The 57,671-nt window shown below is 62.6% G+C and carries 48 protein-coding genes (2 of these 48 running past the window's edge); 25 read left to right on the top strand and 23 right to left on the bottom strand.

The genetic code is table 11. From position 1 onward, the window contains the following. The 6 genes from AD670_RS01060 to AD670_RS01085 all read left to right on the top strand — a co-directional run. Window positions 1-1,328, top strand: partial view of an ABC transporter permease subunit gene (locus AD670_RS01060; protein ID WP_172681434.1) — the 3' portion only. Its footprint begins 706 nt before the window's first position; the window shows 1,328 of its 2,034 coding nt (coding positions 707-2,034); the start codon falls outside the window, past its left edge; it ends in the stop codon at window positions 1,326-1,328. 15 nt (window positions 1,329-1,343) lie between these two features. After that, window positions 1,344-3,014 (top strand): phosphate ABC transporter permease PstA, encoded by a 1,671-nt coding sequence (gene pstA, locus AD670_RS01065; RefSeq protein WP_053127577.1) that lies wholly within the window; start codon window positions 1,344-1,346, stop codon window positions 3,012-3,014. Between the two features lie 105 nt (window positions 3,015-3,119). Then, a complete protein-coding gene (pstB, locus tag AD670_RS01070) occupies window positions 3,120-3,953 on the top strand; it encodes a phosphate ABC transporter ATP-binding protein PstB (RefSeq protein ID WP_015886578.1) in 834 nt (277 codons plus the stop codon). A 70-nt stretch (window positions 3,954-4,023) separates the two neighbouring features. Further along, complete coding sequence (gene phoU, locus AD670_RS01075; RefSeq protein WP_053127580.1) at window positions 4,024-4,785, top strand: phosphate signaling complex protein PhoU; 762 nt, start codon at window positions 4,024-4,026, stop codon at window positions 4,783-4,785. A gap of 167 nt (window positions 4,786-4,952) precedes the next feature. Further along, the gene (locus tag AD670_RS01080; RefSeq protein WP_053127582.1) at window positions 4,953-5,861 is read left to right on the top strand and encodes a response regulator; all 909 of its coding nucleotides are present in this window, start codon (window positions 4,953-4,955) and stop codon (window positions 5,859-5,861) included. An 82-nt stretch (window positions 5,862-5,943) separates the two neighbouring features. Further along, on the top strand, window positions 5,944-6,615 hold the full coding sequence (locus AD670_RS01085; RefSeq protein WP_053127584.1) for a M23 family metallopeptidase: 672 nt from the start codon (window positions 5,944-5,946) through the stop codon (window positions 6,613-6,615). Window positions 6,616-6,618: 3 nt separating this feature from the next. Here the strand turns inward: AD670_RS01085 and AD670_RS01090 are convergent, their stop codons facing one another. From AD670_RS01090 to phoB, 3 genes are all read right to left on the bottom strand, one after another. Further along, the gene (locus AD670_RS01090; protein WP_053127585.1) at window positions 6,619-7,959 is read right to left on the bottom strand and encodes a hemolysin family protein; all 1,341 of its coding nucleotides are present in this window, start codon (window positions 7,957-7,959) and stop codon (window positions 6,619-6,621) included. Between the two features lie 269 nt (window positions 7,960-8,228). After that, the gene (phoR, locus tag AD670_RS01095) at window positions 8,229-9,515 is read right to left on the bottom strand and encodes a phosphate regulon sensor histidine kinase PhoR (RefSeq protein ID WP_256243848.1); all 1,287 of its coding nucleotides are present in this window, start codon (window positions 9,513-9,515) and stop codon (window positions 8,229-8,231) included. A gap of 82 nt (window positions 9,516-9,597) precedes the next feature. Continuing rightward, window positions 9,598-10,287 (bottom strand): phosphate regulon transcriptional regulator PhoB, encoded by a 690-nt coding sequence (gene phoB / locus AD670_RS01100; RefSeq protein WP_003176964.1) that lies wholly within the window; start codon window positions 10,285-10,287, stop codon window positions 9,598-9,600. A gap of 155 nt (window positions 10,288-10,442) precedes the next feature. On the opposite strand from phoB, the gene AD670_RS01105 reads away from it, so the two are divergent. Beyond that, window positions 10,443-10,823, top strand: a complete 381-nt coding sequence (locus tag AD670_RS01105; RefSeq protein WP_053127591.1) for a hypothetical protein — start codon at window positions 10,443-10,445, stop codon at window positions 10,821-10,823. 32 nt (window positions 10,824-10,855) lie between these two features. Here AD670_RS01105 and ubiA read toward each other — a convergent pair whose 3' ends face one another. Both ubiA and AD670_RS01115 read right to left on the bottom strand, forming a co-directional pair. Beyond that, window positions 10,856-11,746, bottom strand: coding sequence for a 4-hydroxybenzoate octaprenyltransferase (gene ubiA / locus AD670_RS01110; protein WP_053127593.1), 891 nt, complete (start codon window positions 11,744-11,746; stop codon window positions 10,856-10,858). Further along, complete coding sequence (locus tag AD670_RS01115; RefSeq protein ID WP_053127595.1) at window positions 11,746-12,309, bottom strand: chorismate lyase; 564 nt, start codon at window positions 12,307-12,309, stop codon at window positions 11,746-11,748. Before AD670_RS01115 ends, ubiA begins: the two co-directional genes overlap by 1 nt. A gap of 197 nt (window positions 12,310-12,506) precedes the next feature. Between AD670_RS01115 and AD670_RS01120 the strand changes: the two genes are divergently transcribed. The 3 genes from AD670_RS01120 (at window position 12,507) to AD670_RS01130 (ending at window position 14,326) form a co-directional block, all read left to right on the top strand. Next, a complete protein-coding gene (locus AD670_RS01120) occupies window positions 12,507-12,674 on the top strand; it encodes a rubredoxin (protein WP_003176960.1) in 168 nt (55 codons plus the stop codon). A 36-nt stretch (window positions 12,675-12,710) separates the two neighbouring features. Then, complete coding sequence (locus AD670_RS01125; RefSeq protein WP_053127596.1) at window positions 12,711-13,859, top strand: NAD(P)/FAD-dependent oxidoreductase; 1,149 nt, start codon at window positions 12,711-12,713, stop codon at window positions 13,857-13,859. 191 nt (window positions 13,860-14,050) lie between these two features. Continuing rightward, the gene (locus AD670_RS01130; protein WP_003213368.1) at window positions 14,051-14,326 is read left to right on the top strand and encodes an HU family DNA-binding protein; all 276 of its coding nucleotides are present in this window, start codon (window positions 14,051-14,053) and stop codon (window positions 14,324-14,326) included. 99 nt (window positions 14,327-14,425) lie between these two features. Here the strand turns inward: AD670_RS01130 and AD670_RS01135 are convergent, their stop codons facing one another. The 12 genes from AD670_RS01135 to tssA all read right to left on the bottom strand — a co-directional run bounded on the left by AD670_RS01135 (window position 14,426) and on the right by tssA (window position 31,584). Then, window positions 14,426-14,833 (bottom strand): hypothetical protein, encoded by a 408-nt coding sequence (locus AD670_RS01135; protein WP_052202248.1) that lies wholly within the window; start codon window positions 14,831-14,833, stop codon window positions 14,426-14,428. A 15-nt stretch (window positions 14,834-14,848) separates the two neighbouring features. Next, window positions 14,849-19,156, bottom strand: coding sequence for an RHS repeat-associated core domain-containing protein (locus AD670_RS01140; protein WP_082340882.1), 4,308 nt, complete (start codon window positions 19,154-19,156; stop codon window positions 14,849-14,851). A 12-nt stretch (window positions 19,157-19,168) separates the two neighbouring features. Continuing rightward, on the bottom strand, window positions 19,169-19,603 hold the full coding sequence (locus AD670_RS01145; RefSeq protein ID WP_053127598.1) for a DcrB-related protein: 435 nt from the start codon (window positions 19,601-19,603) through the stop codon (window positions 19,169-19,171). A 15-nt stretch (window positions 19,604-19,618) separates the two neighbouring features. Next, a complete protein-coding gene (locus tag AD670_RS01150) occupies window positions 19,619-21,559 on the bottom strand; it encodes a type VI secretion system Vgr family protein (protein WP_053127600.1) in 1,941 nt (646 codons plus the stop codon). A gap of 147 nt (window positions 21,560-21,706) precedes the next feature. Next, window positions 21,707-24,379 carry a type VI secretion system ATPase TssH gene (tssH, locus tag AD670_RS01155; protein WP_053127602.1) on the bottom strand — a complete coding sequence of 891 codons (2,673 nt, stop codon included), beginning with the start codon at window positions 24,377-24,379 and terminating at the stop codon, window positions 21,707-21,709. After that, window positions 24,372-25,415 carry a type VI secretion system baseplate subunit TssG gene (gene tssG, locus AD670_RS01160; protein ID WP_053127603.1) on the bottom strand — a complete coding sequence of 348 codons (1,044 nt, stop codon included), beginning with the start codon at window positions 25,413-25,415 and terminating at the stop codon, window positions 24,372-24,374. Before tssG ends, tssH begins: the two co-directional genes overlap by 8 nt. Continuing rightward, window positions 25,379-27,238, bottom strand: a complete 1,860-nt coding sequence (tssF, locus tag AD670_RS01165) for a type VI secretion system baseplate subunit TssF (protein WP_053127604.1) — start codon at window positions 27,236-27,238, stop codon at window positions 25,379-25,381. Before tssF ends, tssG begins: the two co-directional genes overlap by 37 nt. Beyond that, on the bottom strand, window positions 27,235-27,750 hold the full coding sequence (gene tssE, locus AD670_RS01170) for a type VI secretion system baseplate subunit TssE (protein ID WP_027608263.1): 516 nt from the start codon (window positions 27,748-27,750) through the stop codon (window positions 27,235-27,237). Before tssE ends, tssF begins: the two co-directional genes overlap by 4 nt. A gap of 90 nt (window positions 27,751-27,840) precedes the next feature. Continuing rightward, the gene (locus AD670_RS01175; protein ID WP_015886558.1) at window positions 27,841-28,329 is read right to left on the bottom strand and encodes a type VI secretion system tube protein Hcp; all 489 of its coding nucleotides are present in this window, start codon (window positions 28,327-28,329) and stop codon (window positions 27,841-27,843) included. 175 nt (window positions 28,330-28,504) lie between these two features. Next, the gene (gene tssC, locus AD670_RS01180; protein WP_053127606.1) at window positions 28,505-30,001 is read right to left on the bottom strand and encodes a type VI secretion system contractile sheath large subunit; all 1,497 of its coding nucleotides are present in this window, start codon (window positions 29,999-30,001) and stop codon (window positions 28,505-28,507) included. A 2-nt stretch (window positions 30,002-30,003) separates the two neighbouring features. Continuing rightward, window positions 30,004-30,510 (bottom strand): type VI secretion system contractile sheath small subunit, encoded by a 507-nt coding sequence (gene tssB, locus AD670_RS01185; RefSeq protein ID WP_003213340.1) that lies wholly within the window; start codon window positions 30,508-30,510, stop codon window positions 30,004-30,006. 54 nt (window positions 30,511-30,564) lie between these two features. Beyond that, window positions 30,565-31,584 (bottom strand): type VI secretion system protein TssA, encoded by a 1,020-nt coding sequence (tssA, locus tag AD670_RS01190; protein WP_053127608.1) that lies wholly within the window; start codon window positions 31,582-31,584, stop codon window positions 30,565-30,567. Between the two features lie 394 nt (window positions 31,585-31,978). Between tssA and tagH the strand changes: the two genes are divergently transcribed. The 14 genes from tagH to AD670_RS31810 all read left to right on the top strand — a co-directional run bounded on the left by tagH (window position 31,979) and on the right by AD670_RS31810 (window position 50,428). Further along, a complete protein-coding gene (gene tagH / locus AD670_RS01195) occupies window positions 31,979-33,313 on the top strand; it encodes a type VI secretion system-associated FHA domain protein TagH (RefSeq protein WP_053127610.1) in 1,335 nt (444 codons plus the stop codon). A gap of 57 nt (window positions 33,314-33,370) precedes the next feature. Next, window positions 33,371-33,880: a type VI secretion system lipoprotein TssJ gene (gene tssJ / locus AD670_RS01200; protein ID WP_053127612.1), complete on the top strand. Its 510-nt coding sequence runs from the start codon at window positions 33,371-33,373 to the stop codon at window positions 33,878-33,880. Between the two features lie 19 nt (window positions 33,881-33,899). After that, a complete protein-coding gene (tssK, locus tag AD670_RS01205) occupies window positions 33,900-35,234 on the top strand; it encodes a type VI secretion system baseplate subunit TssK (RefSeq protein ID WP_053127614.1) in 1,335 nt (444 codons plus the stop codon). Window positions 35,235-35,240: 6 nt separating this feature from the next. Then, the gene (locus tag AD670_RS01210) at window positions 35,241-36,530 is read left to right on the top strand and encodes a DotU family type VI secretion system protein (RefSeq protein ID WP_053127616.1); all 1,290 of its coding nucleotides are present in this window, start codon (window positions 35,241-35,243) and stop codon (window positions 36,528-36,530) included. Continuing rightward, the gene (gene tssM, locus AD670_RS01215) at window positions 36,527-40,027 is read left to right on the top strand and encodes a type VI secretion system membrane subunit TssM (RefSeq protein ID WP_053127618.1); all 3,501 of its coding nucleotides are present in this window, start codon (window positions 36,527-36,529) and stop codon (window positions 40,025-40,027) included. The genes AD670_RS01210 and tssM overlap by 4 nt, the downstream gene beginning before the upstream one ends. After that, window positions 40,024-40,677 carry a type VI secretion system-associated protein TagF gene (gene tagF / locus AD670_RS01220; RefSeq protein WP_053127620.1) on the top strand — a complete coding sequence of 218 codons (654 nt, stop codon included), beginning with the start codon at window positions 40,024-40,026 and terminating at the stop codon, window positions 40,675-40,677. The genes tssM and tagF overlap by 4 nt, the downstream gene beginning before the upstream one ends. Then, window positions 40,678-41,397: a PP2C family serine/threonine-protein phosphatase gene (locus tag AD670_RS01225; protein ID WP_053127622.1), complete on the top strand. Its 720-nt coding sequence runs from the start codon at window positions 40,678-40,680 to the stop codon at window positions 41,395-41,397. It abuts the gene before it with no gap. Continuing rightward, window positions 41,394-44,405, top strand: a complete 3,012-nt coding sequence (locus tag AD670_RS01230; protein WP_053127627.1) for a serine/threonine-protein kinase — start codon at window positions 41,394-41,396, stop codon at window positions 44,403-44,405. The genes AD670_RS01225 and AD670_RS01230 overlap by 4 nt, the downstream gene beginning before the upstream one ends. Continuing rightward, a complete protein-coding gene (locus AD670_RS01235; RefSeq protein WP_053127628.1) occupies window positions 44,405-45,109 on the top strand; it encodes an ABC transporter ATP-binding protein in 705 nt (234 codons plus the stop codon). The genes AD670_RS01230 and AD670_RS01235 overlap by 1 nt, the downstream gene beginning before the upstream one ends. Continuing rightward, the gene (locus AD670_RS01240; RefSeq protein WP_053127630.1) at window positions 45,109-46,293 is read left to right on the top strand and encodes an ABC transporter permease; all 1,185 of its coding nucleotides are present in this window, start codon (window positions 45,109-45,111) and stop codon (window positions 46,291-46,293) included. Before AD670_RS01235 ends, AD670_RS01240 begins: the two co-directional genes overlap by 1 nt. Continuing rightward, window positions 46,286-47,995 (top strand): SUMF1/EgtB/PvdO family nonheme iron enzyme, encoded by a 1,710-nt coding sequence (locus AD670_RS01245; RefSeq protein WP_053127632.1) that lies wholly within the window; start codon window positions 46,286-46,288, stop codon window positions 47,993-47,995. The genes AD670_RS01240 and AD670_RS01245 overlap by 8 nt, the downstream gene beginning before the upstream one ends. Before the next feature lie 84 nt (window positions 47,996-48,079). Continuing rightward, entirely contained in the window at window positions 48,080-49,006 is a 927-nt protein-coding gene (gene tagQ / locus AD670_RS01250) for a type VI secretion system-associated lipoprotein TagQ (protein ID WP_053127634.1), read from the top strand. A 124-nt stretch (window positions 49,007-49,130) separates the two neighbouring features. After that, entirely contained in the window at window positions 49,131-49,511 is a 381-nt protein-coding gene (locus tag AD670_RS01255) for a hypothetical protein (RefSeq protein WP_053128151.1), read from the top strand. A 65-nt stretch (window positions 49,512-49,576) separates the two neighbouring features. Beyond that, on the top strand, window positions 49,577-50,428 hold the full coding sequence (locus tag AD670_RS31810; RefSeq protein WP_256243843.1) for a hypothetical protein: 852 nt from the start codon (window positions 49,577-49,579) through the stop codon (window positions 50,426-50,428). Window positions 50,429-50,439: 11 nt separating this feature from the next. Here AD670_RS31810 and AD670_RS01265 read toward each other — a convergent pair whose 3' ends face one another. From AD670_RS01265 to exbB, 6 genes are all read right to left on the bottom strand, one after another. Then, entirely contained in the window at window positions 50,440-51,840 is a 1,401-nt protein-coding gene (locus AD670_RS01265; protein WP_053127636.1) for an aminoacyl-tRNA deacylase and HDOD domain-containing protein, read from the bottom strand. 77 nt (window positions 51,841-51,917) lie between these two features. Next, entirely contained in the window at window positions 51,918-53,993 is a 2,076-nt protein-coding gene (recG, locus tag AD670_RS01270; protein WP_053127638.1) for an ATP-dependent DNA helicase RecG, read from the bottom strand. An 8-nt stretch (window positions 53,994-54,001) separates the two neighbouring features. Continuing rightward, on the bottom strand, window positions 54,002-54,922 hold the full coding sequence (locus tag AD670_RS01275; protein WP_053127640.1) for a hydrogen peroxide-inducible genes activator: 921 nt from the start codon (window positions 54,920-54,922) through the stop codon (window positions 54,002-54,004). Window positions 54,923-55,063: 141 nt separating this feature from the next. After that, window positions 55,064-55,813, bottom strand: coding sequence for an energy transducer TonB (locus tag AD670_RS01280; protein WP_053127642.1), 750 nt, complete (start codon window positions 55,811-55,813; stop codon window positions 55,064-55,066). Then, a complete protein-coding gene (exbD, locus tag AD670_RS01285; RefSeq protein WP_003195519.1) occupies window positions 55,810-56,235 on the bottom strand; it encodes a TonB system transport protein ExbD in 426 nt (141 codons plus the stop codon). Before exbD ends, AD670_RS01280 begins: the two co-directional genes overlap by 4 nt. Before the next feature lie 6 nt (window positions 56,236-56,241). Continuing rightward, on the bottom strand, window positions 56,242-57,216 hold the full coding sequence (gene exbB, locus AD670_RS01290; RefSeq protein ID WP_053127644.1) for a tonB-system energizer ExbB: 975 nt from the start codon (window positions 57,214-57,216) through the stop codon (window positions 56,242-56,244). A 189-nt stretch (window positions 57,217-57,405) separates the two neighbouring features. Between exbB and AD670_RS01295 the strand changes: the two genes are divergently transcribed. Then, window positions 57,406-57,671 carry the 5' portion of an SDR family oxidoreductase gene (locus tag AD670_RS01295; protein WP_053127646.1) on the top strand. It continues 586 nt past the right edge of the window, so the window shows 266 of its 852 coding nt (coding positions 1-266); it begins with the start codon at window positions 57,406-57,408; its stop codon lies off the right edge, out of view.

A 57,671-nucleotide genomic window follows, 5' to 3' on the forward strand; every position in this document is an offset into this window, starting at 1 on the left:
AGTGGTTCATGGCCCGTGATCCGGATGGCGAGCAGCATTTCAAGCAGATCCGTACCTTCCAGATGGGCACTGCGCCGATCATTGAGATCTCCGCCGAAGAGCGTCGCAAAGGCTTCACTGCCCTCGACGCTTCCGGCAAATTCGGCGTGTTCCACAGCACCGCCCACCGCACCCTGCTGGTGGATCCGGTGGTCGACGGCCAGGGCGTGTTCGGCCTGTCGCCACGCGCCAACCGTGTGATCGTCGAAGCTGGTGGCAAGCTGCAACCGCTGCTGCTGGACAACCCGCACCCGGAAGTGTCCTGGAGCGCGTTGTGGAGCAAGGTCTGGTACGAAAACTACGACGAGCCTAAATACGTTTGGCAATCGACCGCCGCCAACACCGACTTCGAACCCAAGATGAGCCTGGCGCCATTGACCTTCGGTACGCTGAAGGCGGCGTTCTACGCCATGCTGCTGGCGGCGCCACTGGCGGTTGCCGCGGCGATCTACACCGCTTACTTCATGGCCCCGAGCCTGCGCCGCAAGGTCAAGCCGGTGATCGAATTGATGGAAGCGATGCCGACGGTGATCCTCGGCTTCTTCGCCGGCCTGTTCCTTGCGCCGTATGTCGAAGGGCATCTGCCGGGGATTTTCAGCCTGCTGATGCTGTTGCCGATCGGCATCCTGGTGGCCGGTTTTGTCTTCAGTCGCCTGCCCGAGTCGATTCGCCTGCGGGTTCCCGATGGTTGGGAAAGCGCGATCCTGATCCCGGTGATCCTGTTCGTGGGCTGGCTCTCGCTGTACATGAGCCCGTACCTGGAAACCTGGTTCTTCGGCGGCGACATGCGCATGTGGATCTCCCACGACCTGGGCATCACCTACGACCAGCGCAACGCCCTGGTCGTCGGCCTGGCCATGGGCTTCGCGGTGATCCCGAACATCTACTCCATCGCCGAAGACGCCGTGTTCAGCGTACCGCGCGGTCTGACCCTGGGCTCCCTGGCCCTGGGCGCCACGCCGTGGCAGACCATGACCCGCGTGGTGATCCTGACCGCCAGCCCAGGCATCTTCTCGGCACTGATGATCGGCATGGGTCGCGCCGTGGGCGAGACCATGATCGTGCTGATGGCCACCGGCAACACGCCGGTGATGGAGATGAACCTGTTCGAAGGCCTGCGCACCCTGGCGGCCAACGTCGCGGTGGAAATGCCCGAGTCGGAAGTCGGCGGCAGTCACTACCGCGTGCTGTTCCTCTCGGCGCTGGTGCTGCTGCTGTTCACCTTCATCATGAACACCCTCGCCGAGCTGATTCGTCAGCGTCTGCGCAAGAAATACTCGTCGCTTTAAGAAAGGTAGAAGTCTGTGAAACAGAACTCCCTGAATGGATGGTTCAAGAGCGGCGCTCCCGGCGTCTGGATCAGCGGTGGCGCGGTGTCCATCGCGGTCATCATGACCATTGGTTTGCTGGCGGTGATTGCCGTGCGTGGTTTGGGCCATTTCTGGCCGGCTGACCTGATCCAGGCCAATTACAACGTGCCGGGCCAGGAAAACCATATCGTTATCGGCGAAGTGGTGCAGAAAGAAGAAGTGCCGCGCGAGCGCCTGAAAAGCGCTGGCCTGCCGGTGCCCGATGCGGGCCCGGAATTCATGACCCGCGAGCTGATCAAGGTCGGCAACCGTGACCTGAACGGCAACGACTTCACCTGGATCGTCGGCGAGTGGTTGAAGGACCAGAGCACGCCGAAGAACCTGATGACCATCGAGCGTCGTGAGTGGGGCAACTTCTACGGCACCCTGGTCAACGTCAAGCAGGATGGCAAGGTCATCGCTGAAGGCGAGGCCGCGTGGCCGGAGCTGCAAGCCCGCGTGGACCGCGTGAACAAGCTGGCGGCCCAACTCAAGACCCTGGAGAAATCCGACATCGGCGCGATCAACGCCGGCCTCGAACGCATCCGCCTGCACGGTCGCAAGCTGGAACTGGAAGGCAAGCTCGACGCCGCCGCCCAGGCCGACATGGATGCCGACCGCGCCGAGCTGAACGCCCGCTACCAGGACATCGAAGCGCGCCTGGCCGACCTGCACGCCCAGTTCAACCGCGATGCCCTGACCGCTCGCGATGGCAACGGCAAGGAAATTGAAATCGGCATCGGCAAAGTGGTGCATGCCTACCAGCCGAACGCCATGGGTACCGTGACCAAGATCGGTTTCTACTTCAGCAAAGTGTGGGAATTCCTCAGCGATGACCCACGGGAAGCCAACACCGAAGGCGGGATCTTCCCGGCCATCTTTGGCACCGTAATGATGACCCTGATCATGGCGATGATCGTGACCCCGTTCGGCGTGCTGGCGGCGGTGTACCTGCGTGAATACGCCAAGCAGAACACTCTGACGCGGATTATCCGCATCGCCGTGAACAACCTGGCGGGTGTACCGGCCATCGTTTACGGCGTGTTCGGCCTGGGTTTCTTCGTGTATGTATTGGGTGGCTCGGTCGACCGTCTGTTCTTCGCCGAAGCGCTGCCGGCACCGACCTTCGGTACACCGGGCCTGCTCTGGGCCTCGCTGACCCTGGCGCTGCTGGCAGTACCGGTGGTGATCGTGGCCACCGAAGAAGGCCTGGCGCGGATTCCGCGTACGGTGCGTGAAGGCTCCCTGGCGCTGGGCGCGACCAAGGCGGAAACGCTGTGGAAGATCGTGCTGCCGATGGCCAGCCCGGCGATGATGACCGGCATGATCCTCGCCGTGGCCCGCGCCGCCGGTGAAGTGGCGCCGCTGATGCTGGTAGGCGTGGTGAAACTGGCCCCGTCGCTGCCGCTGGACGGCAATTACCCGTACCTGCACCTGGACCAGAAGATCATGCACCTGGGCTTCCATATCTATGACGTCGGCTTCCAGAGCCCTAACGTCGAAGCCGCACGGCCGCTGGTGTACGCCACCGCCTTGCTGCTGGTGCTGGTGATCGCCACGCTCAACCTGTCGGCAGTGTGGATTCGTAACCACCTGCGCGAGAAGTACAAAGCGTTGGACAGCTAACACGATCCAATGTGGGAGGAGGCAAGCCCCCTCCCACCTACACAGAACTTGAGTAGATCGCTCCGGCGGTTCAACGAAACGAATTGGTAGCACAGGGAGCATCCCATGCAACACGACACCCATTCCCACGGCATCAACATGTCTGCTCTGGGTCGCGACAAACAGAGCCTGAGCCTGGCCCAGGAAACCGTGGCCATCGAAGTGCCGGGCCTGAGCCTGTACTACGGTGAAAAGCAGGCGCTGTTCGACGTCAGCATGAACATTCCCAAGCAGCGCGTGACCGCCTTCATCGGCCCGTCCGGCTGCGGCAAGTCCACGTTGCTGCGTACCTTCAACCGCATGAACGACCTGGTCGACGGTTGCCGCGTGGACGGTGCCATCAACCTCTACGGCACCAACATCTACCGCAAGGGCGAAGACGTGGCCGAGTTGCGTCGCCGCGTGGGCATGGTGTTCCAGAAGCCTAACCCGTTCCCCAAGACCATCTACGAAAACGTGGTCTACGGCCTGCGCATCCAGGGCATCAACAAGAAGCGCATCCTCGACGAAGCCGTTGAGTGGGCCCTTAAAGGCGCGGCGCTGTGGGACGAGGTCAAGGACCGCCTGCATGAGTCGGCACTCGGCCTGTCCGGCGGCCAGCAGCAACGTCTGGTGATCGCGCGCACCATCGCCGTGGAGCCGGAAGTGCTGCTGCTCGACGAACCGTGCTCGGCACTCGACCCGATCTCGACGTTGAAAGTCGAAGAATTGATCTACGAGCTCAAATCCAAGTTCACCATCGTCATCGTGACCCACAACATGCAACAGGCGGCGCGGGTTTCCGACTACACCGCGTTCATGTACATGGGCAAGCTGGTGGAGTTTGGCGATACCGACACCCTGTTCACCAATCCGGCGAAGAAGCAGACCGAAGACTACATCACCGGTCGCTACGGCTAGGAAGCTGTGGTTCTGATTGCACTGACGCTGCGGTTCTCCGCACCTTACCGGACGCTCCAAGGACGCCAACATGATTAGCAAAGAAGGCCTTACCCATCACATCTCCGCGCAGTTCAACGCCGAGCTCGAGGAAGTGCGCAGCCACCTCCTGGCGATGGGCGGGCTGGTGGAGAAGCAAGTCAACGACGCCGTGACCGCGCTGATCGAGGCTGACTCGGGCCTGGCCCAGCAGGTGCGTGAGATCGACGACCAGATCAACCAGATGGAACGCAACATCGACGAAGAATGCCTGCGCATTCTCGCCCGTCGCCAGCCGGCGGCATCCGACCTGCGCTTGATCATCAGCATCTCCAAGTCGGTGATCGACCTGGAACGCATCGGCGACGAAGCCACCAAGATCGCGCGTCGCGCCATCCAGCTGTGCGAAGAGGGTGAAGCCCCGCGTGGTTATGTCGAAGTGCGCCACATTGGCGACCAGGTGCGCAACATGGTGCGGGATGCCCTGGATGCCTTTGCGCGCTTTGACGCCGATCTGGCGTTGTCGGTGGCGCAGTACGACAAGGTCATCGACCGTGAATACAAGACGGCCCTGCGTGAGCTGGCCACCTACATGATGGAAGACCCGCGCTCTATCTCGCGGGTCTTGAGCATCATCTGGGTGCTGCGCTCCCTGGAGCGGATCGGTGACCATGCGCGCAATATCTCGGAACTGGTGATCTACCTGGTGCGCGGTACCGACGTACGGCACATGGGCCTCAAGCGCATGAAGGCCGAAGTTGAAGGATCGGCTGATCAAATCCCTAATGTTCCGGGCGAACCTGACGATAAGTAAGTTGCCCGAGAAATTAACGCCCGGCCTTTGGTCGGGCGTTTTCGTTTGTGGCGCTTGAATTTTTTACGAATCGGGTAAAAGAAAATCCGAACGTGACTACAGAGTTTTGGCAAAATGCCATCAGTCAGGCGTTTTGCGTGCCGAAGTTTTTATAGGATGAAGGGTCGATGAGTAAAGTCAGTGTATTGGTGGTGGATGACGCCTCGTTTATCCGCGACCTGGTGAAGAAGTGCCTGCGCAACTACTTCCCCGGGATCAAGCTTGAAGATGCGGTGAACGGCAAGAAGGCCCAGACCATCCTGATGCGCGAGACCTTCGACCTGGTGCTGTGCGACTGGGAAATGCCCGAGATGTCCGGCCTGGAGCTGTTGACCTGGTGCCGTGAGCAACCGCACCTCAAGGCCATGCCGTTTGTGATGGTGACCAGCCGTGGCGACAAAGAGAACGTGGTCCAGGCGATCCAGGCCGGTGTTTCCGGCTACGTCAGCAAACCGTTCACCAACGAGCAACTGTTGAACAAGGTCAAGCAGGCCCTGCACAAGGTCGGTCGCCTCGACGCCCTGGTCGCCAGCGCGCCGACCAAAATGAACTCGGCCTTCGGCAATGACTCCCTGAGCGCCCTGACCGGCGGCAAGCCCGAAGCCGTACGTTCAGCTCCCGTTGCGGCTGCCGCGCCTGCGCCAAGCAAAGGCCTGCTTAACAGCCCGCCGATTCAAGCGCCAGGCGCCGCGCCGTCCGGCGGCCGTGGCCAGGGCCAGTTGCGCCTGTCCAGCGGCACCCAGCAATGTGTGATCAAAGCGCTGAGCATCAAGGAAGCGCTGCTGGTGGTGCGTCGCGGTGAAGTCCTGCCTCAGGTACTGGAAAGCGCCGTGCTCGACCTGGAACAGGGCGACAACGCCGAAGTGGCTCGCCTCAACGGCTACCTGCACGCCGTGGTTGCTTTCGAGCCCAAGCCTGACAGCGACTGGCTGCAGCTGACGTTCCGCTTTATCGACCAGGATGCGCAGAAGCTCGACTACATCTCCCGCCTGATCGCGCGCGGTACGGCGCAGAAGCATTTTGTGCCGGGGGCCTGACCTTCAGTCCGAAGGGGCGTGCCCCGGGATTGTCATGATCCCTTGCTAGCTTGCTGTTCATTCACTCCGGCAGGTTCGCGCCATGCTCCTTCGCCTTTTGCTGTCCTGCCTGTTGGCCTTGGTCGCCAATTCGACCCAGGCCATGACCCTGTACAAATCCACCGATGCCAACGGCATGGTGTTTTTCAGTGATCGGCAAACCCCCGGGGCCCAGGCGTTCGTGATCCAGGAGCGCAGGGTCGAACGTGTGCAGCGGCCGGTACTCGACAGGCCCAAACGAGTTTATCCACAACAAGCCTACCGCTATCCCTTGCCCTGGCGTGGCGGTCCGTTCCGCCTGACCCAAGGCCCCAACGGCAGCTTCAGCCACACCGACGCCAAAAGCCGCTACGCCATGGACATCGCCATGCCCGAAGGCACGCCGATCATTGCGGCGCGCAGCGGTGTGGTGGTGAAAATCGAGAATAGCCAGATCGGACGCGGTAACGATGCGTCCGGCAATTTCGTGCGCGTGCAGCACGATGACGGCAGCCAGGGCGTGTACCTGCACCTCAAGCAAGGTTCGGTCAGTGTCAGGCCGGGGCAGCGCGTGGCAGTGGGCAGCGCACTGGGGTTATCGGGCAATACCGGCAACAGCAGCGGGCCGCACCTGCACTTTGTGGTGCAGCAGAGTACCGAGGCCGGGCTGGTGTCGATTCCTTACGAATTCAACCAGCCGGTCGGCGCATTGTCCAATTTTGCATTGGGCAATTGAGGGTCAATCCAGCAGCAGGACTTTGGCCAGCACGATCTTCGGACCTTTCATCTTCTTGATGATGATCCGCAAGCCTTCAACCTCCAGCACTTCTTCCTCTTCCGGCACCCGTTTGAGCGTGTCGTAGATCAGCCCTGCGAGGGTTTCGGCCTCAATGTGGTCCAGGTCGACGCCCAACAGGCGTTCCACCTTGAACAGCGGCGTATCGCCCCGTACCAGCAGTTTGCCGGGCTGGTAGGCGAGGATGCCGCGCTCGGCCTTGCGGTGTTCGTCCTGGATATCGCCTACCAGCACTTCCAGCACGTCTTCCATGGTCAGGTAGCCGATGATCTTGCCGTCGGCTTCTTCCACCAAGGCAAAATGCGCGCCGCCTTTGCGGAACTGCTCCAGCAACTGCGACAACGGCATGTGCCGCGACACACGTTCCAGCGGGCGGGTCAACTCGGCCAGGTTGAACGATTCGGGGATGTGGTCCAGGGCCGCCAGTTCCAGCAGCAGGTCCTTGATGTGCAAAAGACCCACGAACTCGTTGCGCACCGCGTCATACACCGGATAGCGGCTGAATTTATGGCGGCGGAACAGCGCGAGGATTTCCTTGAGCGGGGCGTTGAAGTCCAGGGTCACGAGGTCTTCACGGGAGTTGGCCCAGTCCACCACTTCCAGCTCGCCCATTTCCACGGCCGAGGCAAGTACACGCATGCCTTGGTCGCTCGGGTCCTGGCCACGGCTGGAGTGCAGGATCAGCTTGAGCTCTTCGCGGCTGTAATGGTGCTCGTGGTGCGGGCCGGGCTCGCCTTGGCCGGCGATGCGCAGGATCGCGTTGGCGCTGGCGTTGAGCAGGTAGATCGCCGGGTACATCGCCCAGTAGAACAGGTACAGCGGCACCGCCGTCCACAGCGACAGCAACTCGGGCTTGCGAATGGCCCAGGATTTGGGCGCCAGTTCACCGACCACGATGTGCAGGTAGGAAATCACGAAGAACGCGGCAAAGAACGACACGCCCTTGATCACTTCCGGCGATTCGACGCCCACGGCGCCCAGCAGCGGCTCCAGGATGTGCGCGAATGCCGGCTCACCGACCCAACCGAGGCCCAGGGAGGCGAGGGTGATACCCAGCTGGCAGGCCGACAGGTAAGCATCGAGCTGGCTGTGCACGGTGCGCAGGATCTGTCCGCGCCAGCCGTTGGTATGGGCGATGGCCTCGACCCGCGTCGAGCGCAGTTTGACCATGGCAAATTCCGCCGCAACGAAAAAACCGTTGAGCAGTACCAGGATCAGAGCAAAAAGAATCATGCCGAAATCGGCGAAGAGGGTGGCGAAGGTGATACCAGGGGAAGGGTCCATGATGGGGTTTTGCAGGTTCCGTGTGTTCAATAAGGGGTGACAGAAGGGCCTGAAAGGCAGGCGCAAGTCGGCCAATGTAGCGGCTGACGGGGCGCTTGCCTAGTGGTTGCCGCCGGGTGGGGCCTGGAATGCCTTATTCGAAACAGCACAATTCCAATTGTGGGAGGGGGCTTGCTCCCGATAGCAGTGTGTCAGTCAGCATATCTGATACTGATGCACCGCCATCGGGAGCAAACCCCCTCCCACATTGGTTTCGTGCTGTGTTCGAGTTATTCATCATTTCCGACGAGCCGCGAACGGGTCATCTGCGCTGGCGGAAAATGGCAGGTGAACGTACTGCCATGCCCCAGCACGCTGCTGATTTCCAGGCGTGCGCGGTGGCGCAACAGCACATGCTTGACGATGGCCAGGCCCAGCCCGGTGCCGCCGGTGTTGGAGTTGCGGCTGGAGTCGACGCGGTAGAAACGCTCGGTCAGGCGTGGCAGATGCTTGGCGTCGATGCCGATGCCGGAGTCTTGCACGCTCAGGTGTGCGCCTTGCTCGTCGGCCCACCAGCGGATGCGGATATTGCCTTTGTCCTGGGTGTATTTCACCGCGTTGAATACCAGGTTGGAGAACGCACTGCGCAATTCGCCTTCGCTGCCTTTGAGCAGCACCTGTGGGTCGGCGTCCAGGCTGATCTGCTGTCCGCGCTCGCCTGACAGGGCCTGGGCGTCATTCTTGATGGTCTGCAACAGGCTTTGTACGGCCACAGGGTGGTTGTCCGACGGATAATCCGTGGCCTCCAGCTTGGCCAGCAACAGCAAGTCGTTGAGCAGGGTCTGCATGCGTGAGCCCTGTTGCTGCATCTGCTGCAGGGCACGGCTCCAGCGCGGGTTGATCTCGTCGACGTTGTCCAGCAGCGTCTCCAGGTAGCCGCAGATCACCGTCAATGGCGTGCGCAGTTCGTGGGAAACGTTGGCGACGAAGTCTTTGCGCATCTGTTCCAGCTGGTGGATACGGGTGACATCGCGCACCAGCATCAGGTGTTCGTTGTTGCCGTAGCGCGTCAGGTACAGCTGGATACGCACACGGTCGTTGGTAGGCGAGGGGATTTCCAGGGCTTCTTCGTAGTTTTCCTGCTCGAAGTACTCTTTGAAGCGCGGGTGGCGCACCAGGTTGGTCACTGGCTGGCCGCTGTCCTGGGGCGTCTTGAGGCCCAGCAAGGTCTCGGCGGCGCGGTTCCACCATTCCAGGTTGCCATCGCTGTCGAGCATGATCACCGCGTCTTTGAGCGCGGCGGTGGACTCCTGTACCCGGTCGATCACCGCTTGCAGGCGCCCGCGTACCCGTTGGTCGCGGCGTTGCAGGTGGTAGATGCTGTCGAACACCTCACCCCACAGGCCGTAGCCGTCGGGTGGCGCTTCGTCGGGTTTGTGCTGGCGCAGCCATTCATGCAGGCGCAGCAGTTGCTTGAGGGTCCAGCCCAGATACAGGCCGATACCGATGGCCAGGCTCCAGCCGTAATAACCGCTGACCAGACCCACCAACAGGCAGCCGGTGATCAGCAAGAGCATGTGGCGGATCAGGGTGCCATGCCAGTTTTGGTTCACTTAAACATGCGTCCTTGTCTGCTGTTAAGGAAGGAAAGTGACTGGCTCAGCCCTTGGTGGAGAACCGGTAGCCGGTGCCGCGCACGGTTTGTACCAGATTCTCGTAGGCATCACCCAAGGCTTTGCGCAGGCGACGGATATGCACGTCGACGGTGCGTTCCTCGACATACACGTTGCCGCCCCACACCTGGTCCAGCAACTGGCCACGGGTATAGGCACGCTCCTGATGGGTCATGAAGAATTGCAGCAGGCGGTATTCGGTCGGGCCCATCTCGGCCGGCTTGCCGTCGATGGTCACGCGGTGGCTGATCGGGTCCAGCAACAGGCCACCGACTTCGATCGGCGCTTCGCCGTCGGTCGGGCCGGCGCGACGCAATACGGCTTTCAGGCGCGCAACGAGTTCGCGTGGAGAAAACGGCTTGGTGATGTAGTCATCGGCGCCGACTTCCAGGCCCTGGATCTTGTTGTCCTCTTCACCCTTGGCGGTGAGCATGATGATCGGGATATCCCCGGTCAGCTCATCGCGCTTGAGGCGGCGGGCCAGTTCGATGCCGGAGGTGCCGGGCAGCATCCAGTCCAGCAGGATCAGGTCCGGCTTGCGGTCGACGATAATGGCATGGGCCTGCTGGGAGTTCTCCGCCTCCAGGCAGTCATAGCCGGCCATTTCCAACGCAACGGCGATCATCTCGCGGATGGGCGCTTCGTCGTCAACAATCAGAATGCTCCTGCCAACCATGCTCAAAAATCCTCTTGTCATTTAACTGTCTTGCGCCGCATTAGATAACGGAATTATTGCAGTCGTGTGACAGTAATTTAGTCGCTTGGGCAATCCGCGCCTCTCTGGACTACGCTTTGGGTCCGAATCCTGACAACCACAAAAGGAAGGTTCCGATGACTCACAGTACTTTTTCCTGGAAGGCCATGCTGGTCACGGCGGCGTTGACGCTGCCGACACTGGCGTTTGCCGCAGACCCGGCGATGACCAAAGACGGGATGTTGGTGGATCACAAAGGCATGACGCTCTACACCTTCGCCAAGGACGCCGATGGCAAGTCCATGTGTAACGACAAGTGCGCCACTAATTGGCCGCCGTTGATGGCCGAGTCTACCGACAAACCCATGGGCAAGTGGACCGTCATCACCCGCGACGATCAGAAGAGCCAATGGGCCTACAGCGGCAAGCCTCTCTATACCTTCGTGATGGACAAAAAGGCCGGTGACATGACCGGTGAAGGCAAAATGGACGGGGCCTGGAAAGTCGCCAAGCCCTGATTCAGCCCACTAGCGGTGAGGGGCCTGGCCCCTCATCGAAACCCGTAGTCGGCCACAATCCCGACAAAAATCGCCAACCCGGCCCAGTGGTTGTGCAAAAACGCCTTGAAGCACTTCATCCGGTCCCTGTCGCGGGTGTACCAGAACTCCCAGGCAAAGCAGCCTGCCGCCGCCAGCAACCCCAGGTGGAACCAACCCCCCAGCTCAAAGCGTGCGCCCGCCAGCAACAGGCACAGCAGCGCCAGGCCTTGCAGGGTGAGAATGATCACTCGGTCGGCATCGCCGAACAGAATCGCAGTGGACTTGACGCCGATCTTCAAGTCGTCGTCGCGGTCGGTCATTGCGTAATAGGTGTCGTAGCCCACCGTCCACAGCAGGTTGGCTATATACAGCAGCCAGGCGGTGGCGGGCAGGTGGCCGGTTTCGGCGGTGAACGCCATCGGCATGCCCCAGGAAAACGCCGCGCCCAACACCACCTGCGGGTAATAGGTATAGCGCTTCATGAACGGGTAGCTGACCGCCAGTGCCAGGCCGCCCAGCGATAGCCAGATGGTGGTGGCGTTGGTCAGCAGCACCAGCAGGAAGCTGATCAGCATCAGTGCCGCAAAGAACACCAGGGCCTCTTTGGAACTGATCTTGCCGCTGGCCAGCGGGCGTTGCGCGGTGCGCTTCACATGGCCGTCGACCTTGCGGTCCGCCCAGTCGTTGATGACGCAACCGGCAGCGCGAGTCAGCGTAACGCCAAGCACGAAAATCACGATGTTGGCCAGGGACGGCGAGCCCTTGCCGGCGATCCACAGCGCCCACAGCGTCGGCCACAGCAGCAAGTAGATGCCGATGGGCTTGTCCATGCGGGTCAACTGAATGAAATCCCAGGCCCTGGGGTTCAGGCGATTTAGGGATTTGAGCAGACGTTGATACATCAGCAGTTCTCCGGGTGGTCATGCAGCGCGCGCCAGAAGCTCGGCAGGAATATTTCTGCCACCAGCACGCTCAGCGCCCCACGATCAAAGCGTGAGCGACGTGCCCACAGTCCATCGGACTGATCAGCGGCCGGCAGCCATTGCGCTGGGTAGTGGCACACCTCGATCGCCTGGCGATTGAAGGCGTGGTCGCAGAACAACAACTCGCCCAAGGAGCGGCTGCCCAGTTCATCCATGTGCAAACCGTCGCCCTGCAAGGCACTGCGCGCCGCCACGCTGCGGGCAAACACCCACGGCTGGCCATGCCCGCGCAAATACACCTCGCGCACCCAGCCGACCGTCGCCGGGGCGAGGTCCAGCGCCGCGCATTCATCACCCCGCAGCGGTTGCCAGCCTTCGAACAGCGGCGTCACGCTGAAACCGTCGTTGGACAGCCGCGTCAGCCGGCGCGTCAGCGAGCCTTCGTCGAACAGCCAGTTGAGGGTCAAGGGCGCGGGCGCAGGGATCAGAAGGCTCTGGGTCAGCCATTGGCAAGCATCGGGAAGGGCGATTGAGTGCGGCACGGTGAGTCAGTATTGGCAGCAAAAGAGGCGGCGAGCTTACCATGGCGTCCTGATCTTTTGCCGTGCTGCGCCGGCGCCTTGCGTCGATCGTGCTTGCATCTGCCGGCCCCGATCAGTACAAAACGCCCTGAGCCGCGCGGCAACGCTGGATCCATCGACCGCCGGCCAACCAGCCTGGACCCTGAGGAAGCAAGTAAATGAAGAAGTGGCAATGTGTAGTCTGCGGCCTGATCTATGACGAAAAAGACGGCTGGCCGGATGATGGTATCGCTCCGGGCACCCTGTGGCAGGACGTACCCGAAGACTGGCTGTGCCCGGACTGCGGCGTGGGCAAGATGGATTTCGAAATGATCGAAATCGCTTAATCCCAAATTTAAGAAACGTACTACAAGGAGAAAGGAATGAACGCACCTGTCGTGATCATCGGCACAGGATTGGCCGGTTACAACGTGGCCCGGGAGTTTCGCAAGCTCGACAGCGAGACCCCATTGCTGCTGATCACCGCGGATGACGGGCGCTCCTACTCCAAGCCCATGCTCTCCACCGGCTTTGGCAAGAACAAGGAAGCCGATGGCCTGAGCATGGCGGAACCCGGCGCCATGGCTGAGCAACTCAAGGCCGAAGTGCGCACCCACACCCGTGTCAGCGGCATCGACCCCGGCCACAAGCGCCTGTGGATCGGTGAAGAAGCGGTGGCCTATCGCGACCTGGTCCTGGCCTGGGGCGCAGAAACCGTGCGTGTACCAGTCGAAGGCGACGCCGCTGAGCTGGTTTTCCCGATCAACGACCTCGAAGATTACGCCCGCTTTCGCGCCGCCGCTGCCGGCAAGCGGCGCGTGCTGCTGCTCGGCGCCGGCCTGATCGGCTGCGAATTTGCCAACGACCTGATCCTCGGTGGCTATGAGATCGACCTGGTGGCGCCGTGCGAGCAAGTCATGCCGACCCTGCTGCACCCAGCAGCGGCCGCAGCGGTACAGGCCGGCCTGGAAGGACTGGGGGCGCGTTTCCACCTGGGCCCGGTGCTCAACCGCCTGCAACGCACCGCTGACGGCCTGGAAGCACACCTGTCGGACGGTGAAGTGGTCCACTGCGACCTGGTGGTCTCGGCCATCGGTCTGCGCCCGCGCGTCGACCTGGCCGCCGCCGCTGGCCTGCAGATCAATCGCGGGATCATGGTGGACCGTCACCTCAAGACCTCCCACGCCAATATCTACGCCCTGGGCGACTGCGCCGAAGTCGACGGTTTGAACCTGCTCTACGTCATGCCCCTGATGACCTGCGCACGCGCCCTGGCCCAGACCCTGGCCGGTAACGCCACCGCCGTCAGCTACGGCCCGATGCCGGTCACCGTGAAAACACCGGTCTGCCCGTTGGTGGTCTCGCCGCCGCCACGGGGCACCGAAGGTGTGTGGAGCGTCGAAGGGCAGGGCGCCGACATCAAGGCCCTGTGCCGCGACGCCAGCGGCCGCCTGCTGGGTTATGCGCTGACCGGCAGCGCCGTGATGGAAAAACTCGCCCTCAACAAAGAACTTCCACCGTTGCTGGCGTAAATACCGGTCGTTCTGTCGGAATAAGCACGTTTTTCCCCCGAGAAAGGTCGCCGCGAGACTGGCGGAGCGTGCGAGGGCATGCCATCCTCACTCCCGTCTGCCGCAGAGTAGAGCCTGCGGCGCCTTGGCCGCTGTTCCGTTAGAGAGCAGCACGGACATAACAACAAAAAACCGTCAAAGAGGCTTCACATATGCGTAAACCAGAACTCGCAGCCGCCATCGCTGAAAAAGCGGATCTCACCAAAGAACAGGCCAACCGCGTCCTCAACGCCGTTCTCGAAGAAATCACCGGCGCCCTGCACCGCAAGGACAGCGTCACCCTGGTGGGTTTCGGCACCTTCCTGCAACGCCACCGTGGCGCCCGCACCGGCAAAAACCCGCAAACCGGTGAGCCTGTGAAAATCAAGGCGAGCAACACCGTTGCGTTCAAGCCGGGCAAGTCGCTCAAAGACAGCGTCAACCCGTAATGGCAGTACCGTCTCGAAGGGAGGCGGGGCGGTAAGAAGAATGGGCACGCCGACTGGGTTGGGTGCCCATTTTTTGTGAAATTGCACAATCATTAGAGTTTAGGCTGTCCACCCGTTCTCGACACACCACTGCTGTACATCCGCGATCAGTTCTGCTGAAACCGGCTGAAGATTAGGCAGCTTTTTCTCGTACTTTTTAATGCTCTCGACAAAAAATTTAATAAATGCCGCACCGATTAATTTGCGCTGAGCGGATTTATCTTTTTTATGCGGGACGAAATCTTCCTCGTCCATGGAGATATCCAGACCGAACATTTTGTCTTTTGCGTAGTAGCGGCAAAATGTTTTCCGGTCCAGCCCCTTGGGCAGGCACCGCATGCAGACTGCTAGCTCCCAGTCGAGGGCAGAATACTTTTTTTCAAAAATCTCACTCAAGCCATTTAGTTCGTCAGTGATTTCAAAGACCTTTGTCCAACTGGGAGAGTCCGACGTTGTATCGACTCGCATAAAGTAATCCTCATGTCAGTGCCTGCATTTGTTACCTGGTGGCAGTTTTCCACGGCGTTTGAAATATTTTCCGATTTTTAATCTTTCCCATATCTGCATGTTGCCCTTCGTTGGGGCGGCCATAACACGTTTGTAAGCAAGATTATTAGCTTTCAGCCATTTCTGTGTGTATCGCCTATTCGGATTGACCGTTTCACCGACTTTCCAAACTTCACCCTTTTTCAAAAAAACTTTACCAACGGGCTTTTTATGCCCCCATGCCATCTCATCATAAAGGCCATCTTTCTTCGCTATCAGGTAGTAAAGTTCGGGGGTCAATCCCCATGGATCAATCCAGGATATTGGGTTGGGGCTGTACTGATAAAAATTTACGCCCCCCAACAACCCAATCGGATCCGGCGTAGTAAACCGCCCCACATCCGGATCATAAAACCGGAACGTGTTGTAGTGCAGCCCAATCTCCCGATCCAGATACTGCCCCTGAAACCGCAGATTCTGCTCTTCAATGTAATAAGGCTCGCGCACCTCCTCCAGCGTGTTGCCCCACACCCGATACTTCGCCTGCCAAACCGTGTGCCCATCCGCTTCGGTGAGTTGCTCCGGCAAGCCGTTCAGGTCGTTGTGGTAGTAGCGGAATTTTTGCAGAGGCCCGTTGCCGTCGATGCGGGCCAGGGGTTCGTAGCCTTCGTTTTCGTAGACGTACAGGCTGGTTTGGCTGTGGCGGTGTTCTTGTAACAACCGCAGGCCATCCCACACAAAACGCGTTTCCCCCAGCGGATACACGTCACCGCCGTGCTCGGTTTTCCCGATGCGTCGGCCCAGCGGGTCGTAGGTCATCCTGACCACGCTGCCGTTTTCATTGCGTACTTCGATCAGCCGGCTTTCGGCGTCGTAGGCAAAGCGCTGTACGCCGCGCTTGGCACTGCGTTTCTCGATCATCCGTCCAAACGCGTCATAGCGATAACGCTTGTCCTGATAGGTCAGCAGCTTGTTATGCACCACCAACCCGGCACCGGTCTGTGGGCCGTCGAGCAGGTTGGCGGCGGCGTCGTAGGCGAAGGTTTCGCGCTGGCCGTGCAGGTTGTCCTGGCTGGCGATGATGCGGCCGGTGGCGTCGTAGTGCAGCAGTTGGCGGTGTTGCGCGGCGGGTTGCTGGTCGAGTTTGCCGATCAGATTGTCGGCGGGGTCGTATTCAAACTGCTTTTGCGTCGCTGCCGGCATCAGCGAGGGCTGGCTCGCGTGGCGGCGTTGACGTGAGCGCAGTCGGCCGCTGCGGTCGTATTCGCTGCGGGTGCTGAGTTGGCCTTGGGTACGCAGCACTTCGCGGTGCAGGCGGTCACGTTCGAAGTCGCTGATCACCTGGCCGTCGAGGTTGATCTGGTGCAGGTGGCCGCTGCCGTAGTACAGGCGGTTGAGCCAGCGGCCGTCGGGCAATTGGGTCTGGATCAGGTTGCCCAACTCGTCGTAGTGGTGTTGCAGGCTGCCGGTTGCACTGTGTTCGGCGAGCAACTGGCCGAGGGCGTCGTAGGCGAAGCCCAGGGCCTGGGTATTGCCTTGCAGGTCGGTAAACGTCACCGCCGTAAGCTGGTCCACGGCGTCGTAACTGTAGTCGGTGCGGCCATCGTCGGTGGTCTTGGCGATCAGGCGTCCAACTGCGTCGCGCTCCAGTCGATGCACGATGGGCGCGGGCGGTGTCTCGGGGACGACGGCCAGACCACTGCCATATGGGGCTGGAACAGCGGTCACCGCAATCACATTGTCCAGCGGATCGTAGCGGTAGCACTTGGCGCTGCCGTCAAGGTCTTGCTGCTCAGCCAGGCGGTCCCCGGCATCCCAGGCAAACCGATAACGCTCACCGTTTTCGTTGATCAGCGCTTGCAGGCGCCCGTAGCTGTCATAGCCGAACTGTACCTGCCGCCCATGGGCGTCGGTACGTTGGCGTACCTGGCCGCGACGGTTGTGCTGGTACAGCGTGGTGTGCCCGGCCGGGTCGGTGTAACCCACCAGTTGGCCGCTGACATCGCGCTGGTACTGCTCGGTTCGACCGTCCGGTAGTTGGCTTTTGAGCAAATGTCCCTGAGCGTCATAGCTGAACTGAGTACGTTCGCCCAGCGCATCGGTAATGACCTGCAAATAACCGCGCTCGTCATAACTGAAACGCGTCGGGTAACCCGAGCAATCAATATGCTCAACCAACTGCCCGAACGGGTTCCAGCGCAGCTTCTTGCTTTTGCCGGTGGCGTCGATGATCTCCACGACCTGGCCGTGATCGTCATAGCGGTAGCGGGTGACGTAGCCCAGCGGATCGGTTTCGGCGATGCAGTTGCCGCGCTGATCGTAGCGATACGCCCAGCTATTGTCGGCGGCGTCGGTCTCTACCAGCGGCAGTGCCCAGTGCTCAAGCCACAAGGTCGAGTCGCTGCGGCCCAGCGGGTCGGTCTCGCCGATCAGGTTGCCGGCGTCGTCGTAGCTGTATGCAAAGCGCCCGCCCAGCGGGTCGGTGGCGCTGAGCAATTGGCGCTCGTCGTTCCACTCGAACAGCCAGGTTTGCCCGAGGTTATCGCAGTAGCGAACGATCTGGTGCTGGGTGTTCCAGTGGCGGGTACTGACGCGTTGCAAGCCGTCGGTAATGCGTGTGAGCCCTGCCTTCAAGTCATAGTCGAACTGGTACGCGTCGCCTTCGTCGGTCCAGTGCCGGACCACGCGCCATTCGGCGTCCTCAACCAAGGCCCATTCGTAGAAGCAGCGCAGACCGGTCGGCAACTGGTGCTCGACCATGCGCCGGCCGGCATCGTAGCTGAAGCGCCGCTGCACCTGGCCGGTGGCATCGCGTACTTCAGCCAGATTACCGGCGGCATCATAGCCATAGCTGACCAGTACTTCGCGGCGTTGATCGGGGTAAAGACGTTCGAGCCGCATCACGTGGCCTTGATCGCGGATCAACTCCACTTGCACCAAGTCGAACGTATCGCGCAGCCGGATCAGCCGCCCGGCTTCGTCGTAATCAACATGGATGCGGTTGTCGTTGCGGTCGCCGAGCTGGCTGAGGCGCAGCAACGCCGGGTTGGCGGAAGGCTCAAATAAGCGATACAGACCGTCATCGCTTTCAATCAGCAACTGCCCGTTGAGGTGTCGTCGCACTGCCAGCCCTTCACCGGCGCTGAACACCGCGCCGCCCAGGGGAATACTGCCCATGTCGATAGGCCGGCCCTGTTCATCGGTGTAGACCAGCGTTTCGCCCCCCTCGGGATGGGGACGAATTTCGACGCACACCTCATACGGCACGCTCCAACCCGCACCGAACAAACCGCCCGTACGTTCGTCACGGCTGTTGTAGAAACGCTGCCAATCAATCGGCAGGATGCCAGGCAGTACGAAATCCAGCTCATCATCGCCGCCCAGCACCTTGGCGCCGGTGGCCGCATGCACCGGGTTCGACGAGCCCATCGCCGCGTTGGCCATGGCCCCCATCGCACTGCTCACGGCCATCGAGGTCGCGCCGCCGATCAGCATGCACGGCAGCTTGCTGAAGAACTTGCCCTTGCCACCCTTGAGCATCAACAACGCCGTCACCGCCAGCCCCACACCCGGGGTCTTGCCGCTGCGAATCTCGCGCACCACCACCGAGCCGCCGCCGATGGTCACGTTGGATGAAATCAACCCGGACGACACCACGGTCGCATCACACGTGCTGCGATCACCGCTGCGCACCGCCGGCTGGCCGTTGATCGTGACCTTGTCCGAGCCCTCGGCAAGGAACTGCGGCGGCATCGGTGGGTGCTTCATGCACACCACCAGGTCCAGCGGCTTGGGCACGGCGCCGGGAGCGGGGGTTGCAACTGTAGGGCGCCACATCTGCGAGAAGAAACTTTCGGCCATGTCCAGGTAGCTGGCTTCTGGCTCAGGCTCGGGTTCTTCCAGCTCGGTGCCGGCCGGCGCGACGTGGGAGCTGATCGCCCCGGCGGCACGGGCGGCGGGGATGTTGTTGGTGAGGGTGTCGGTGGAGCCCGTGAGAATGTTCGCCTGCACCGTGGGCGGGAACAGCGCATTGCTGAAACTATCGCATAAATTCGTCAGACCTTTGTCTGCCCCGGTCTTGCTCATGGCCAGACCGACAATCGTGCCCACCACCGCGCCCAGCAGGAAGCAACCCAGCCCGCCAGTGGCGACGGTAATCCCGGTGGCGGCAACCACCGCCGCAGTCGCCACCGCCGTGATTGCGATGTTGGCCGCCACCTCCAGCACACCGCCGAGTATGTCGGCCATCATCGAGGTGTGGGAGAGCGCATCGCCCATCCGGGCGGCCCATAACGCGTCAGACATGCAGGCAACTCATCAGGAAATAGCGTCAAACGACAGCGAGTTTTTAATCAGCGCCCAATGCGCTGCCTCGGCATCCCCAAGCTTCTCTGCCTTCACATAACTCAAGGCGAGCATCTTGCGTGTGCCCGGTATCACCAAGGCCAACTGGTACTGGAACACCTTGTCATTGCCCTTGTTGAACTGGCTGCGCAGCTCGATGCCTTCCACCTCTTGCGCGGCGCCCAAGCGCACATCGACACCCGGTTGGTGGCGCAAGTCCTGCACCTGTTTTTCCAGGCGCTGGAGTTGGTCGTTGAAGTTGCTGTGCAGGGTTTCACCCTCGGCCAGCAGGCTGCGGCTGACGATCAGGGACGTGCCCAACTCCGGGAACTTGAGGATATTGATCGTCGCGTCCTGCAACTCACTGGCGGGCAGTTGAAACTGGAATTCGTTGATTCGGTACGTCATGGCAAACAGGTCTCGTCAGGAGCTTTTAGGTGCGGGGAACGCGGCCTTGATATTGGCGTCGATAGCGCCTTTCTGGCCTTGGCCGTCGGGCGTGGCACCGGGGCCGCCGCCGTTGTTCAGGTGCAACACGCCGCCGGTGTTGAACTCGGCATCGCCACTGGCATAGAAGCTGATGTTCACGCCGGTCAGGTTGATCTGCCCGCTGGCGTTGAGCTCCAGGATGCTTTCGCCGCAGACCAGGCGCAGGTTTTCGCCCACTTCGATGACGTAGCTCTGGCTGATGCTGTCGGTCTTTCTCTGGCCCACCGAGAGGATGTCTTCCTGCTTGACGATGCGCAGGCGGTTATTGCCGATGGTCACCGTTTCGTTATGCCCAATGCTTTTATTGCGGTCATGCCCCACCGAATGGCTCTCATCCACCTCCACCACAATGTCCTGGTTACGCTCTGCATGGATGTACAACTGCTCCAACCCCTTCTTGTCCTCCATGCGGATTTCATTGAAGTTGGCTGGCGTGCCGCCCTTGCTCGAGCGACTCTTCATGCCGCTCTGGGTCGCGTTTTCCGGGAGGTCGTACGGCACCGTCTGCTCGGCGTTGTACACCCGTCCCGTAATAATCGGCCGGTCCGGATCACCTTCGAGAAAGCTGACAATCACTTCCTGGCCGATCCGTGGAATCTGCATCGAGCCCCAGTTTTTGCCGGCCCAGGACTGCGACACACGAATCCAGCACGAGCTGTTTTCGTTGGATTGGTCGTGGCGGTCCCAGTAGAAGTGCACCTTCACGCGGCCGTACTGGTCGGTCCAGATTTCCTCGCCTTTGGGGCCGACCACCAGCGCGGTCTGCGGGCCTTTGACGATCGGGCGGTGGGTGCTCGCCAGGGGGCGGAAGCTTTGCTGGGCGTCGATGCAGGTCAGGCTGCTTTCGAACTGCGCCGAGCCTGAGCCACCGCCGCTTTCCAGGCTTTCCTGAACGATGTAGTAGCGGCAGCCGACGATCAGGTATTCGCGGTTCTGGTCCTGGCGGCTGAAGCCGGTGAGGCTGAACAGATGGCCGGAGCCGAGGCCGCGAGCATTGCCGCTGAACTCGATCTGCTCATGCAGGGTTTGCAGGGCTTCGATGCGGGTGCGCGCGTAGTGTTCGCCGTCGGCGCTTTGCACGTAGGTGCCGGGGTAGTCGTACAGCGGGTAGTCGCCGGCGGTGTGCGGGCGCGGCATGGCCGAACGCACGTCGATGCTGGCGCTGGGGCGCTGGAAGTCGTAGTCGTTGAGCTCCAGCGAGCCCGGCTGCACCTCCTGCGCCAGGTGCCAGTTGTGCATGTGGTCGCGTTCGCGCTGCTGTTCGTCCTTGGGGTAATACGGGATCGATGCATAGCCTGGCACCGTGGTGTGGGCGCCATAGGCATCGGCCAGCACCAGCACATGGCGGTCCTGCTCATGGCGGAAGAAGTAGTAGATGCCTTCCTGTTCCATCAAGCGGCTGACGAAGTCGAAGCTGGTCTCGCGGTACTGCACGCAGTATTCCCACTCGCGATAAGGCCGGCTCAGGGCGTCTTCGAAGTCGGAAAACCCCAGGTCACGGAACACCTGCTTGATGATCTGCGGGATGCTCAGGTTCTGGAAAATCCGGCAGTCGGACGTACGGCTGAGCAGCCACAGCCAGGGGCGCAACGTCACCTGGTAACTGGCGAACTGGCCCTGGTCGATGTTCTGGCTGCAGCGCGCGACGATGCCGTGGAAATGCCGCTCGCCGCCGTCCGCCAGTTGCAGACCGACACTCATGGGCTTGCCCAGCAATTGGTTGAGGTCGATGTTGGCGTCCAGGGACGTCAGTTGCAGCTCATAGTTGAACAGGCGGCCCAGCTCTTCGCCGCCGCCCATTTCATTGAGCAGCAGCACATCCGGCCCGAGGGGGCTGGTGATCTTGGCCAGGCGTGAGGCTTGGTTGAATAACATCGAAGTACCCTAATAACTGAAGGAACCCAGTCCAAATGTGGGAGGGGGCTTGCCCCCGATAGCAGTGTGTCAGGTGACGCATTGGTGACTGATTCACCGCCATCGGGGGCAAGCCCCCTCCCACATGTTGAGCTGTATTCCGTCAGATCAATCGTTGAACTGGTAGTGCAGCTCATTATCCCGGCTGCTGATGCGCACACCCGCCAATGCCTTGCCTTCGAGCATGCGCGTGAGGAATTCACGGCTCATGTCCGGCAGCAGGCTGTTGGTGAGGATAGTGTCGATCATGCGCCCGCCGCTTTCGGTCTCGGTGCAGCGCGAGACGATCAGGTCGACCACCGCGTCGTCGTAGTCGAAGGCGACCTTGTGGGTATTCTCCACGCGCTTCTTGATGCGGTTGAGTTGCAGGCGGGTGATCGCCTTGAGCATCTCGTCGCTCAGCGGGTAGTACGGAATGGTCACCAGGCGGCCGAGCAAGGCCGGCGGGAAGATCTCCAGCAGCGGCTGGCGCAGGGCCTTGGCGATTTCTTCCGGTTCGGGGATGTTCGCCGGGTCTTTGCAGACGCGGGAAATCAGCTCGGTACCGGCGTTGGTGGTCAGCAGGATCAAGGTGTTCTTGAAGTCGATCACCCGGCCTTCGCCGTCTTCCATCACGCCCTTGTCGAACACCTGGAAGAAGATTTCATGCACGTCCGGGTGGGCTTTTTCCACCTCGTCCAGCAGCACCACGCTGTAGGGTTTGCGCCGCACCGCTTCGGTCAACACGCCGCCTTCGCCGTAGCCGATATAGCCCGGTGGCGCGCCCTTGAGGGTGGACACCGTGTGGGCTTCCTGGAACTCGCTCATGTTGATGGTGATCACGTTCTGCTCACCGCCGTACATGGCTTCGGCCAGGGCCAGGGCGGTTTCGGTCTTGCCCACGCCGGAGGTGCCGGCCAGCATGAACACGCCAATTGGCTTGCTCGGGTTGTCGAGGCCGGCGCGGGAGGTCTGGATGCGCTTGGCGATCATCTGCAGGGCGTGGTCCTGGCCGATGATGCGTTTCTTCAGGTGCTGGTCGAGGTTGAGCACGGTTTCCAGTTCGTTGCGAGCCATGCGGCCCACCGGAATACCGGTCCAGTCGGCGACCACCGAGGCCACGGCCTGGTAATCCACGGTCGGCAGGATCAACGGGGTTTCGCCTTGCAGCGCGGTGAGGCGCTGTTGCAGGTCGACCAGTTGCGCACGCAACTCATCGCTCTCGTTGTTACCTGCATCGCTGTCCACAACCCCGGCCTTTTCGCGCAGGGTGGCACGGGTGGCGAGCAACTCATCCACCAGGGTTTTCTCTTCGGCCCAGCGGCTTTCCAGGATCGCCAGGCGCTCACGCTCGGCGCTTAACAGGGCTTCGCTGTTGCTCTGGCGCGCGCCAATCGCAATGCCGATCGCATGCTCGCGGGCGATGATTTGCAGCTCGGTTTCCAGCGCTTCGATGCGGCGGCGGCTGTCGTCCACTTCGGCCGGCACCGCGTGCAGGCTGATGGCGACGCGGGCACAGGCGGTGTCCAGCAGGCTCACGGATTTATCCGGCAACTGACGCGCCGGGATATAGCGATGGGACAGTTTCACCGAGGCTTCCAGGGCTTCGTCGAGGATCTGCACCTGGTGGTGTTTCTCCATGGTCGAGGCCACGCCGCGCATCATCAACAGCGCCTTGTCTTCCGATGGCTCGGCCACTTGTACCACCTGGAAGCGGCGGGTCAGGGCCGGGTCTTTCTCGATGTGTTTTTTGTACTCGGCCCAGGTAGTGGCGGCCACGGTACGCAGGGTGCCACGGGCCAGGGCGGGCTTGAGCAGGTTGGCTGCATCACCGGTCCCGGCAGCGCCACCGGCACCCACCAGGGTGTGGGCTTCGTCGATAAACAGAATGATCGGTTTCGGCGAGGCCTGGACGTCTTCGATGACCTGGCGCAGGCGCTGTTCGAACTCGCCTTTCATGCTCGCGCCGGCTTGCAGCAGGCCCACGTCGAGGCTACGCAGTTCCACATCCTTGAGTGCGGGCGGCACGTCACCGGCGACGATGCGCAGGGCAAAACCTTCGACCACAGCGGTCTTGCCGACGCCGGCTTCACCAGTGAGGATCGGGTTGTTCTGGCGGCGGCGCATGAGGATGTCCACCAGTTGGCGGATCTCTTCGTCACGGCCCACGATCGGGTCGAGCTTGCCGCTGCGCGCTTGTTCGGTCAGGTCGACGGTGAAGCGCTTGAGGGCTTCCTGCTTGCCCATCGCACTCGGTGCCATGGCGCCGCTGGCCTCGCCCGGCACCGCGCCGGCATTGAAACCGTCGCTGGCAGTCAGGGCGTTTTCCGGCGAATCACCGACGTATTCGTCAAAACGCTCGCTCAGTGCTTCGGCCTTGACCTTGTCGAATTCCGAAGACAACCCCAGCAGCGCATGGCGCAAGCTTGGCGTCTTGAGGATGCCCAGCACCAGATAGCCGGTGCGCACCTGGCTTTCGCCGAACATCAGGCTGCCATACACCCAGCCGCGTTCCACGGCTTCTTCCACGTGGGACGACAGGTCGGTGATCGACGTCGAGCCACGCGGCAGGCGGTCCAGGGCTTCGGTGAGGTCACGGGCCAGGCGCGCCGGCTCGACGTTGAACTGGCGGATGATGCGGTGCAGGTCCGAGTCCTGCAGTTGCAGCAACTGGTGAAACCAGTGGGCCAGTTCCACGTACGGGTTGCCCCGCAGCTTGCAGAACACGGTGGCGGCTTCGATGGCCTTGTAGGCCACGCTGTTGAGTTTGCCGAACAGTGCGGCGCGACTGATTTCACCCATGCTCTGGATTCCTTGAGGTGGTGGCTTGATCGGCGTAATGCCGGGCCAGGATTAGGTCGTTGGCATCAACCGCAGGGCAGCCGAGCCAGGTGTTGAAGCCCAGGCGGAACTGGCCATTGAGTTGCAGCGCCGGTACTTCGGGTTGTTGCAGAACCAGGTTCAAGTCCCAGTCCAATTCATGGCCCAGGTACTCGGCCACCCACGCCACCAGCTCGTTGAACGGCTGGCTGCCGGGCAGCATGCCCATGTAGTCGTCCAGCTTGAGCGGGCCCAGGCGGATACGGAATTTATGCTGGCGGTCCCACACGTGGCTGCCCAGGCAGAAGTCCACGCCGAGCTGGTTGGCGCTCACGCCCACGCGGCTGCGTTCGGGCAGTTCCAGCCATTGGCCGACGTATTCTTCGATCTCCACCGGCAGGCCGAAATACTCGCCGAGAATCGCCTTTAAACCGTCCGGGTAGCGGGTTTGTGCCGACAGGTGGCCGCTGTAATGCAGCTTCGCTGTGTCGGGGATCAACCCCTGGTTAAGCAGGCTCGGCATGCCCCGGCCACTCAAGGCGGCGAGGCGTGCAGACCAGTAGTCATCGTCCGGGCGGTCGTGGCTGACCGTCGGCCGTGCCTCGGCCCAGGCCCGGTAAAACAGGCTCAGCAGGCGGTGGTGGAAGACGTCCAGGAACTGCTTGCTGGTGCTGTCGGCGTTGTTGCGCTGGCGCTCGCGTACGTACTCGGTGATATGCAGCGGCAACGGGCCGTTGGGGCCACCAAGGCCGAAGAAGAACTGTTCCAGCCGCGCCGGTTTGCCGTCGCCACCCGGATCGACCGAGGCCAGGGTGGCCGGGGCGAAGGTGCAGTCGGCCTGTTGCCCGAGGCGCAACGGGTCATCCGCCAGGCGCAGGGAATGGCCCAGGCGCGGCAGCTCGGGCGATTCGCACTCGATACGCCGCAACGCCTGGAAGAAATCGTATTCCCAGGGCTCCTGATGCATCGCATCCAACGTACTCACAGGGTCGGACGACGCCCGGGCTTGGCTTTCCATCGCATGATCTCGCCGCGTTCGGTGGTACGGATCACCGTCTCGGTAAAACTGTTGATCGACACGTAGCGTGCCAGGAAGCGTTCCAGCACCGCACCGAGCAGGAACACGCCGGTACCGCGAAACGCGTTTTCATCGAACTCCAAGGTAATTTCCAGACCGCGACCAAACACAATCGGGCCGGGCATCGGCAGGCGCCGGGTGACGGCCTTGCTGCTGACGTCGCGCAAGCCTTCGATCTGCAATTGCAGCGCCGCATCGTTGCTGTCGCCATACAGGCGCAGCAATTCGCGCAACGCCGCCGCGCCCTGGCCTTGTTCGCTCAGGGACAAATAGTTGAGCGACAACTGGCTGATCAGGCGCCAGGCCTTGGCGTCATGGGCATGGCTGGCGCGTGGACGGCTTGGCCCGGCGACGCAACGCACGGATAACACCGGCGCGCTGTCGGCCAGGGTGAAGTCGGTCTTGCCGTTGCCCACGCTCATGAACAACGGCAGGTCGCGGTTGGTGCACAGCGCGGTCACGCCGAGTTGGCGCAGGTCGTGGCGATATGGCGCCTGGCGGCTGTCGACCAGGCTGACAAAGGTTTCGCTGCCCACATAGGTGGAGCGCGGGCCGTTGCGGCGCTGGTCGCTGGACAACACCCGTGGCTCGCGGCGCACGGTGTAGTACGCCTGGTCGCGGCCATAACGGGATGGATCGCGTACCGCATAGAACGGCAAAAAGGGCTGCTCTGGCCCGGTGCCGTGGCCGGTGATGCCGCTCAACGAATGAATCTCGAAATCCATCGGCCGTGTGCGGTCGGCGATCACGTGGTGTTCGTTGACCCGGTCGGACAAGTGGATGCGGTCCACGCGCTTCGGGAACAGGTTGATCGCCGGGGTGCAGAACGGCAAAAACTGCGCTGCGCCGACGCTGCCTTCCAGGCTTGGCTCGTGACGGTCGAACAGCACGATCAGTTCCAGCTCCTGGCCGTCGCAACGTTTGACTGCACGGCTCAGCTCGGCGAATTCGACGAACAGGAAGCGGTGGGGCAGGGCGAAGTATTCCTGCAACAGGCGATAGCCCTGGAATGCGCGCGCGACGACCGGCATGGCCGCATCGGCGTCGTCGAAACCCCGCGAGCGCAGCGCGTCCTGGGGCAGGCGCTCGACCCAATCGCCACCGGGCTTACGCGCAAACACCGCGCAGGCGTTGCCCAGCAGTTGTTCGTAAAGGCGGAACGGTTGCTCGTCGGCCCCGCTGAGGTACAGCGGCAGGTTGTCCAGGTCGAGGCTGTTGAACGGCAATTCGGCGCCGGTGCGCAGGGTCAGGCGCAGGCCGGCCTTGGCTTTCGGCTCACTGGCGGCCAGGCGCCCGAGCACGGCGGCGGGGTTGCCGAAGTACTCGGCGTTGCTGACCTGCAACGGCCACAGCGTCACCGGGTGCGCGGTGCGGTACTCGCAGCAGGTCTGGGTTTCGCGGCCCAGGGCGGCGCGCAACACGGTGTCGCGCGGCAGCGGGAAGCCGCTGGCCAGGGAGCCTTCGTCGGGGTCGGTCTGCAATTGCACCACGGTCATCGAGGGCGTCGGCGCCAGGTAGTGCGGGTAAGCGATTTCCAGCAGGTTGTGGGTGAAGGTCGGGTACTCGGCGTCGAGTTTGAGCTGTACGCGGGCGGTGAGGTAGGCAAAGCCCTCAAGCAAGCGTTCGACGTACGGGTCGGCGCAGTCCATACCGGACAGGGTCAGCCGACTGGCGATCTTCGGGTATTCCTTGGCGAACTCCGCCGCGCTTTCGCGCACATGGTGCAGTTCCTGGTTGTACAGCTCCAGCAGGCGCGGATTCATGGGCGCCTCCGCTGGTCGGCATTCACCACACGCACATGCCCGGATTCCAGGTCGAGGTCGGTTTGCAGCAACAGGCGCAAGGGCACCGGCTGCGCCCACAGGTCGCCTTCGATCTCGAAACTCAGCGCGTTGTGATTCATCTCGCCATGGCCGACGCGGGCTTTGACGCGCAGGGTGTGGCGCAGGATGCGCGGTTCAAAGGTGGCAATCGCCTGGTAGATCAGGGCTTCCAGGGCCTTGATGTCGACACTGGACACGCTGTTGCCCGCCAGCGCCGGCAGGCCGTAATTGACCACTGAGGTGCCTGCCTGTGTGTGCAGCGTGGCATCGGCATCGAGCAACGACGTGGTATTGAGCAGCCACGCCAGGTCGCGCAGCACCGAGGCTTTCAATTGGGTCAGGGACAGCACGCGTTTATCGGCGCTTTCCTTGGGATTGGTTGGGTCGTCGTCGGTCAACCGGTCCAGCAGGGACGGTTGCAGACGGTCGCGGGAAGCGATTTCAGTTACCACCAAAGCAGCTCCACGGACGGGTTATGAGAGGAACAAAAGGCTGCACTTGAGACCGTAGTGCCGTGGCGCGAAGCCACGGCCTAAGGGCTATCAGCGCTTGGTGTTGGAACGGATGTTCCAGCCAAACTTGATCGCGCCGCCGTCTTTGGTGCCGTCGGCTTTCTGCGGCTGGTAGTCGACCATCACTTGGGCGAAGTTCAGGGTGACGTTTTCAGTCAGGCGGTCATCGCCGCCCGAACCGCCGGTGCTCAGGGACGTTACCAGCACTTCTTCCAGGTTGATCACCATGTACTCGACCTGGCTTTCACCACCGGCCTTGCGCACGGTCAGCTTGACCTTGTCGATGTGCTTGCCGCTGGCGCAGTGCATCATCAGGTTCGGCGAGGCCTTGTCGACGTACTTGGTCAGCGACAGGTCCTGGATATTCACCTTGCCCGCGCCGCCGCCACCGCCAACGTGCATGTTGCCGGACTGGGCCATGCCCCAGCTCCAGTTCAGCACGTCGATTTCGTCCTTGTGGGCCTTGTCCATGGACTCGCCCTTGATGTCGCCGATCTTGATGAAAATATCAACAGCCATGTTTTCTCCCTGGGTGGCATCAGCCACTGTATTTGTTAACGCCGCCGACCCCTGTAGGAGCGAGCTTGCTCGCGAAGGTCGTCAACGGTGACGCGGGCATCCTGGATGAACGCAGCGCCTTCAAGTTTTTCGCGAGCGAGCTCGCTCCTACAGGGAGCGAGCCAGTCCCGATTTTTTACGCGCTTTTCGCCGAAGGCAGCTTCGATACCAGGCGCAGCGACACGGTCAGCCCTTCGAGCTGGTAGTGCGGGCGCAGGTAGAACTTGGAGTTGTAGTACCCCGGGTTGCCCTCGACGTCTTCCACGATCACTTCGGCGGCGGCCAACGGGTGCTGGGCCTTGGTGGTTTCGGTGGAGTGCGCCGGGTCACCGTCGACGTAGTTGAGGATCCAGTCCTGCAACCAGCGCTGCATCTCGTCCTTCTCTTTGAAGGAACCGATCTTGTCGCGCACGATGCACTTCAAGTAGTGAGCGAAACGGCAGGTGGCGAACAGGTACGGCAGGCGCGCGGCCAGGTTGGCGTTGGCGGTGGCGTCCGGATCATCGTATTCGGCCGGTTTCTGCAACGACTGGGCGCCGATGAACGCGGCGAAGTCGGTGTTTTTCTTGTGCAGCAGCGGCATGAAACCGTTCTTCGCCAGCTCCGCTTCACGGCGGTCACTGATGGCGATTTCGGTCGGACACTTCATGTCCACGCCACCGTCATCGGTAGGGAACGTGTGGGCCGGCAGGTTTTCCACTTCACCGCCAGACTCCACGCCACGGATGCGTGAGCACCAGCCGTAGTGCTTGAACGAACGGTTGATGTTCACCGCCATCGCATAGGCCGCGTTGGCCCAGGTGTACTTGGAGCTGTCGGCGCCGTCGGTGTTTTCTTCGAAGGCGAAGGCTTCCACCGGGTCGGTCTTGGCGCCATACGGCAGGCGCGCCAGGAAGCGCGGCATGGTCAGGCCGATGTAGCGCGAGTCTTCCGATTCACGCAGCGAGCGCCAGCCGGCGTATTCCGGGGTGGTGAAGATCTTGGTCAGGTCACGCGGGTTCGACAGTTCCTGCCATGAGCCCATGCCCATCACGGTCGGCGATGCCGCAGCGATGAACGGGGCGTGCATGGCGGCGCAGACTTTCGACAGCTCGCCCAGCAGTTCCACGTCCGGTGGCGACTGGTCGAAGTAGTAGTCGCCTACCAGGCAGCCGTATGGTTCGCCGCCGAACTGGCCGTATTCTTCTTCGTACATCTTCTTGAAGATCGGGCTCTGGTCCCACGCGGTGCCCTTGAATTTCTTCAGGGTCTTGTGCAGGTCCGGCTTGGAGATGTTGAGCACGCGAATCTTCAGCTGCTCATCGCTCTCGGTGTTATTGACGAGATAGTGCAAGCCACGCCAGGCGCTTTCCAGCTGCTGGAAATCCTTGTGGTGGATGATCTGGTTGACCTGGGCGGTGAGCTTGGCGTCGATGGCGGCGATGATCGATTCGATCGACTTGATCGCATCGTTGGACACCAGGTCGGTTTGCGCCAGGGCCTGTTCGGCCAAGGTGCGCACGGCGGTTTCCACGGCTTCGCGGGCACGCTCGGTCTTGGGCTTGAATTCCTGCATCAACAAGGATGCGAACTCGCTGGTTTCCTCGGTTGCACCCAGGCTCTGGGCGCCTTCGCGGGCGGTATTGTCAGTCATGATTACTGCTCCCCTGCAGGCTTAGGCGCGCTGGCAAGTGCCTGGAGCAGTGCCGGGTCCTTGATCGCCTTCATGATGATTTCTTCAGCGCCAGTCTTGCCGTCCATGTAGGTCAGCAGGTTGGCCAGTTGGGTGCGGGCTTCGAGCAGTTGCTTGAGCGAGTCGACCTTGCGGGCCACGGCGGCCGGGCTGAAGTCGTCCATGCTTTCGAAGGTGATGTCCAGGCTCAGGTTGCCTTCGCCGGTCAGCTCGTTGGGTACGTGGAACGCCACGCGCGGCTGCATGGCCTTGAGGCGCGAGTCGAAGTTGTCGACGTCCACTTCAAGGAACTTGCGGTCGGCCACCGGCGCCAGAGGCTCGGCAGGCTTGCCAGCGAGGTCGGCCATCACACCCATCACGAAGGGCAGCTGGACCTTTTTCTCGGCGCCGTAGAGCTCGACGTCGTACTCGATCTGCACTCGAGGCGCGCGGTTGCGCGCGATGAATTTCTGAGAACTTTGCTTCGCCACGTTGCTGCTCCTGGTCGCTTGAGCGACGGTGTTGTTACTGCACAGTCGGGCGGCTTACTCGCCGTCCGGGCCGCGCAGGTTTTCAAATTGGGACATGCCATCGGGAATCAGGTTGCGCACGATGGCCGCGAAGTCGGCGTGCACCAGATGCTTGGCCCGGTTCAACAACACCGGCAGCGGGCTCGAAGGCTCGTGCCGGGTGTAGTACGCAAGGATCTTGTCGAGGCTGCGCAGCACGTCATCACGGTTGGTGATGTCGCCGGTGGGGCGAGGTGCGGCGGGGGCAGCGGCGAAGTCGACCGAGGGGGCATTGTCGTCACTGACGGCCTCGGGTTCGCTGCTGGTATCGCTGTTCGGTACGAATTGGTTGAGGACCTGCAGTGCTTGCTTGAGCGGTTGCTTCAACAGGCTGAGGTCCACGCCTTGGGCGGAACCCACTTGGTCGCTGACTTGCTGTTCGATGGCTTCGCAGGCAGCGCGCGCGGTGCTCAAGGCGTCGCGGGTGGCTTGCAGTTGTTCGGGGTCGCTGTCGAGGAACGCGGCGTTGAGTTGCTGGGCGCCGAGCTGTTCGTCGGGGAAACTCATCAGGCCGCTGGCATTCAGCGCGGCGCGCAGGCTAACAGGACCGAAGGTGCGCGAGCGCGTGAGGATACTTTCGCGCAGCAGACGAATGGTCGAATCGCTGGTCAAGCCGGAGAGGGCATTGATCCGTACGGTGGGGTCGTTATCGTCGTCGGCATCCAGGCGCGGATGCAGGTCGGCCCAGTATTCGCGCAGCAGCGCATTGATCAGCGTAAGGACGTCTGCCAACCCGGCCACACCCTGGAGGGCGAGGGAGCTTTGCAGCAGGAAATGGGTGATGCGCAGGTCTTTGCTGCGCTGCAGCAAGTCGAGGCTCTGTTGCTGGATGCCACGCCATTCCGGCGGCTCAGCAGGCAGGATCGAGTCGCCCATGCTGCGCTCGGGTTGGCCCTTGGCATCACGCTCCAGTTGGAGAAAGTCCGCGTCATATTCCATATCTTCGCCACAGGGCGAAGTCGCGGAAACGGCGGTGAGCAGCAACGGCACATCCACTGGAATTGATCTCCCTATCAGCCCGTTAGATGACGGGCAATGCATGCATTAGTTGCGCGAGGAACTTTGCATGTTTTCTTGGTCATATAAGCAAGATGCCACTAATGTGCCATCACTGGTATTCAAGAAGTTGTGCATTTTTGGTGTAGTACTTAGGCCTTGTCAAGGTAAGCTATTCGCCCTCTGTGACAGATGTGCGGTGCTTAACAACCTGCGCGACTGGTGGGTCGAACGATGCACCGGCATAGGATTTTTGTCATGGAGCCCAGTTAAGATCAGCGATCATGCTGGCATCAGCCGGTTTTGGACGGTCGATTACACGGCCCGATGGGGATCTCCCGGGAATCGCTGTCCCTGGGGTCGACTGCGCGCGAAGTATCAGCAAGGAGGCAAGATGTCGCTGTGTTTGACTATCACTAGTTATCACAAGATTACCCCCGGGCAATGCTCGGAAAAGTCCATGAACCAGGGCTCGATGGCCATCGGCCGCAGCTCGGATAATGACTGGGTATTGCCTGATCCTGAGCGGTTGGTTTCTTCGCAACACTGCGTTATTCAATACAAAGATGGCCGTTATTATTTAACCGATCACAGTACAAACGGTGTGGAGTTGGTTAACGCCGGCATCCGTTTGCGCAGGGGTAATAGCGAGCTGTTGCAAGATGGCGAGCTGATCCGCATCGGCGATTACGAGATCCAGGCGCGTATTGACTTCAACGTGCAGGCCATCGACAGCCAGCCATTCGCCGGTGATTCGCCGAACAGCTTTGAGGCCTTGATGGGCGCCGTGGTGAGCAAGCCCGCGCCGACGCCGGTGATTGCCCCGCAGTTCCAAGGCGCCTCGTCGATGGACACGCTGCCGGACCTGTTCGACTTCCTCAGCCCCACCGCCGTGCCGCCGCCCACCGTGGCCGACCACGTCCCCAGCGAACAACACGACTTCCGCCCGCCGACGCCGGTGGCTGTGCCCGTGGTCGAGACACCCGTGGTCTCGGGCTCGGTGATTCCCGAAGACTGGGACCTGTTTGGCGACACGCCAGCGCCGTCGGCCAGTGCACCGCCACCGCCACCTCCGCCACCCGCACCGATCATCCAGCCGCCACCCGTGGTCGAGCCAGCGCTCCCCGTGGCAGACAGCCAACAACCCGACCTCTTGCAAGCCTTCCTGCGCGGCGCCGGCCTGGACCAGTTGCGCCTGGATAAAGCCCAGGCTGAAGCGCAGATGGAGAACATCGGTCGCAGCTATCGCCTGATGGTCGAAGGCCTGATCGACGTGTTGCGTGCCCGCGCCAGCCTCAAGGGCGAATTCCGCATGCAGCAGACCATGATCCAGCCTGCCGAAAACAATCCGTTGAAATTCGCACCGAATGCCGACGAAGCGTTACTGCTGTTGCTTCGCCACGGCAACCAGGCGTTTATGGCGCCGGACCTCGCCGTGCGCGACAGTTTCAACGATCTGCGCGCCCACCAACTGGCAGTGATGGCCGGCGTGGAGGCGGCGATCAAACACCTGCTCACGCGCTTTGAACCGGCACAACTGGAAGAGCGCATGGGCAAGCCCGGCGGGCTGTCGAACCTGTTCGCCGGCTCGCGCCAGGCCCAGTACTGGCAGCAGTTCACCGAGCTTTACAGCAATATTTCCCGCGAGGCCCAGGAAGACTTCCAGGACCTGTTCGGCCGCGAATTCAGCCGGGCGTACGAAGAACACAGCGCGCGACAGCGTCGGTAAAGCTGCGCCGCAACACACGGATTAACGGATAGCTAAGTACGTCATTGAGGACGCAGGATGATTCCCAGGTTTTTACTCGCAGTCGCCACCGCGCTGCTGCTGACCGCGTGTGCCAAGGACGCGGCCAAACCCGAAACAGCCGCCGAGGCTGAAGCGGACACCGCCGCCGTCGAGCTGCATTTCCACGCCATTGCCGGGCTTAACCCGGGTGCCAATGGCCAGGCCGCCCCGGTGCGGGTGCGCATTTTCGAACTGAAGAACGCGGCCACCTTCGCCCGCTCCGATTACTTCGCCCTGGCCGACCGTGCGCAATCGACCCTCGGTCTGGACCTGCTGGACCAAGACGAAGTCATGGTGCAACCCGGCCAGCAACTGAGCATCCAGCGCGATCTCGACCCCTCCACGCGCCAGATCGGCTTGCTGGTGGGTTATCGCGAGTTGGACCGCGCGCAATGGCGCACGGTGATCAACGTGCCGGCGCGCCAATACACCGAATACCAGATCAGCCTCGATGTACGTGCCGTGCGCGCCGACGTCGTGGTCACCCCATCCAGCCCTGCCCAATAAGAAGCAATCGGAGCTCCCCATGTCCTGGAACAATCGCGTGGTCTGGTCGGAAGGCATGTTCATCGGAACGCAGCACTTCCAGCAGCATGACCGTTACCTGGAAAACCTGATCGATGCCCGCAGCCGCCCGTTGTCCGCCGGCGCCTGGGGGTTCTCCGAGTTGCTGATCGACCAGGGCCTGTTGGCCCAGGGCAAGCTGGCCATCGTCTCGGCGCGCGGCCTGTTGCCGGACGGCACGCCGTTCAATATCCCCCAGGACGACCTGGCGCCCAGCCCGTTGAATATCGACGACAACCTGCGCGATGGCCTGGTCTACCTGGCCTTGCCCCTCAAGCGTGCGGGTGCGCGTGACACCGTGGATGAAGGCGAAGCCCTGGAAGCCGCGCGTTACGTGAGCCAGGTGCGCGAAGTGCGCGATGACAACGCGCCGTTCGAAAACCGCGCGCCGGTGGCCGTGGGGGCCCGGGCCCTGCGCTTGCTGACCGCCCAGGATGGCATCAGCGACTACGCCGCCGTGGGCCTGGTGCGCATAAAGGAAAAGCGCGCCGACCGAGCGCTGGTTCTCGACGACAGCTACATCCCGCCAGTCCTCGATGTGGCCGCGAGCAAACCGTTGAGCGCGTTTCGCAGCGAACTGCTGGGCCTGCTGCACCAGCGCGGCGAAGCCCTGGCTGGCCGCGTGGTTGCCTCGGGTGCGGGCGGTGCGTCGGAGATCGCCGACTTCATGCTGCTGCAACTGGTCAACCGCGCCCAGCCGTTGATCCAGCATTTCAGCCAGTTGAGCCCGCTGCACCCGGAGCGCTTCTTCAGCGAACTGGTCAGCCTGGCCGGTGAGTTCTCGACCTTTTCCACCTCGGGCCGTCGCCCCCAGGAATACCCGCAATACCAGCACGACGACCTGGCCCTGAGCTTCGCCCCAGTCATGGCGGCGTTGCGCGAAGCCCTGTCGATGCTGATCGACAGCAAGGCCACGCCGATCCCGATTGTCGAGAAAGCCTACGGCGTTCATGTGGCCATGTTGGCCGACAAGACCCTGCTCGACAGTGCCAGCTTCATTCTGGTGGTCCGCGCCGACGTGCCCGGCGAAACCCTGCGCGCGCGCTTCGGCCAGCAGAGCAAGGTTGGTTCGGTGGAGCACATCCGTGACCTGGTCAACCTGCAACTGCCGGGTATCACCTTGCTGCCGTTGCCAGTGGCGCCGCGCCAACTGCCGTACCACGCGGGTTCCACTTACTACGAGCTGGATCGCGGCAGCGAGCATTGGCAGCAACTGGGCAATTCCGGTGGTTTTGCCTTCCATATCGCCGGGCAGTTCCCGGGCTTGAACCTGGCCTTCTGGGCGATCCGAGGATAATCCGCGATGCATCCCAATGATGATGACCGCACCCAGTTCATGCCGCGCCCGGGTGGCCGTGCGCCGGAACCCGCGCGTGCCGAACCGGCCCCGCTGTCGATGCCGGCCGCGCCGATCCTCACCGGCAAAAGCCAGGGCCTGAACCCGCTGGAAAGCGCCGCCGGCCCGCTGCTGGCGCTGCTGACGCGCCTGCGCAACACCATCGCGCACCCGGCGCCGGCCAGCCTGCGCGCGCAGTTGCTGGCCTACCTGCGCCAGTTCGAAGAGCGCGCCGAAGCTGCTGGAGTGGCCCGCAACGAAGTGCTGCTGGCGCGTTACGCACTGTGCACCGCCCTCGATGAGGCGGTGTTGAGCACGCCGTGGGGCAGCACCAGCGATTGGGGCAAGCAGAGCCTGTTGATCACCGTGCACAACGAAGCCTGGGGGGGCGAAAAAGTCTTCCAGTTGCTCGACCACTGCCTGCAAAGCCCACGGGAGCGCCTGTACCTGCTGGAGCTGTTGTACCTGTGCATGTGCCTGGGTTTCGAAGGCCGCTACCGCGTGATGAACGACGGTCGCAGCCAGTTGGAAGCCTTGCGTGAGCGCACGGCGGCGGCGATTCGCAGTGCTCGCGGTGACCACGAGCGCGAGCTGTCGCCGCATTGGCGCGGCGTCACCGTGGCGCGTGATCGGCTGGCGCAGTTCATGCCGCCGTGGATCGCCGTGGCGATTGGCCTGGCGTTGCTGCTGGCCTTGCTGTTCACCTTGCGCATGCTGCTCGCGGCGCAGGCGGAGCCGGTGTTCAAAAATATCCATGCCCTGGGTGAGATCCCGGTGCAGGCCATCGACCGTCCCGTGGCGCAGCCCAAAGTGATTGAGCGTCCGCGCCTGGCCGGCTTCCTGGCGGAAGACATCAAGGCCGGTCGCGTCGCGGTGGAAGACAAGGTCGACCGTTCTGTCGTCACCATTCGTGGTGATGAGCTGTTTGCGTCCGCCAGCTCCAGCATCGTCGAGGACTACCAGCCGCTGATGCTGCGCATTGCCGACGCCATCCGTAAGGTCAAGGGCCAGGTGCGGGTTACCGGGCACAGCGACAACCGTCCGATTGCCACGCTGCGCTTCCCGTCGAACTGGGCCTTGTCCGAAGCGCGGGCCAAGTCGGTGTTGGAGATCCTCGCGGCCAAGACCGGCCAGGCCGATCGCTTCAGTGCCGAAGGCAGGAGCGACACCGAGCCGTTGGCGACCAACGCGACTGCCGAAGGCCGTGCCCGCAATCGTCGGGTTGAAATCACCGTATTGGCGGAGGGCGTCGAGTGAAGGCGTTTTTCAGTTTCATGATTCGCTGGGTGATCCCCGTGCTGGGCCTGATCGCCCTGAGCCTGATCATCTGGTTTGTGGGGCCGTTGCTCGATGTGCTGGTGCCGGAAGGCCGGCGCTGGGCGCTGATCATCCTGGTGTTTGCGGTGTGGATCGCCTACCGCGTGTTTCGCATCATCCAGGCGCGGCGCCAAGCGGCCGAAGTGATGCGCAGCCTGGCCGCAGAAACCCCGGCCGACCCCAACAGCGTGGCCACCGCCGAAGAGCTCACCACCCTGCGCCAGCGCATGGACGAAGCCCTGGCGCTGCTGAAGAAGGCCAAGCTGGGTGGCGACGAACGCCGCAACCTCTACGAGCTGCCGTGGTACGTGATCATCGGCCCGCCGGGTTCGGGCAAGACCACGGCGCTGGTCAACTCCGGGCTGCACTTTCCGTTGGCGGCCCAGTTGGGCGCCGGGGCGGTGCGCGGTGTTGGCGGTACGCGTAACTGCGACTGGTGGTTTACCGACCAGGCGGTATTGCTCGACACCGCCGGCCGCTATACCACTCAGGACAGCAACTCCACGGTGGATAAGGCCGCGTGGCTGGGCTTTCTCGACCTGCTGAAAAAGCAGCGCTCGCGCCGCCCGATCGATGGCGCCTTTATCGCCATCAGCCTCTCGGACCTGCTGCTGGGCACCGATGCCGAACGCGCGGCCCATGCGGCGGCGATCCGCCTGCGTATCCAGGAGCTGTACACCCAACTGGGCGTGCGTTTCCCGATCTACCTGATGCTGACCAAGCTCGACCTGGTGCCGGGCTTCATGGAGTTCTTCGACAACCTGAGCAAGGAAGAACGCGCCCAGGTGTGGGGCATGACCTTTGCCCTCGATGACGGCAAGAGCAGTGAGAGCCCGCTGGCCCATCTGCAAAGCGAATTCGCCGGTCTGGAGCAGCGTCTCAACGAGCGTCTGGTGGAGCGCCTGCAACAGGAGCGCGACCCGGCGCGGCGCGACCTGATCTACGGCTTCCCGCAGCAGTTCGGCGCATTGAAGGATTGCCTGCAAAGCTTCCTCGAAGGCGTGTTCAAACCCAACGCCTTTGAAGAGCGCGTGTTGCTGCGCGGCGTGTACTTCACCAGCGGTACCCAGGAAGGCAGCCCGATTGATCGCCTGATCGGCGCCATGGCCCAGAGCATGAACCTGGACCGCCAGCACCTGGCACGCCAAAGCGGCACCGGGCGCAGTTACTTCATCGAAAAACTCTTCACCGCCGTGGCCTTTGCCGAACGTGGACTGGTGGGGGTGAACCCGAAAGTCGAACGCCGACGCAAGTGGATCGCGCGGGGTGTGCTTGCGGCCACCGTGGCCTTGGTGATCGTGGTCAGCAGCCTGTGGTGGGTGAGCTATCGCGCCAACCAGGCGTATATCGCCCAGGTCGACCAAAAGGTCGCGCCGCTGGGCCAGACCGTACAGAACCTGAGCCCGGCGCAGCGTGAAGTGCTCGCGGTGCTGCCGCTGCTCAATGCGGTGAAGAACCTGGCGGGCGATTCGCCGAGCTGGTCCGAAGGCCTGGGGCTGTATCAGGGCGATATGCTCGAAGCCGAGTCTGCCAGTGTCTATCGCAAGCTGTTGATCGCCGTGTTTGCGCCGCGTCTGGTGACGCGCATCGAGGAGCAACTGCACGGCGGCGGTAACTCGGACTTCCTCTACGAAGGCCTCAAGGCCTACCTGATGCTTGCCGACAGCGAGCATTACGACCCGGACTTCATCAAGGCCTGGATCGCCCTCGACTGGGACCGCAACCTGCCGCGCGACCTGCCGGCCGATCAGCGCCAGGCGTTGACCGGGCACTTGCAGGCGCTGTTCGAACGCCATCCGCCGAATGCGCGCCTTGACCCCCGCTTGATCGACGATCTGCGTCGCCAGTTGCAACAACTGCCGGTGGCCCAGCGTGTCTACGACCGGGTCAAGCGCCAGAAACTGCCCGAAGGCATCCCGGACTTTCGTATCAACGAAGCCGCTGGCCGTGATGCCGCGCTGGTGTTCAGCCGTAAAAGCGGCAAGCCGTTGGGCGAGCCGTTGAGTGGCTTTTTCACCGCCAAGGGCTATCGCCAGGCGTTTTTGCTGAGCAGCCTGAACCAGACCGGCACCCTGGCTGAAGAGCAATGGGTGCTGGGCCATGAGCAGGCCGATCAGCAGAACGTGGTCAGTCTGGCCGCCGATGTGCGTCGCCTGTACTTCCAGGACTACCAGCGCCAGTGGGATGCGTTGCTTGCCGACATCGACTTTGTGCCGATCACCAGCGTGGCCCAGGCGGCCGACGTGCTGCGGGTGATTTCCGGCCCGAGTTCGCCGCTGAAAAAACTGTTGGTGGCCGTGGCCAAGGAAACCGATCTGCAAGCTGAAGAGCGCCAATTGGCGGCCAAAGGCGTGCCCGTGGAAGGTGGCGTCGACAAGCTCAAAGAGCGCCTCGGCAGCCTGCTCGGCCAGGAGCAACCGACGGCCAATGCGCCGGCGGCGGCGGATGATCCGGTGACCGCGCACTTTGCCGAACTCAACAGCATCGTCAGCAAGAACGAAGGCGAACCGGCGGCCATCGACGGCCTGTTGTCGGACATGAACGCGCTGTATGTGCAGGTCAGCGCCATGGTCGGTGCCAGCGGCGATGCCTTGCTGGGCGAGGCCAAGAACCAGGCGGCGGCTGCGGCCACGCGGGTCAGCCTGAATGCCGAGCGCCAACCGCCGCTGGTGCAGGGCATGGTCAAGTCGGTGGTCAACTCCACCACCAACAGCATGATGGGCGGGGTGCGTAACCAACTGAACGCGGCGTGGGTCAGCGAAGTGGTCAATGTGTACCGCCAGTCCCTGGCCGGCCGCTACCCGATGTCGCCGGGCAGTTCGCGGGATGCGACCCTGGATGACTTCGGTCAGTTCTTCGGCGTCGGCGGGGTGATGGACAACTATTTCCGCAAATACCTGCAGCCGTACGTGGACACGTCGGCACAGACCTGGCGCTGGCAGCCGGGTGCGGCGCAGAAGCTCGGGATTGCGCCGGGCGTGCTGCAAACCTTCCAACGGGCTGCAACGATCCGCGATGCGTTTTTCCGCTCCGGGGGTACCCAACCGATCGTGCGTTTCGAACTCAAGCCGGTGTCGATGGATCCGACCATCACCCAGTTCCTGCTCGACCTCGACGGTCAGCAATTGAGCTATGACCACGGCCCAAGCCGCCCGGTGGCGATGCAATGGCCGAACCCCGGCAGCATCGGCGTGGTGCGTATCTCGATCATGCCGCCGTCGGCCAGTGGCCGCTCGGGCGTGACCCTCGACGGGCCGTGGGCCTGGTTCCGCTTGCTGGAACAGTCGGACCTCACCGCCGGTAATTCGCCGGACCGCTTCAACCTGCGCCTGCGCGTCGACGGTGCGAGCATCGCCTACGAGTTGCGCGCCAACAGCGCCTTCAACCCGTTCAAGAGCCGCGTGCTCAGTGGCTTCAGCCTGCCGGAGCGGCTATGACGACGCTGGGCTTCTACGGCAAGTTGGCCAGCCGTGGTGACTTCGTCAGTCGCGCCTTGCCCCAAAGCTTTATCGGCCCGTGGGACAGCTGGCTGGCGGCGGGTTTGCTCGCCAGCCAGAACAGCCTGGGCGCCGGCTGGCTCAATGCGTACCTGGTCAGCCCACAGTGGCGCTTTGTGCTGGCGCCCGGCGTGTGTGGGCCGGACGCGGCGGCGGGCGTGGTGATGCCGAGCATTGACCGGGTCGGGCGCTATTTCCCGCTGGCGGTGGTCACCTTGCTGGATCACGACATCAACCCTGCGTCCCTGGTGGGTGGGCCGGATGCCTGGTTCGAGCAGGCCGAAGAGCTGTTGCTCAGCACCCTGGATGCCGGCGCCACGTTCGAACGCTTCAACGATGGCCTCGACGACCTGGGCTTGCCGGCGACAGAGCCGCGCGCGGTCGACAGCCGTTTCGCCGGCCTGCAGCGCGTGGCGGCGAGCGTGCCGCACCAGCGCATGACCGCGCTCGCCGAACAGGCCTGCGACGGGGCGAGCCTGTGGTGGGGGCGTGGTTCGCAGACGATTTCCCCTGGTTTATTGCGGTGTCAGGGCCTGCCTGCCGCTGGCGATTTTGCGCAGTTTTTGCTCGGACAAGAAGGTGTGGTGTAGATGGGGTCGACGTACAAATCCGCGAGCAAAAGCCATGTGGGCATGGTCCGCCAGGTCAACGAAGACGCGTGCCTGGACCTGCCGGAAAACCGCCTGTGGGTGGTGGCCGACGGCATGGGCGGGCATGCGGCCGGGGATTACGTCAGCAGCCTGATCGTCGACAGCCTGCGCAGCGTGCCGATGGGGCGCTCCCTCGATGAGTACTCGGCGGCCTTGCGCAATGACCTGATCCGCATCAACGCCGCCGTGCGTGAAGAAACCGCCAACCGTGGCGTGACCATGATGGGCAGCACGGTGGTGGTGTTCGCTGCACGCGGTTTGCGCGGTGTGTGCCTGTGGGCCGGCGACAGCCGCCTGTACCGCCTGCGCGACGGCGTGCTCGAAGGCGTTTCCCGCGATCACAGCTACGTGCAGGACCTGCAAGACAGCGGCCTGCTCAGCGAAGCCGATGCCCGTGTGCATCCGCGCGCCAATATCGTCACCCGCGCGATTGGGGTGGAAGCCCAGTTGGAGCTGGCGGTGGTCGACCTGCTGATCGCCCCCGGCGACAGCTACCTGCTGTGCAGCGATGGCCTGAACAAAACCGTCGAAGACCATGAAATCCGCGAAGTGCTCAGCCACGACGCGCCGGACGAAATCGTGCGCAGCCTGGTGCACCTGGGGCTCAACCGCGGCGCGCCGGACAACATCACCGCCATCGTCGTGAAGGTATCGGCATGAACATTGTGATTCCGGGCTATGACATCGACGGCGAGATCGGCGAAGGCGCCATGGCCAGCGTGTACCTGGCGACCCAGCGCTCTCTGGAGCGCAAGGTGGCGTTGAAGGTGATGGCGGCGGCGCTGGCGGCCGACCCGAGTTTCTGCGAGCGTTTCCTGCGCGAGGGCAAGACCCTGGCGCGGCTGTCGCACCCGCACACGGTCACCATCCATGACATCGGCAATGTCGGTGAGCTGTATTACATGGCCATGGAATACCTGCCCAACGGCACGCTCAAGGAGCGCATCGCCGCCGGCCTGACGCCGGAGCAGGGCATTACGCTGATCCGCCAGATCGCCTCGGCGCTGGGCTATGCCCATGCCCAGGGGCTGGTGCACCGCGACGTCAAACCGGCAAACATCCTGTTCCGTGCCGATGGCACGGCGGTGCTGTCGGACTTCGGTATCGCCAAGTCCCTGGACGACCGCACCCAGTTCACCCAGGCCGGTTTTGCCGTGGGCACGCCGAGCTACATGAGCCCGGAGCAGGCGCGGGGCCAGGAGATCGATGGCCGTGCCGACCTCTACGCGCTGGGCGTGGTGCTGTATGAAATCCTTGTCGGCAAGCTGCCCTATAACGGCAGCGATGCGCTGTCCACGGCGCTGGCGCACCTGACCGAACCGTTGCCGGAATTGCCGGTGCATCACGGCCGTTATCAGGGCGTGCTGCGCAAGCTGTTGGCCAAGGACCCGGCGGAGCGTTTCCCGGATGCGGCGGCGTTGCTGCAGGCGCTGGATAACCTGCCGACGGACTCGCCGGAAGCCACGCTGGTGCGGCCGTTGCCGATCCCGCTGAGTTTTGACCTGGCGGGCATGACACCGGTCACCATCGACATCCCGACCGATAAACCCCAGCCGCAACCGGTGCGCCAGCCGGTGGTGACGCCGACCCAGCATCACGCCGTGTCCGAGCAGCGGCGTGGGCCGGTGTTGGCACTGGCCGCCGTAGCGGTGGCCGTCGCATTGGCCATTGCTGGCGGCAGCTACTGGTGGTTGAGCGGTAGTGATGAACCGGCCAAACCGCCGGCTGCCGTCGTGCCTCAGGCCAAGCCACCTGCAGCAGCAGCCGAAGTGCCCCAGGCAACACCACCCGTGTCGGTCGCCGAGGTGGACGGCGGCCAACGGCCGTTGTTGATGGCCGGCAAGAAGACCCTGTTCCAGCGCGTCCTCAGCAAGCCCGGCGCCAAGCTGTCGAATGACGCCGGCAGCGCACCGGGTAAGGCTCTGCCGGCGTTCTCCGTGCTTTATGTGTACCAGCGCAAAGACGTCGACGGCAGCCCGTGGGTGCGCGTCGGTGCCGCCACCGATGGCCGCAGCGACGGCTGGTTGCCGGCCGCCCAGGTCAGCGACTGGAAGCAAAGCCTCGTGCTCAAATTCACCGAACGCTCCGGCCGAGCGCCGGTGATGTTCCTGCGCCAATCTGCTGAAGTGGAAAAACTGCTGGCCGACCCAGCCGCCGCCAAAGGCGTGTTGGCCAAGGCGCAGAAGAACCGCGAAGACAACGGCCAGGTCCTGGCCCTGGAGCCGTCCGCCAGCGCGGTGCCGCAGAACCAGTTCTACCTGCTGCCGATTTTCGACGCCAAGGAGAGCTTCGACGAAAACGGCCAGCCGGTGCAGTTGCTTAACATCGCCTCCATCGACCCAGGCAGCAACGCGGCGGCCAAGCCCGCGACGCCGGTGATCAACGCCAATGCTGATGCCTTCCGCACGGCGGTGGTGCTGGTAGTGGACACCACGGTCTCCATGCAGCCGTATATCGACCAGATCCGCGATGTGGTGCACGAGTTGCAAACCCGCATCGCCGAGCGTGGCGAGCTGGACAGTGTCAGCTTCGGCATGGTCGGTTTCCGGAGCAGCATCAAGAAAACCCCAGGCCTGGAATACGTGGCCAAGACCTTGATCAGCCTCGACCAGGGCCGCGACCCGCAACGCTTCCTCGACATGGCGCGCCAGGTCAAGGCGTCTACCGTGTCCAGCCACTCCTTCAACGAGGATGCGTTTGCCGGCGTGATGCAGGCCGTGGACGGCATGGACTGGTCTGGCTATGGCGGGCGTATCATCCTGCTGGTCACCGATGCCGGGGCGCTGCGCAAGAACGATCCCTTTGCCGCCACCCAGATGAACGAAGCCGAAGTGCGCCAGGCCGCGCTGGGCAAGCAGATCAAGATCTACGCGCTGCACCTGCGTACCGACGCCGGCAAGAAAACCCACGCCGGCGCCGAGAGCCAGTACCGCATCCTCACGGCCGACGCCAACCCGCAGATCGGCGACCTCTACACAGCGGTTCCGGGTGGCGATGTACGCAAGCTGGGCGAGCGCGTCGACGAGATCGGCAGCGTGTTCGCCAACCTCGTGCATCAAGTGCGCAGCAACACCCCGCAACCGGTGCCGCTGCTGAGTGCCGCGCCAAGCCTGGCGGACAAATCCGCAGCGGTCGGTTATGCGATGCACATGGATTTCCTCGGTCGCAAGAGCGCGAGCCAGGCACCGCAGCTGGTGAGCGCCTGGACCGCCGACCGCGACCTCACCAACCCCGCGCTGCCGGCGTTCCAGGTGTGCGTGATGCTGACCAAATTACAGCTCAACGACCTGCAACAGTCGCTGAAACTGATTGTCGATGCGGCGCGCAAGACCCAGACCTCGCCCAAGGATTTCTTCCAGGAAATCGCCAGCGCCTCGGCCTACATGAGCCGCGATCCGCAGGCCCTGCGCAAGGGCGGCAACCTGGCCGACGGCGGCATTCTTGGCGAATACCTGGAAGGCCTGCCGTACCGCAGCAAGTCGCTGAACATGACCCAGGACCTGTGGTTGTCGTTGAGCGTGGCCGAGCAGGAAGACTTTATCGACGAGTTGGATTCGAAAATCCGCCTCTACGAAACTTTCCACAATGACGTGGCCAACTGGGTCCGTTTCGGCGATGCCGAGCCGGGCGACGCGTTGTACCGCGTGCCCTTGTCGACACTGCCGTAATGCTGAACCTGAGCGCGGTGCATAAGAGCCGGGGGATCGGGAGTCAGCGTTACAGCCTGGTGATCCCGGCGCTGCACCTGCGGGCCGGGGAACAGTTGGCGATTGTCGGGCCCAGCGGGTGCGGCAAGAGCACCTTGCTGGATCTGTTGGCGCTGGTACTGGCGCCGGATCAGGTGGGCCGGTTCGAATTCAATCAGCAGGACATTGGTGGACTGTGGCGCGCCGATCAGCAATCCACCCTGGCCGCGCTGCGCAGCCAGCACTTGGGCTATGTGCTGCAAACCGGCGGGCTGCTGGGCTTTCTGGATGTGCGCAGCAATATCGCGCTGTCCCGGCAGTTGCTGGGCCTGAAGGATGACGGCAGCGTGACGCGCCTGGCTGAACAGCTGGAGATCAGCGACCAGTTGGCCAAGAAGCCCGCCGCGTTGTCGGTGGGCCAGCGCCAGCGTGTGAGCTGCGCCCGCGCCCTGGCCCATGCGCCGCAACTGGTGCTGGCCGATGAACCGACGGCGTCCCTTGACCCGCTGAATGCCGAGCGCGTAATGCAGGCCCTGCTGGCCCAGGCCCGCGAGCACCGCGCCGCCTGTGTGATCGCCACTCATGACGAACCCCTGGCCCGCGCCAGTGGCTTGCAGGTGCGGCGCATCAGCTGTCGGCGCGACACCGACGGTGGCGTCACCGCGACCCTCGGGGAGGCGTGCTGATGCGCATCCCTCTGGTGGCGTCCCTGGCCTGGCAGGATTACCGCAACGATGCCTGGCTGTCGGCCTGTTCGGTGCTGGCGCTGGTGGCGGTGATCGCGCCGTTGCTGGTGTTATTCGGCCTGAAATTTGGACTGGTTAGCAGTTTGACCGAACGTTTGGAGACCGATCCGGCCACCCGTGAAATTATTCCGTTGGGCGGTGGTCGATTCAGCAGCGCATTTGTCGAACAGCTCGGCCATCGCAGTGATGTGGCGTTCGCGCTACCGCGTACGCGGCAGATTGCGGCGACGGCGCAGGTCGGCACGCTGACCTTGGAGATGCTGCCGACGGCGGCGGGTGACCCGTTGCTGGGCGGTCTGCCGATGCCCAGGGGCCTGGACCAGATTGTGTTGAGCCACACCGCTGCCGAGAAGCTTGCGGCGCGGCCGGGGGATTGGTTGGAGACCAGCTTTGCGCGGCAAGTGGCCGGGCGCGTGGAGGCCCAGCGCACGCGCGTGCAGGTACTGGCGGTGCTGCCGCTGGAAGCCTTCGCTCGGGATGGGTTGTTTGCCGATTTGAGATTGCTGGAAGCGGCGGAAGATTACCGCGATGGCCGTGCGGTGCCGGCGTTGGGTTGGGCCGGTGATGAGGTCGCTGTGAGCGAACAGCGGGTGTATCCGGCGTTTCGTTTGTACGCGCGTAGCCTGGTCGATGTGGAGCCACTGCGGGTATTTTTCGCCGGGCAGAATCTGTTGGTATCGACCCAGGCCCAGACCATCGCCCAGGTGCAGTCGCTGAGCCGCAACCTGTCGATCGTGTTCTGGATCATCGCCGGGTTGGCCTTGGCGGGCGCATTTGCGGCGATCTTCGCCGGGGCGTTGGCGGCTGTGGCACGCAAGCGTCGAGAGTTGTCGGTGTTGCGCCTGTTGGGGTTTTCCACCGGCGCGCTGTTGCTGTTTGTGGTGCTGCAAGCGCTGTACAGCGCAGGGTTTGCCGCTTTGCTCAGTGCCGGGTTGTATGGCCTGGCCGAAACAGCTGTGAATAAGCTATTTGTGCAGGTGCCGGGCGAACACGCCAGCCACCTGCTGGCGCGTCACTATGGCCTGGCCCTGGTTGCAGTCCTTGGCGTCAGCGCCGTGGCGGCCGCCTGTGGTGGTTGGCGAGTGGCGCGTATCCAGGCTTCTGAAGGAATCAGAGATGTATAAGTTACTGGGCGCCGCCGTGGCGCTGAGCCTGGCCTCGATGGCCTGGGCCGATGAGGCAAGCGACAAGCTCGACAACCCCAAGCCGTTGCCGGATGACGTCAGCCTGCCGCTGCCGTGCGAAGGCAATATGGTGTTCCGCTACGCCTACGTGCTGGCCCAAGGGACGTTGGATGACCGCGAGATCAGCCTCGGCTACCCCTTCGCCGAAGGTGAGGCGGGTTATCAGCAGTCGTTTATTTCCGGCTATCGCCGCGACTTTATCAACGGCCAGTTCACCCTCAAGGACTTGCCGAAAGACTGGAACAAAGTCATCGCGCCCCTGATGCCGAAGACCGACGCCAAGACCCCGCTCAAGCCCATGTTGTACTTCATCGGCAAGTACGAAGTGACCGCACGCCAGTACGCCCAGGTGATGGCCCAGGCGCAGTCGCTGGCCAGTGGCGAGCCAGCGCCGGCGTGCGATGCACCCACCGGCATGGCCGGGCGTTTGCCCAAGGTGAAGCTGTCGCGCTTTGAGGCTGAACGCTTTTCGGCGGTGTACAGCGCCTGGCTGATGAAATACCACCGCGACTTGCTGCCGGTGAGCGGTCGCGGTTCATCGGCAGAAGATGGCGGTCTGGGCTTTGTACGCCTGCCCACCGAAGTGGAATGGGAGTTCGCCGCGCGCGGTGGCCAGGCGGTGAGCCGTCAGGATCTGGAAGGGCGCCTGTTTCCACGCCGCGTCGAAGGCAGCGACAGCGATGGCCCGCTGGGTGATTACGCGGTGTTCAATCAGGTCGCCGGCGGCACCGGCCAGGCCGCGCGCCTGATGCCCATCGGCACCAAGCTGCCCAACCCCATCGGCATGTTTGACGTGATCGGCAACGCTGCGGAAATGGTCCAGGAGTCCTTCCAGCTGGTCCACGCCGGTCGTCGCCAGGGCACGTACGGTGGCTTTGTGGTCAAGGGTGGCAACTACCTGGAAGGCGAGGGCACGCTGTTCACCGGCATGCGCCGCGAATACCCGCTGTTCGCCGCCGACGGCACCGAGCAAAGCAATGAGACCACCGGGTTCCGCGTGGCGATTGGTGCGTTGTCTGCGCCGCGTTCGCGTTACAAGGAGCTGTTTGCGCAATGGCAGAAGGAGGGCCGCCTGGCCTCGCTGACCGATGCCATCGACGACGCCCAGGACCCGACCAAGCGCCTGGACAGCATCATCGCCGCCAGCGTCGATCCCAAGCTGCAAGCCGAGTTGGGGCTGGTCAATGAAGAGCTCAAGCGCAATGTCTCGCTGATCGCCCAGCAACGCGAAGAAGCGGCGGGCAACCTGATTCAGTCGGCCGCGCTGGTGGCCGAGACCATCGGCAACTACAACATCCGCCTGGCCAACCTGCAGAAGAGTCGCCAGCAGGCTCTGGACAATAAGGACGAGGCCAGCGCGGCGCTGTTTGCCACGGCCATCGACAACGGGCGCAGCGCCCTTGATGGCGCGGTGGCGATCTATATCGACAACCTGGCCACCGGCACGCGCTACACCGATGCGGTAATCCAGGCGCAGTTTCAACGGATCAAGGAAGAGTTGGATCGCAAGCCAGTGCTCGGCAAAAGCCTGGTGACGCGCGCAACACTGTTCGTTCGCCATGTCGGCAACTACCGCAAGCAACAGCGGGCCGACCCGGCGACGATCTTGAAGGAATTGCTCGCAGCGAGCGGTCAGCGATGATCGCTGGCTGTATGGCGAGCTTGGAAGGGACTCAGGCGGCAGTGGCCGTGCTGGGCAAGTCAAACTTAGAAGAGAACACAACCTATGCTTTTTTCCCGTAAGGCGGTTTCCAAGCGTCATCTTTTGCTGATTGCCGCTGGCTTCAGCACCGTGTTGACAGGCTGCGCCACGTCACCGGCTTCCAAGGTCGCGTCCAGCACCAAGGTCGAGTACTACCCCAACTGCTACGAGCCGGTGCAGCACTTGCGCGCCACCGATTCGAACATGACCAAGTCGGTGGTCACCGGCGCAGCCATCGGCGCGGCCGGCGGTGCATTGTTGGGCGCCCTGACCGGCGACAAGGAAAAGCGTGGCCGTAACGCCGCCATCGGCGCAGCGGGCGGGGCCCTGGCCGGCGGCGCAGCGGGTTATTACACCGAGCGTCAGAAGCAGATCGCCGATGACAACCAGCGCATTGCCTCGTATGCGGCTGACGTGAACAAAAGCGCCTCCGACATCGACCGCAGTACCGCGTACGCCAAGGCGTCCCAGCAGTGCTACCAGAGCGCATTCACCAAGTTGGTGAATGATCGCAAAGCCAAGACCGTCAACGACACCGAAGGCCGCAAACGCCTGGCGGAAATCGTCTCGGGCCTGAAGGAGTCCAATGACCTGATCGTTGCGGTCAACGGCAAAGCCGCCGAAGACCTGAACAACTACACCCAGGCGTACGAGAAAGACCTGCAGCAGGTTGGCGTACAGCGTGCCGACGTGGTCACCGTGGCCAAGGCCGATGCAACACCCGTTGTGCCAGCGGGCAAGAAGAAAGGTACCGGTACCAAGCCGCCGAAAAAGCCGCCGCTTCCAACCGTACCAACAGAAGCGGTGAGCACCGAGAAAACCTTCCAGACCGCCCAGACCAAGCAAGATGAAAGCAAGAAGGTCGCCAGCGCCGGTAAAGCGCAGATCGAAGGCACTTGCCGTGATCCAAACCTGGCCGACTGGGCGCCGGTTCCTTGCCCTAACGTTTAAGTAACATGCTGCTATAAGCGTCAAACGCCAGCCGATCTTCCGCTAATGCGCAAGATCGGTGGCGTTCTTTTTGCAATTGGTTAAACTGCTGCGGCCACTCAATAATTACACCGAGGCCGTGTGCATGAAATTTCGTCTTCTGCTGTGGGTGCTGGGCCTGATGATGGGCAAAGCCAGCCGCACCAATCCTGCCTTCCAGCAACAGCTGGGTGACAAAGACCTGGCGTTCCAGTTGCAGACCCTCGACGGCAAGGTTGCCCGTCATTTCATCGTCAAAGACCAGCGCATTACCAGCCGCTCGGGTGTCCATCCGGCGCCGGCGTTTGCCATCGCGTTCAAGGATGCCGCCTACGGCTTCGCCACGATGCAGGCGAAGAACAAGCAACTGGCGTTCATGACGGGCATTCAGGACAAGTCGATCCAGATCAAGGGCAACCCGGCGCTGGTGATCTGGTTCCAGGGGTTGACCAAGTATTTGAAGCCGAAGAAAAAGGCAAAAAGTTAAGACGGTTATCGGAACTCTTCATAAACAAAAACCACGCATTGGAGAACAGCGATCCCGGTGCGGACATGAAGATTGATGTGTCAGTTAAGCCCTCGTATCACACGAGGGCTGCAGCAGAAGAGCCTTTCAACAAGCTTGCAGATAGCCCCCGGCCGCCTCTCAAGGCCGCGCTGGCTCCCGATGCATTACGACCTCCTGAGGCGGTCTGCAATGCGAGGCTCAATAAAGCCGATCTTTCAGCGGGAGATATTCTGCTCTTGATGGACCAGCCACAAAACACCGCGATGAGTCATCGGTTAATCAAGCTTGGCCAGCGATTGCCTGCGCTTTCGGTATTACGTCGTAATGGCGGCGATGCTGAATTGGTGCATGCGCTTATGTGGTCTAAAAGACCGAATAACGGTGCGAAACTTGGACCGAGCGCTGAGGGCGAATCGGAAATAGTCGAGATGCGGGGCGGATCCAAACTTTCATCCTCATCAAGTGCAGTTCGACAGGGGCTTTACAAAGTCTACTCGCCAAAAGATAAAAATCTCGGCGACTGGGCCGCACAAGTCGGGCAAGTTTGGAGCGTCGAAGGAGGGATTCCTTATTCAAAGCCGCAATCGGCATTGAGTGTTTTGAGAAACTCGAACTTCAAGGAAAACGCGGCGGCGGCGAGCGAGCGATATGCCAACCAGGCCTTTGAAAATGAGCCTCGGCTTTTGAAAAAGGGCTCCTTCTGCTCGCATTTTGTACTTGCGGCCTATCAGGCGGCAGCAAAAAACATAGGCGTTGAGCTGAGCGGCGCATTAAAGGTGGATGCGCAAGGCACTTCGGTAAGAACGTTGGAGCATTTCCTCAAAGAGGATAAGCAGGGGTTCGATTTCAAAGGGTATTTGAACGTCGAACCCCAGGATGTGCTGTATCAAGAATAACGGTGTTGTACTTATCCCTGACTGAACTGCGATGCCAATTCGCGTAGCAGTACTTCGGCATCCAGCACCTTGCCCACTACTTCCTCAGCCTTGTCACGGCTCAAGCCCAAACGCTCAAGCAGTTCGTCCGGGATGGTCTCGTCCGGCCCGGAGCCGATCCCCCGGCTGCGCAGCAAGCGCACGGCCAGACACACCAGGTTCGGGTACTCGGCGTATTGCCCATCGTAGGTCGGGTCGTGCTGGAAGCGCAGGGCGGTGGACAGTTCGTCCGGCATGTCCCAGTAGCGCATCAGCCAGGCGCCGATCTGCTCGCGGCTGATGCCCAACAAGTGTTGCTCCACGTAGCTGTGGCACAGGTGCGGGTTGACCTCCAGGTGGCGGCAGATCAGTGAGAAATGCGGCGGGAACACATGGGCCAGCAGCAGGTAGCCGAAGTTGTGCAGCAGGCCGGCGAGGTAGGTCAGGCCGGCTTCCGGGCGCTGGGCGCGAGGCATGGCGCGGGTCAGGCCTTCGATCACGGCGGCGGTGTAGATGGACTGGTGCCAGTACGGCGTGGCCTGGTGCGGGTGGTCCTTGGGCAGGCTCAAGGTCTTGCCCAGGGCCAGGCCCAGTGCGAGGTTGATCACCAGGTCAAAACCCAGCACGCGTACGATGGCGTCTTCCACCGAGCGGATCTTGCCCGGCGATGCGTAGTACGGTGACGCGGCCCAGCTCACCACTTGGGCGGCCAGGGCCGGGTCGGTTTCGACCACGCCGGTGATGTCGTCGATGGTGGCATTGGGGTCGACGCGCAGCTTGATGATCTTCTGTGCGGTGTCGGCCAGCGGTGGAATCTCGATGGTCGCTTCCAGGCGTTGCTGGATGCGGCGGGCGGTAAACGCCTGCATCGCCTGGGTGATTTCCTCACGGTCATCATTCGGGCGGTCGAGGTTCGGGCGGATATTGCTCAGCGGTTCACCGAACTGGGCGGCGCTGGCCTTGGTGAGCATGGTCTTGAAGGCGTCGCTGGCGATCTCCAGCAGCAGCCCGGCTTCACCTGAATGCACCAGCAGGCTCGGCTCGTTGAGTAGGCTGCCTTCGTACAGGCACGGCGAACTGGTGAGTGCCGGCAGACCCGGCAGCAGGCTCAGGTCGTGCTTGCCCAGCATGCGTGCGACGCGATCCGGTGACACGGCCGTAAGGCGGCGACCGGTGAGTTCGGTGAGGCGGTTGAGGTCCAGCAGCTGGCTCTGTGGGAACAGCACCATCAGAGCGCCCACCGCGTCTTCCAGCAATACGGCCTGGACCTTTTGCGCAGGATTCAGGCCCGGATGTTCGGTGACTTCCGTGTAGCTGATGGCGAGTTTTTCGAGCAGCGCGCGAATGACCGGCGGGGCGGTCAGTGGGGCTGTGGCGAGGGCAACTTCTGACATGGCCTGATCCAATTTCCTACAGTCACCGGAGTATAACCAGCTTGATACAACTGTAGGTCGGATAAGTGAGTCTGGTGTCACACTTGGCCGTATTGCTGCCCATGACGCAGCCAGCGATCCAGCAGCGGGCTGACATGATCCGGCCAGCGTTCCAGCAGCGCTTGCGCGGCATCGCGCACGGCGGGCAACAGGTCGGCGTCGCGCATCAGGTCGGCGACCTTGAATTGCAGCAGGCCGGTCTGGCGGGTGCCGAGCATTTCACCGGGGCCGCGCAGTTCGAGGTCTTTTTCGGCGATGACAAAACCGTCGTTGGTTTCGCGCATGATCCCCAGGCGCTGGCGGCCGATCTGCGACAGCGGTGGGTGGTAGAGCAGCACGCAATGGCTGGCGGCGCTGCCCCGGCCGACACGGCCGCGCAACTGGTGCAATTGCGCCAGGCCCAGGCGCTCGGGGTTCTCGATGATCATCAGGCTGGCGTTGGGCACGTCCACGCCCACTTCAATCACCGTGGTAGCAACCAGCAACTGCAGGTTGCCAGCTTTGAATTCGGCCATCACCGCGGCCTTTTCCGCGGGCTTCATGCGCCCGTGGATCAGTCCGACCTTGAGCTCGCCCAAGGCGCTGGTGAGGTCTTCATAGGTGGTCTCGGCGGCCTGGCAGGTCAGTTCCTCGGACTCTTCGATCAGCGTGCACACCCAGTACGCCTGGCGGCCTTCGGCGCAGGCGCCGCGCACACGCTCGATCACTTCGACGCGCCGCGTATCGGTGACCAGCACGGTATTCACCGGTGTACGGCCGGGGGGCAGTTCGTCGAGGATCGAGGTGTCGAGGTCGGCGTAGGCGCTCATGGCCAGGGTGCGCGGGATCGGGGTGGCGGTCATGATCAACTGGTGCGGGTTCATGCGTCCGCCCACGCCTTTCTGGCGCAGGGCCAGGCGCTGCTGCACGCCGAAGCGGTGCTGTTCGTCGATGATCACCAGGGCCAGGTTCTTGAACTGGACTTCGTCCTGGAACAGCGCATGGGTACCCACCACCATCGGTGCGCCGCCGGCGATCTGCTCCAGCGCTGCCGCGCGCGTCTTGCCCTTGAGCTTGCCGGCCAGCCACGCGACTTCCAGGCCCAGGGGCTCGAGCCAGCGCTTGAACGTGATGAAGTGCTGCTCGGCGAGGATCTCGGTGGGCGCCATCAGCGCCACCTGGTAACCGGCTTCCAGGGCTTGCAGGGCGGCGAGGGCGGCGACCACGGTCTTGCCTGCGCCCACGTCGCCCTGAATCAGGCGCAGCATCGGCTCGTGCTGGCTGAGGTCGTAGGCGATTTCATTGCCCACGCGCTGCTGGGCACCCGTCGGCGCAAAGCCGAGGTTGGCCAGGTATTGCGCAGGCAGGCGCGTGGCCTTGGGCATGGCGGGCGCACGCAGGGAGCGCATGCTTTCGCGCAGGCGTTGCTGGGATAACTGGTGGGTCAGCAGCTCTTCGAACGCCAGGCGATGCTGGGCCCAGTGATGACCGAGGGCCAGTTCGTCGACATCGGCGTCGGCCGGTGGGTGATGCAGGTAGCGGATCGCATCGGCCAGCGGCGCCAGTTGATAGTCGCGCGCCAGCTCCAGGGGCAGCCAGTCGGGCAGGCTCTGCGGGCCGAGCATGCCCAGGGTCTGCATGCACAACTGGCGCAGGCGCTGTTGAGTCAGGCCTTCGGTGAGCGGGTAGATCGGCGTCAGGGTGGTGTCCACCGGAGGCGGTTCATCCCCGGTGATGGCGCGGTACTCCGGGTGGTAGATCTCCAGGCCCGAGGCGCCGGGGCGGGCTTCGCCGTAGCAGCGCACGCGGGTGCCGCGCTTGAGGCCTTCCTTTTGTGCGTTGCTGAAATGGTAGAAGCGCAGGCTCAGGCCTCCGGTGCCGTCCTGCAGGCGCACCACCAGACTGCGGCGCTTGCCCATCACCACGTCGGCGCCGCTGACGGTGCCTTCGACCACGGCATCCTGCCCCGGGCGCAAATGGCCGATGGGCACCACGCGGGTGCGATCCTGATAGCGCAGGGGCAGGTGAAACAGCACGTCCTGGAGATTCTCCAGGCCGACCTTGGCCAGCTTTTCGGCCATGGCTTCACCGACACCCTTGAGTGCCGTCACCGACACCTGCGACAGCTCAGTCATACGTTTACTTAGCTCGCAGCAGGCGGCTTGGCCACCGAGCACAGGCGGATCGAGTCGGCGAGGATCTCAATCGCTTTGGGCCGTGGGAAGCTGGCGCGCCAGGCGATCGCTACGGTGCGGAACGGCACCGGTGGCGTGAGTGGACGCACTTCGATCACACCGGGGGCGTAGTGATGGCTGTCGACTGCCGACAGCGGCAGGATCGAGATGCCCAGCCCGGAGGCGACCATATGGCGGATGGTTTCCAGGGAGCTGGATTCCACGGTGGTGTGCTTGGCGCCATCGTTGCCTTTGGTCAGGGTCGGGCAGGCTTCCAGCACCTGGTCGCGGAAGCAGTGGCCTTCGCCGAGCAGCAGCAGGCTCTTGTCGTTGAGCAGGCCGGCATCGATGGTGTCTTTTTGCGTCCACGGATGGGAGGCGGGCATCAGCACGTAGAACGGCTCGTCGTAGAGCTGCAGGGTCAACACATCCGCTTCGTTGAACGGCAGGGCGATGATGATCGCATCCAGCTCGCCGTTGCGCAGTTTGTCGCGCAGCACGTGGGTGAAGTTCTCTTCGATATACAGCGGCATCTGCGGTGCGACGCGGTGCAGTTGCGGGATCAGGTGCGGGAACAGGTACGGGCCGACGGTATAGATGGCGCCGACTTTCAGCGGTGCAGTCAGCTGGTTCTTACCGGCCTGGGCCAGTTCTCGAATGCTCTGTGCTTGCTCCAGCACCTTCTGGGCCTGGGCAACGATGCCTTCGCCCACCGGGGTGAGGCGTACGGCGCTTTTGCTGCGCTCGAAAATCAGCACACCGAGTTCGTCTTCAAGCTTTTTCACACCCACCGACAGCGTCGGCTGGCTGACGTGGCAGCGTTCGGCCGCGTGGCCAAAGTGCTGCTCTTGGGCGAGGGTAACGATGTAGCGTAATTCTGTAAGAGTCATAGCGGGCGTCCATGAGGTTGCGGGCCAAGCATACCGGCTGCAATCGATAGACGCACGTTATCAGAACTTTGCTGGGCATTGAGGGGGGAATGCGCGGGATTTTGCTGAGAGTGGCGAGGGGGCCCCTCGCCACTTTCATTTTCAGCGACGACGTTTTTCGATGTTGTACACAAACGGTGCAACGATCTCGATGCTGCCGCCCTTGAGCATATCGGCCGGCGGCTTGGGCAGCGGCTGGGCACGACGGATCATGTCCAGGGTGGCACGGTCCAGGTCGGCGTTGCCGGAGCGGCCCACCAACTCGTAGGACAGCACGTTGCCGTCGGCATCCACCACGAACTTCAGGCGGTTCAGGCCTTCCTTGCCACGGGCCTGAGCACCTGGCGGGTACTTCTTGTACTTCTGCAAGTGTGCCAGCAGGGTGCCTTCCCAGGACGCTTTGGCGGCGATCTGTTGCGGCGACGGGCCTGGAACCGGCTGGGCCGATTTTTCAGCTGGAGCCTTGGTCGGCGGAGCGTCACTCGGTGGGTCCTCGGAGGGTTTCTCCTTGGGCGGCTCGATCTTCTTCTCCACCGGCTTGGGCGGTTGCGGTTTAGGCTTGGGCTTGACCGGTTTGGGCACCTGGATCGTTGGCTTGGGTGCCTCGGCCAGTTTCGGCAGGGGCAGCTCTTCCACCGGTGCAGGCGGTTGCGGTGGCGTTACCACTTTCGGCGGGGCCGGAGGCGGCGGTGCAGGCATCGGGGCCAGGTCGATGACCATGGCTGCCGGAGGCAACTGCACCGTGCGTGGCGCTGACCAATGGAGCGCGATGGCAATCGCGACGGCATGCACGCCCAGCACGACGGCGAGGCTGGTGCCATAACGCGTCAGTTTGTGGCGCGTCGTGATCATTTTTTGGCTGCCGTCTCGAGTCCGACCAGGCCTACCTTGAGGTAGCCGGCTGCCCGCAGGGCATCCATCACGCTCATCAGGTCGCCGTAGTCCACGCCCTTGTCAGCCTGGAAGAAGATCGTCGTGTCTTTCTTGCCTTGGGTCTTGGCGTCGAGCACCGGCCCCAGGGTTTCAGCTTTGACTTCTTCTTCGCCCAGGAACAGGCGTTGGTCCGCCTTGACGCTGAGGAAGATCGGTTTCTCTGGCCGCGGCGCCGGCTTGGCGCTGGAGGCGGGCAGGTCAACCTTGATATCCACGGTGGCCAACGGTGCGGCCACCATGAAGATGATCAGCAGCACCAGCATCACGTCGATGAACGGCGTGACGTTGATTTCGTGGTTCTCGACGAGTTCGTCGTCGCCTTGATTCAAATGCAGGCCCATGGCCGATTACCCCACTTTCACCATGTGCGGTTGCGAGCTGCGCTCGGTAGGCAGGTGATCGAGGTCGCGGCTGACCAGCAGCAGGACTTCTGCCGACGCATCCGATACCTGGGCCTTGTAGCCGGCAATCGAACGGGCGAAGACGTTGTAGATCACCACCGCAGGAATTGCGGCAACCAGGCCCAGGGCGGTTGCCAGCAGGGCTTCGGCGATGCCCGGGGCAACGACGGCGAGGTTGGTGGTCTGGGTTTTGGCGATGCCGATGAAGCTGTTCATGATGCCCCATACGGTACCGAACAGACCGACGAAAGGCGCGGTAGAGCCGATGGTCGCCAGCACACCGGTGCCGCTGCTCATGTTACGGCCGCAGGCTGCAACGAGACGCTCCAGACGGAAGGCCACGCGCTCCTTGATACCTTCTTTTTCGCGGGTGGTGGCCGACAGGCGCATTTCTTCCAGCGCGTCGTGCACCAGGGTGTTGGCCAGGGTGCCTTTCTTGGTCGCGCTTTCGCTGGCTTCCTTAAGGGTCGTGGCCTTTTTCAGGTGGACGATTTCATTGCGCAGACGACGCTTGGCGCCCAGCAGCTCGAAGCCCTTGGCGATCCAGATGGTCCAGGTGATGATCGAGGCGATGGCCAGGCCGATCATCACGGCTTTAACCACCACGTCAGCGTTCTGGTACATACCCCATGGGGACAGGTCGTGGGCCATGCCCAGGGTGTTGTCTTCTTCCAGCACCACCCCGGTGTCGCCGGCGGAGGCCGCTGGGTCGGCAGCCAGGGCCGGGTCGGTAGCCACTGGCGCAGCGGCTGGAGCCGCCGTGCTGTGCTCTGCAGCCGGTGCAGTGGCAGGTGCGGTGGCGTCAGCGAATGCGGCGGTCGGTGCCAGCAGTACGCTGAACAGCAACGCAGCAATCGCGCGCCAGGCGCGGGACGGGCTGTGAGGCTTGGTTGGCGAAGCGGGGGTTGTATTACGTGTCATGCTGGCCGGACCTGAGAGGAAAAAATGGGTAATCGTCCTTCCAGACCCTTGAGGGCCGAGGACAAATGGGCGGTTATTATTGCAAGTAATTCTTGTTAACAAAAGTAATACAGTAACTTTATTTGCCCTTTTTCTGGCCGCCGGTCTGCTACGAGGGCTAATCTAGACCTTTAAGTAGGGAGTTTTTTGATGTCTGCGCCGTCTGTTGTGATTGCCGGTTGTGGCGATGTGGGTAGCCGGCTGGCTAGCCAATTGCTCGCTTCGGAATGGGAAGTTCATGGTCTGCGACGGGACATTTCGCGCCTGCCGGAAGGAGTGATCGGCATTGCCGGTGACCTGTTCAACAAGGACTGCCCGGACACCTGGCCTATCGGTGGGGTGGATTACCTCGTCTACTGCGCCGCTGCGACCGACCACGATGAAGCCGGTTATCGCGCGGCTTACGTGCAAGGTTT

The organism is Pseudomonas sp. MIACH, assembly GCF_001269925.1.
In the GTDB taxonomy this organism is placed as follows: Bacteria; Pseudomonadota; Gammaproteobacteria; order Pseudomonadales; family Pseudomonadaceae; genus Aquipseudomonas.

Coding starts and splice junctions, on each gene's coding strand:
- pstB (WP_015886578.1), top strand. CDS start 3,120: ATGCAACACGACACCCATTCCCACGGCATCAACATGTCTGCTCTGGGT.
- phoU (WP_053127580.1), top strand. CDS start 4,024: ATGATTAGCAAAGAAGGCCTTACCCATCACATCTCCGCGCAGTTCAAC.
- AD670_RS01080 (WP_053127582.1), top strand. CDS start 4,953: ATGAGTAAAGTCAGTGTATTGGTGGTGGATGACGCCTCGTTTATCCGC.
- AD670_RS01085 (WP_053127584.1), top strand. CDS start 5,944: ATGCTCCTTCGCCTTTTGCTGTCCTGCCTGTTGGCCTTGGTCGCCAAT.
- AD670_RS01090 (WP_053127585.1), bottom strand. CDS start 7,959: ATGGACCCTTCCCCTGGTATCACCTTCGCCACCCTCTTCGCCGATTTC.
- phoR (WP_256243848.1), bottom strand. CDS start 9,515: ATGCTCTTGCTGATCACCGGCTGCCTGTTGGTGGGTCTGGTCAGCGGT.
- phoB (WP_003176964.1), bottom strand. CDS start 10,287: ATGGTTGGCAGGAGCATTCTGATTGTTGACGACGAAGCGCCCATCCGC.
- AD670_RS01105 (WP_053127591.1), top strand. CDS start 10,443: ATGACTCACAGTACTTTTTCCTGGAAGGCCATGCTGGTCACGGCGGCG.
- ubiA (WP_053127593.1), bottom strand. CDS start 11,746: ATGTATCAACGTCTGCTCAAATCCCTAAATCGCCTGAACCCCAGGGCC.
- AD670_RS01120 (WP_003176960.1), top strand. CDS start 12,507: ATGAAGAAGTGGCAATGTGTAGTCTGCGGCCTGATCTATGACGAAAAA.
- AD670_RS01125 (WP_053127596.1), top strand. CDS start 12,711: ATGAACGCACCTGTCGTGATCATCGGCACAGGATTGGCCGGTTACAAC.
- AD670_RS01130 (WP_003213368.1), top strand. CDS start 14,051: ATGCGTAAACCAGAACTCGCAGCCGCCATCGCTGAAAAAGCGGATCTC.
- AD670_RS01135 (WP_052202248.1), bottom strand. CDS start 14,833: ATGCGAGTCGATACAACGTCGGACTCTCCCAGTTGGACAAAGGTCTTT.
- AD670_RS01140 (WP_082340882.1), bottom strand. CDS start 19,156: ATGTCTGACGCGTTATGGGCCGCCCGGATGGGCGATGCGCTCTCCCAC.
- AD670_RS01145 (WP_053127598.1), bottom strand. CDS start 19,603: ATGACGTACCGAATCAACGAATTCCAGTTTCAACTGCCCGCCAGTGAG.
- AD670_RS01150 (WP_053127600.1), bottom strand. CDS start 21,559: ATGTTATTCAACCAAGCCTCACGCCTGGCCAAGATCACCAGCCCCCTC.
- tssH (WP_053127602.1), bottom strand. CDS start 24,379: ATGGGTGAAATCAGTCGCGCCGCACTGTTCGGCAAACTCAACAGCGTG.
- tssG (WP_053127603.1), bottom strand. CDS start 25,415: ATGGAAAGCCAAGCCCGGGCGTCGTCCGACCCTGTGAGTACGTTGGAT.
- tssF (WP_053127604.1), bottom strand. CDS start 27,238: ATGAATCCGCGCCTGCTGGAGCTGTACAACCAGGAACTGCACCATGTG.
- AD670_RS01175 (WP_015886558.1), bottom strand. CDS start 28,329: ATGGCTGTTGATATTTTCATCAAGATCGGCGACATCAAGGGCGAGTCC.
- tssC (WP_053127606.1), bottom strand. CDS start 30,001: ATGACTGACAATACCGCCCGCGAAGGCGCCCAGAGCCTGGGTGCAACC.
- tagH (WP_053127610.1), top strand. CDS start 31,979: ATGTCGCTGTGTTTGACTATCACTAGTTATCACAAGATTACCCCCGGG.
- tssJ (WP_053127612.1), top strand. CDS start 33,371: ATGATTCCCAGGTTTTTACTCGCAGTCGCCACCGCGCTGCTGCTGACC.
- tssK (WP_053127614.1), top strand. CDS start 33,900: ATGTCCTGGAACAATCGCGTGGTCTGGTCGGAAGGCATGTTCATCGGA.
- AD670_RS01210 (WP_053127616.1), top strand. CDS start 35,241: ATGCATCCCAATGATGATGACCGCACCCAGTTCATGCCGCGCCCGGGT.
- tagF (WP_053127620.1), top strand. CDS start 40,024: ATGACGACGCTGGGCTTCTACGGCAAGTTGGCCAGCCGTGGTGACTTC.
- AD670_RS01225 (WP_053127622.1), top strand. CDS start 40,678: ATGGGGTCGACGTACAAATCCGCGAGCAAAAGCCATGTGGGCATGGTC.
- AD670_RS01230 (WP_053127627.1), top strand. CDS start 41,394: ATGAACATTGTGATTCCGGGCTATGACATCGACGGCGAGATCGGCGAA.
- AD670_RS01235 (WP_053127628.1), top strand. CDS start 44,405: ATGCTGAACCTGAGCGCGGTGCATAAGAGCCGGGGGATCGGGAGTCAG.
- AD670_RS01240 (WP_053127630.1), top strand. CDS start 45,109: ATGCGCATCCCTCTGGTGGCGTCCCTGGCCTGGCAGGATTACCGCAAC.
- AD670_RS01245 (WP_053127632.1), top strand. CDS start 46,286: ATGTATAAGTTACTGGGCGCCGCCGTGGCGCTGAGCCTGGCCTCGATG.
- tagQ (WP_053127634.1), top strand. CDS start 48,080: ATGCTTTTTTCCCGTAAGGCGGTTTCCAAGCGTCATCTTTTGCTGATT.
- AD670_RS01255 (WP_053128151.1), top strand. CDS start 49,131: ATGAAATTTCGTCTTCTGCTGTGGGTGCTGGGCCTGATGATGGGCAAA.
- AD670_RS31810 (WP_256243843.1), top strand. CDS start 49,577: ATGAAGATTGATGTGTCAGTTAAGCCCTCGTATCACACGAGGGCTGCA.
- AD670_RS01265 (WP_053127636.1), bottom strand. CDS start 51,840: ATGTCAGAAGTTGCCCTCGCCACAGCCCCACTGACCGCCCCGCCGGTC.
- recG (WP_053127638.1), bottom strand. CDS start 53,993: ATGACTGAGCTGTCGCAGGTGTCGGTGACGGCACTCAAGGGTGTCGGT.
- AD670_RS01275 (WP_053127640.1), bottom strand. CDS start 54,922: ATGACTCTTACAGAATTACGCTACATCGTTACCCTCGCCCAAGAGCAG.
- AD670_RS01280 (WP_053127642.1), bottom strand. CDS start 55,813: ATGATCACGACGCGCCACAAACTGACGCGTTATGGCACCAGCCTCGCC.
- exbD (WP_003195519.1), bottom strand. CDS start 56,235: ATGGGCCTGCATTTGAATCAAGGCGACGACGAACTCGTCGAGAACCAC.
- exbB (WP_053127644.1), bottom strand. CDS start 57,216: ATGACACGTAATACAACCCCCGCTTCGCCAACCAAGCCTCACAGCCCG.